This is a genomic window from Microbacterium sp. NPDC080220, assembly GCF_040686395.1.
Lineage (GTDB): Bacteria > Actinomycetota > Actinomycetes > Actinomycetales > Microbacteriaceae > Microbacterium > Microbacterium gawkjiense.
Window position 1 is genome coordinate 56658 of the sequence record NZ_JBFBOP010000007.1, and the last position, 53452, is coordinate 110109.

The following is a 53452-nucleotide window of genomic DNA, read 5'->3' on the forward strand; positions in this document are numbered from 1 at the left end:
CATGGCTTCCACCCGGGCACCCAAGACGTGCGCCTCGTGCGGGCGCGAGATCCAGTGGCGCAAGAAGTGGGAGAAGACCTGGGACGACGTGAAGTACTGCTCCGACGCGTGCCGGAAGCGCGGCATCCGTCCCGTCGACGAGAAGCTCACGCGGACGATCGTCGAGCTGCTGGATGCGCGGGCCGCGGCGGCGACGATCTGCCCGTCCGAGGCGGCGAGAGCGGTCGGCGGCGACGACTGGCGCGACCTCATGGAACCCGCCCGTCGCGCCGCGCGGCGGCTCGTCGCGGCCGGCGAGGTCGAGATCACGCAGCGGGGGCAGGTCGTCGACCCGTCGACCGCGAAGGGACCCATCCGCATCCGGAAGGTCCGCTGACGTGCAGACCTTCGTCCCGTACGCCGACCTCGCCCGCGGCATGGCCGCGCTCGACACGAAGCGGCTCGGCAAGCAGCGCGTCGAGACCCTGCAGGTGATGCGCGCGCTCACGATCCCGGACTACGGCTGGCGCCACCACCCGGCGGTCGCCATGTGGCGCGGGCACCGCGCGGCGCTCATGGTCTACCAGGACCTCACGGTCGACGAGTGGGTCCGGCGCGGCTTCGCCGACACGACCCGGCAGTCCACCCTCGCGACCCTCGACGAGATCCCCGAGGACGGCGCCGAGTACCGGTCCGGCACGGTACGGATGCCGCCCTGGTTCGGCCGCGAGGAGGTCCACCGCTCGCACCGGTCGAACCTGCTGCGGAAGGACCTCGAGTACTACCGCGCGCGGGGCTTCGACGACCCCGACGACCTGCCGTACGTCTGGCCGAAGGCCGAGGTCGACTGAGTCAGGCGGATGCCGCCCACGCCCGGATCTCAGAGAGGAGACAAAAAAGTCCGGCATCCGCCACGATGGACCCACGCAGTCGACCGCGCTGGAGGAACCGATGTCCTACGCCCCGCCCCCGCCGCCTCCCCTATACGGCCAGCCGATGCCGCCCGCCCCGGGCCCGGGCCAGCCGCCCCTCGAATGGCCCCACTACGGGGCGTCGTTCACGCAGGCGTTCGTCCGGTACTGGAAGAAGTACGCGACCTTCACGGGTCGCGCCAGCCTCAGCGAGTTCTGGTGGATGAGGCTCGCCTACTTCCTCATCGTCCTCGCGCTCGTCGTCATCATGATCGGCGGCGCGCTCGTCGGCGTCTCGTACGACCCGATGACCGGTGAGAGCCAGCCGGGCCCCCTGATCGCGGTCGGCGGCATCCTGCTGTTCCTCTTCATCGTCGCGACGATCGTCCCGGATGCCGCTCTCACGTGGCGTCGACTGCACGACGCAAATCTGCCGGGACCGCTGTTCTTCCTCTCCCTCGTCCCCGGCGGCGGCATCGTCCTGCTCGTCCTGACGCTGCTTCCGACGAACCCTGCCGGCCGTCGTTTCGGCTGAGGCAGCCGGTCGAGGCGCGACCCGCGCCGGTACGATGGAGGGATGACGATCACGGCCCGCTACCGCCTCGAGCGCGCGCTGCCGTCGGCGATCGGCATCCGCGCCCTCACCGCACCGCAGCATCCGGGAACCAACGGATGGGTGAGCGAATGGGGCACCAACGCGCACGGCGAGATCGCCGGCTGCCCGCCGTCGGGGGCCTGACGCGCACCGCTCGACGGTGCGTCCTCAGCGACCCCTGATCACCGACGCGGAAAGCGATCCGTCATGTCCACTTCCCCCTCCTCCCGCACGGCGCCGCACGAGATCTGGCGCGGCATCCGTCAGACCGTGCAGACCGACACCTTCGGCGGCATCCTGCTGCTGGCTGCGACCGTCGCGGCCCTCGTCCTCGCCAACTCGCCCGCCGCGCCCTGGTATACCGGTCTGCGCGAGACGTCGTTCGGACCCGAGGCGCTCCACCTCGACCTGACCGTCGCGCAATGGGCGGCCGACGGACTGCTCGCGATCTTCTTCTTCGTCGTGGGTCTCGAACTCAAAGAGGAGATCGTCGCGGGGCGGCTGCGCTCGCCGCGCATCGCCGCGGTCCCCGTGATCGGCGCGCTCGGCGGTGTCATCGTCCCGGCGCTCATCTTCACGGCGTTCACGGTGACCGCGCCCGGTGACGCGGTGCGGGGCTGGGCGATCCCGACGGCGACCGACATCGCCTTCGCCATCGCGGTGTTCGCCGTCGTCGCGAAAGGCCTGCCGCCCGCGCTCCGTGTTTTCCTGCTGACTCTCGCCGTCGTCGACGACCTCTTCGCCATCACGATCATCGCCACCGTCTACACCGACGACCTGCAGCCGGTGTGGCTCGCGGCGGCGATCGTCCCGCTCGTCCTGTTCGGGCTGGCGGTGCGGCGCGGCATCCGTCACTGGTGGGTGCTGATGCCGCTCGCGATCGTCACCTGGGCGCTCGTCCACGCGTCGGGCGTGCACGCGACGATCGCCGGCGTGCTGCTGGCCTTCACCGTCCCCGCGACGGTGACGCCGCGAGCGCGGGTGCAGGTGGGGACGGATGCCGACGGCAGCCCCATCCACGATGCGTTCACCGCGCACTTCGCCGACCGCTTCGGTCCGATCTCGACGCTGGTCGCGATCCCCGTGTTCGCGTTCTTCTCCGCCGGGGTGACCGTCGGCGGCTGGGACGGGCTGGTCTCGGCCTTCGGCGATCCGGTGACCCTCGGCATCCTGGTGGGGCTCGTCGTGGGCAAGCCGGTCGGCATTCTGCTCGCGGTGTTCCTGCTCACGCGGGTGCCGTCGGTGCGGCGGACGTTCGAACTGCGATGGGGCGACATGCTCGGCGTGGGACTGCTCGCCGGCATCGGGTTCACGGTCGCGCTGCTCATCGGCGAGTTGTCGTACGGCGTCGGATCGCTCGAGGACGACCACGCGAAGATCGGCATCCTCAGCGGGTCGGTCATCGCTGCGATCGTCGGTGGCGCCGTGCTCGCCGGGCGCGCGCGACGCGTGCGGCAGACTGAGAGCGCGTCCCCGTCCCCAGGAGCCCCATGAGTCGCACGCAGCCGACCCCCGCGATGTACCAGCGCAACGCGCTCGCGCCGAGCCTGATCGCCGCGGCGGTTCTCTTCGTCGCGCCGGCGCTGCTCGAGAGCGACTGGTTCCTCACCGTCCGGTTCGTCGCCACGATCCTCGCCCTCATCATCGGATGGTTCGCGGTGCAGGCGAGGCACTGGTGGTGGGTGCCGATCATGCTCGCTGTCGCGGTGATCTGGAACCCGATCTTCCCCTTCGCGTTCTCGGGTGCGATCTGGAGCGCTGCCCAGGTCGCGGCCGCGTTCGTCTTCCTCGCCGCCGGCGCGACGATCAAGATCCGCCGCCAGACCTGAGTCAGCGGAGGTCGAGCGTGACCTGCGGGTGGTCGGCGAACACGTCGAGCACCCGTTCGAAATAGGTCAGGCCGGTCCTCGCGCGCAGGTCGTCGAGCTGACGCTGGATGGTGTCGGATCGGAACCTGCCCGGCTGTGTCAGCTTCTCGCGCAGCCATCGCTCCGTCTCGGCGACGCCGAGGGCCTGCCGGCTGCGCGCCGAATCGCGCCAGACGACCCGCGCGGAGTGGTCCTCGGCCAGCGCCCCGTACCCGCCGTAGAGCAGGTCGTCGAGCGCGTCGAGGCTAGTGCCCAACCGCCAGTCTCCCCCGGTCATGAACAGACGGTTCAGTTCGGCGTAGAGGTCGGGGATGCCGGCGATCCGCGCCCCGTCGATGACGTAGTCCGCCATGCGGCTCAGGGCACCTTGTGGCCCGCCGCCGAGATGAGGGAGTACCACTCCGCGCGGGTGAGGGGGATGTCCGAGCCCGCTGCGGCATCGGCTACCCGCTGCGGGTTGGTCGTCCCCAGCACGACCTGCATGTGCGCGGGATGCAGCGTGATCTCGTCGCGCTCGGCGGAGCTCAGGTTCAGCGCCTCCGCGAAGCGGCGCTCGCAGCCGTGGCGTGAGCTGCCGTACAGGTCGGCGTGGTCGAAGAAGTCGACACCCGCCGCGCGGCAGGCGTCGTAGAGCTCGCGGGTCGCCGCGTCGGACATCTCCTCGATCCGCATCATCCCGGCGACGACATTGGGGACCCGGTGATCGGTGGGGCCGAGGGGGACGAGACGCATCATGCTCCGTTTCCGGACCGCGGCGGCGTGGTCGACTCCTCAGCCTGACTCATGGCGGCACGCGTGTCGAGCAGGGTGCGCGCGAGCACGGTGGACCCGGCGACCGCGGCGGGCATCGCGATGACGGCGCCGAGCGGGACGAGGAAGCACAGCTGCGTCGCGACGCCGAATCCCAGCACCCGCGCGCGCTGACCGCGGCGCAGTTCGCGGCGGGCCGCGGCATCCAGCCCCCGCGCTGACAGCGCGCGCGAGGTGAGTTCGTCGGCGAGCAGCCAGCCCGTCAGGAAGGCGGCGACGACCGCACCCAGGGCGGTGCCGACCAGCGGGATGAGCCCGACGAGTCCGGCGACCATCGCCGCGAGGAGCCCCCGGAGGATGAGCCCGATGCTGTCACGGATCGACCGCCAGAACCCGTAGTCCGAGTCGGGCGGCGCGTCACCGAGGTACTGCTCGACCGAGCGCCAGATCCGCTCGTAGAACGGGTCGCCGACGAGCAGCGTGAGCGCGGTGAACGAGACGACCGCGAGGACGATCGCGCCGCCGAGCAGGGCCGCGCCGATGCCGAGCCGGACGAGGGATGCCGCGACCTCGGCCCAGTCGTCGGCGAACGGGGTGAGCGCGTCGACGATGTCGCGCAGGAAGACGACGAGGGTGATGATCCCCGCGAGCAGCAGGATGCCGACGATCGCCGCGGGGATGAGGCCGAGCGCCATCCGGCCGGGCAAGCGCCTCCAGAACGCGAAGCCGCGACCGAGGTCGCCGACCCCGCGGAAGAACGAGGCGACCGGGCGCGGTGCGGGCGGGGGAGTCGTCATGCCCCCATCCTGCCCGGTCGCCGATCTCGAACCGACGCGAACCGTCGCGTCCACCGCCGGATGACCGCCGTTGGCGTCGGCTCGGCGGCGAGGGGCGCTGCGCGAGGTGCTCAGACAGGCGGTTCTGCTGCAGGATCAGGTCGTCGGGGTCGCGCACGCACAGGAGAACCCGCCGCGATAGGGGTTGCATCCCACGCGCTGTCTCGGTTGGAGTGGTGCGATGACAAACGACACGTCGGCTCCCCTCGCTCAGGGAAAGCCCGGTCTGAAGCGCGCCGTCGGCACCTGGCTGCTCTTCGCGTTCATCGTCGGTGACACCCTCGGCGCGGGCATCTACACGCTCGTCGGCACGATGGCGACCGACGTGGGCGGTGTCATCTGGCTGCCGCTGCTCATCGCGCTCGTCGTCGCGCTGCTCACGGCCGGCACCTACGCCGAGCTGATCACCAAGTACCCGCACGCCGGCGGCGCGGCGCGCTACGTCGACAAGGCGTTCGGCATCCCGTTCCTGTCGTTCCTCGTCGGCTTCCTCATGATGGCCTCGGGCATCACGACGGCCGCGGCGCTCGCCAACGCGTTCGCGGGCGACTACTTCAGCGCTCTGTTCGACATCCCGCCGATCCCGGTCGCGATCGGCTTCATCCTCGTGCTGACCCTCATCAACCTGCGCGGGGTGAAGGAGTCGCTCGCGACGAACATGGTCGCGTCGATGATCGAGGTCTCGGGACTCATCCTCGTGATCGTCATCGCCGCCATCGTGTTCGGCAGCGGGGGAGGCGAGCCGTCGCGCATCTTCGAGTTCGCTCCCGATGTCGCACCCTTGCAGGGCGCGTTCGCGGCATCCATCATCGCGTTCTTCTCCTTCCTCGGCTTCGAGGCGGCGGCGAACATGGCCGAAGAGGTCAAGAGCCCGTCGCGGTCGTACCCGCGAGCACTGTTCGGCGCGATCCTCACGGCCGCCGTCGTGTACCTGCTGATCGCGATCGGCGCGGTCATCGTCGTCGAACCGTCGAAGCTCGCGACGTCCTCCGGTCCGCTGCTCGAGGTCGTGACCGCGAGCGGCCTCGCGGTGCCGGGATGGCTGTTCAGCCTCATCGCGCTCGTCGCGATCGCCAACGGCGCGCTGCTGTTCATGGTGATGGCGAGCCGTGTCGCCTACGGTCTCGCGGAGTCGGGTCTCATGCCGCACGCCTTCGGCAAGGTGCTGCCGAAGCGGCGGACGCCGTGGGTCTCGATCATCGTCATCGCCGGGGTGACGATGCTCCTCACGGTGGTCGGCGACATCTCGACGCTCGCCGAGACGACCGTGCTCCTGCTGCTCGTCGTGTTCCTGACCGCGAACGTGAGCGTGCTCGTGCTGAAGAAGGACAAGGTCGAGCACGAGCACTTCTCGGTGCCGCGCATCGTGCCGATCCTCGCGATCATCGCGAGTATCGTGCTGCTCACCCAGCAGACCGGCCTGGTCTGGCTGGCCACCGCCGGATACGTCGTCGTCGGAGCGATCCTGTTCTTCGTCGCGCGGTTCAGCCGTCGCCGCGGCGACCGAAAGATCGCCGCGCGCACCGGCGCGATCCCGACCGTGAAGGGGTTCCGCGACTGAGTGCATGGATCCGCGGATGCAGGGCTGACCCCGTGCGGGCGCGCCTAGGCTGGCACGCATGAGCGACGACGCCGGCCTCAACTGGTCCCGCAACATCCGCTACTCGGCAGAGCGCATCGTCGCCCCGACGACGGTCGACGAGCTGCGCGAAGTGGTCGCGGCATCCGCGTCCGTGAAGGCCCTGGGTTCGCGGCACTCGTTCACCCGGATCGCCGATACGACCGGCACGCTCGTGTCGACCGCCGAGCTCGACCTGCCGATCCAGGTGGATGCCGCGCAGCGCCGGGTGCGCGTCGGCGGCGGCGTCCGGTACGGCGAACTCGCGCAGGAGCTCGACCGGCAGGGCTGGGCGCTCGCGAACCTCGCGTCGCTGCCGCACATCTCGGTCGCCGGCGCGGTGAGCACGGGAACGCACGGGTCCGGTGTCGCGAACCGATCGTTGGCCGCGGCGGTCACGGGGCTCGAGCTCGTCACCTCGACCGGCGACCTCGTCCGGCTCAGCGAGACCGACGAGACGTTCTACGGCGCCGTTGTGGGTCTCGGCGCGCTCGGCATCGTCACGACGGTGGAACTCGCGATCGAGCCGACCTTCGAGGTCGCCCAGACGGTCTACGAGAACGTGCCCGTCGAGGCTGTGCGGACGGCGTTCGACGTCATCGCCGGGTCGGCGTACAGCGTCTCGCTCTTCACGACGTTCCGCGAGGACGCCTACGTCGACCAGGTGTGGCGCAAGGAGCGCACGGATGCCGCGGCGACACCGATCCCTGCGGCGCTGCGCGATCGCGAGGCGTCCGGGGCGCGGCATCCGCTGCCCGGGGTGTCCGCGGCGTCGTGCACGGTGCAGGGAGGCAAGGCGGGGCGCTGGCTCGATCGGCTGCCGCACTTCCGCCTGGAGTTCACGCCGTCGAACGGGGAGGAGCTGCAGTCCGAGTTCCTGCTGCCGATCGCCGACGCAGTCGCCGCGTTCGACGCGGTGCGCGGGCTCGCCGACCGGTTGAAGCCCGTGCTGCAGGTGTGCGAGGTGCGCACGATCGCCGACGACGAGCTGTGGCTGTCGCCGAGCTCGGGCCGCGACTCGGTCGCGTTCCACTTCACGTGGACCGCCGACGAGGCCGGCGTCGCTGAGGTGCTGCCCGAGCTCGAAGCGGCGCTCGCGCCGTTCGACGCGCGACCGCACTGGGGCAAGGTCTTCACGCCGCGCGACCCCGCTCAGCTGTACCCGCGCTGGGCGGACTTCGTCGCCCTGCAGCGCGAGCTCGACCCGCGCGGCGCGTTCGTGAACGACTACCTGCGCGCGTTCGGGGTGTAGTCCGCGCGGGCTGCACGGTTGCGTGGGGTGGCGGTGAGAGTCGGATCGCCGGTTTGCGCGGGGTGGCGGTCAGAGTCGGGTCGCCGGTTGCGCGGGGTGGCGGTCAGAGTCGGGTCGCCGCTTGTGCGGTGCCGAGTCGGTCCTGATGGTTGTGCGGTGCCGAGTCGGTCCTGATGGTTGTGCGGGATCGCTCGGGTTCGATGTTTCCGTGGGGTCGCTCGATGGTCGCGCGGTGCCGGGTCCGGCTCGATGATTGCGCGGGTGGGTCCCGAGGGTTGCGGGCCGGCCCGACGAGAGCCCGCGCTGGCTCAGCGGTCAGCGAGACTGCGTGGGTGGTAGTCGGCGGCAGTTCGGTCGTCGAACCGTCGTCGACTTCAGAAGGGTGCGGGTTCCGCTGGTGCGGGTGGCGGTGGTGGTGCGGCAGGGGTGAAGGCGACGGCCGGTGTCGGTGCGTCTTCGCGATAGGTCCTGCCGAGGGGTGAGGTCCATTCCAGGACTCCACCCTTGAGTTGTCGGACTCGCCAGGCGGTGAACTGCTTCATCGAGTGATGCCGTTGGCACAGGTGCGCCAGGTTGGTGAGTTCGGTTCGTCCGCCGAGCGCGTGATCGTGGGTGTGGTCGACTTCGCAGCGGATGGCGGCGACGCGGCATCCTGGGAACCGGCAGTGCTGATCACGGGCTTGCAGAAACCGGCGCATCCCGGAGGGAAACCGGTACGAGTCGGTCGCGACCGTGACACCGGTGGTCGGGTCGTGGAACAGCCGTTCCCACATCCCGGTGCCACCCGCGAGAGTGCGGGCGGTCGCGGGATCGATGGGAGAGCGGCCGGCGAGGTCGCTCGGTCCGTCGTCCTCTCCGGTGAGGGTCGCGGCGGGGACGAGCACCTGCACACGCGCGCGGATCGCGCCGAGCGGACCGGCGGTGGTGTCGCGGGTGTCGTCGAGGGCTGGTGTTCCGGCGAGCAGGAGGTCGGCGAACACGTCGGCTCGGACTTGATCGGTGGAGCGGTTGTCAGTGGCGACGATAGCGGCAGCGTCCTCGCTGTCGGCGCTGCCGTGGCCAGCGCCGACGTCCGCGCGCGTCGCGGCAGCTTCCCCGAACGCGGCACCCGCTCCGCCATGCGCGGCGGCGCGCTCGTCGCGGGTGTCGAGGATCGCCCGCGCCTGCTGCGTCAGCCGGTCATGGATGCCCTCCGCAACCACCGTCGGCAACGTCGCGATCACGTCGGACATCCCGTCTCGTCCTGGCACGATCCGCACGCACCGCGTCGCGGCGGCTTCCTCGTGGCGTTCCGCGAACGAGCGCGGGTGCATCCGGTGCGCGAGAATTTCGAGCTCGCCTCGCACCCGGTTCGGAGTATCACGCTCGCATCGGGTGATCGCGGCGTGTTCGAACTCCGCCCACATCGCCGCGGGAAGGGTGGTCCCGGTCTCGACGATCGCGATCGCGTGCCCGCGGACGATCCGCCCGTGCTCCCACGCCTCGACCGTCGCGGGAAACCCTTCGATCAGGGTCCGCGCCTCACCGATGCGCCGTTGGACGGTCCGATCGGTGACGCGCATGACTCCGCCGACCTCGGCCGCGATCGACCGCAACGCCATGTCATGCACCTGCACCCGCGCATTGCGTTGGGCGGTCTGCGCCTCCGCCAACCGCCCTGCTGCGGCCAGCGCGCGCAGTTCCTCAATCTGCGCGGCGGCGATCCGCCGCGCCGCGGAATCGACGTCCGCGACAACTCCCGCCAGGGCAGCGAGATAGTCCTCGCCACCGGGGGTTTCCGCCGCATCCGTCATACCTGCACTCTGCCACTGGCCACCGACATCCACCCCGGCAAAACAGGCCCAGATCACACGATGTGAACGTCCCGAGGATGAGAGTTCTCTCATCCTCTTCGGCCCGCCCCGAGCGGCTGTCGAGACCTTCGGGACGCCGTCCTGCGAGAACTCGGTCTACCAGCCGTCGCAGGTGCGGGGTGCGGCAACCTCAGGGCCGAGTGAGTCGCGGTCCGAGCTCGACCGCGTCCCCGACGAGGACATCGTCGAGACGTCGCGTCAGGCCGGTCGGTTCATCCTCGACGAGCTGATGGGAGTCTGGGAGATGGTCGACGCGAACGACGCCGCGCGCCCCCCACCGCTCGCGCCCGGGTGAGTTACCCCTCGTCGGTCTCGATCTCGCCGTTCGCGATCGCGTCGGCGTAGATGCGGATGTCGGGGCCGGGCTCCCAGTCGATGAACTCGTCCTTCAGCCTGCCGGTGAGCGCGGCGTACGCCTCGTCCGAGGACATCCCGTCACCGGAGCGGGCCAGGTCGACGACGGCCTCCCGCAGCACCCGGTCGGCGTCGTCGAGGATCTTGCCGCGTGCTTCGTCGTTCCAACGGATCTCTGAGCTCTTCATGCCGCGACGCTAGCCCGACGGGCGGATGCCGCACCCCGGCTTGCTTTCTCGACCTCGATGCGCTTGCCCTCTACCTCATCGCCGCGACCCTGGCAACGGCATCCCGACCCTCCACGGCAGACCGAAGGATGGAGGCAGCGGCAGAGGCCCGCCTCACACGGGTCCCCCGCCCGGTCGGGCCCCCGCGGAGGAGCCGGTCGTGAGCAGCACCACATCCCGAGGCGTCGCCGTCGTCACCGGCGGCAGCGCCGGACTCGGCCGCGCGATCGTCCGCGAACTCGCCGCCCGCGGCTGGGACGTCGCCGTCCTCGCCCGCGGATTCGAGGGAGTGGATGCCGCCGCCACCGAGGTGCGCGCCAAGGGCCGCCGCGCGCACGGCATCACCGTCGACGTCGCCGACCACGCCGCCCTCGAGCTCGCGGCGGCCGAGGTCGAGGCCGAGCTCGGCGAGATCGACCTGTGGGTGAACAACGTCATGTCCGGCTCGATCGCCCCCTTCCTCGACACGACCCCGGAGGACTACGAGCGCGCGACGCAGGTCACGTACCTCGGCACCGTGAACGGCACGCGCTCCGCGCTGCGACGGATGCGGGGGCGCGACCGCGGCCACATCATCCAGATCGGCTCGGCCCTCGCCCACCGCGGTATCCCGCTGCAGGCGGCGTACTGCGGGTCGAAGCACGCGATCCACGGCTTCACCGACTCGGTCGTGTCCGAGCTCACGCACGAGGGGAGCGCGGTCGCGGTCTCGATCGTCGACATGCCGGCGCTCAACACGACGCAGTTCGGGTGGGTGAAGTCGCCGTTCTCGAAGCACCCTCAGCCGGTGCCGCCGATCTTCCAGCCCGAGGTGGGCGCCCGTGCGGTCGCCGACGTCGCCGACAAGCCGCGCCGCCGCACCTGGGTGGGGGAGTCGACCGTCGGCCTCGTCCTCGGCACGCGGGTGGCGGGCCGGTTCATGGACTGGTACCTCGCCAAGAACGCGTGGGAGGGTCAGTTCGCCGACGACAAGGGCTCGTCGACCACCCCGCCGAACCTGTACGAGCCGGTCGCCGGCGACCACGGTGCGCACGGCGCGTTCGACGACCGCGCGCGCGGCGAGAGCCTGCAGACGCGCGCGCTGCGCCACCGGCGCGGGCTGTACACCGCGGCATCCGTCGTCGGGGCCGCCGCGGTCGCGGGCGCGGTGAAGCTCCTGCGACGCTGAACCCCGCCCCCCCAGACCCCCTGACCCCGGGGGCCGGCCGCGGGTAGCATCCCATCTCGTGCCCGCCTACTTCGAACGCCTCGCTTCCGAAGGTGTGAACGAGACCCGGTTCCAGCCCACCGCTTTCACGGGCGGCGCGTGGAACGTCACCGAGCAGCACGTCGCCCCGCCGATCGGCCTGCTCGCGCACGCCATCGAGGTCGACCACGCGGCGCGCAGCCCGCAGCCCATGCAGCTCTCGCGCCTGTCGGTCGACATCCTCGGGGTCATACCGATCGACGAGGTCGAGGTGACGTGTCGCGTGCTGCGGCCGGGTCGCAGCATCGAGCTCGTCGAGGCGACGCTCGCGCAGGGCGGTCGTCCCGCGCTCTCGGCACGGGCGTGGCTCCTGCACACGCGCGACACCGAGGCGATCGCCGGCTCCGCGCACCCGGCGATGCCGCCCCGCGACGCGATCGAGCGCGTCGACCCGTCGTCGGCGTGGCCCGGCGAGTTCATCGCGACGGTCGGCGAGGTGCGCCGCCGGCAGGAGGCGCCGGGTCGCGCCTGGACCTGGATCCTGCCCGCCGTGCCGCTGCTCGAGGGTGAGCCGGTCTCGACGACGGCGCGCCTCGTGTCGCTCATCGACATCGCGAACGGCGTGACCCCGCGCGTCGATCCGCGCGAGGTCGCGTTCCCGAACCTCGACCTGACCCTCCACCTCGTCCGCGCCCCCGAGGACGGGTGGATCGGGTTCGACACGACCGTCACGTTCGGCGCGACGGGGCTCGGGATGACGCACACCGTCCTGCACGACGAGCGCGGCGTCGTCGGCTCGGTCGTGCAGTCCCTCACCGTGAGGCCGCACCGATGACCGCGCCCCTCGCCGGGAAGACCGCCCTCGTCACCGGCGTCTCGCGCCGGCGCGGGATCGGGTACGCCGTGGCGACGCGGCTCGCGCAGCTCGGCGCGAGCGTGTTCATCCAGCACTGGCGCCCCCACGACCTCGACCGGCCGTGGGGTGGCGACGATCTCGACGCGGTGCGCACCGGCATCCGCTCGGCCCTCGTCGGCGACGCGACCTTCGGCGACGTCGAGACGGATCTGACGGATGCCGCTGCGATCCCAGCCCTCATCGACGCCGCGTCCGCGCTCACCGGCCGGCTCGACATCCTCGTCTGCAACCACGCGAAGAGCGGCGACGACGGCAGCATCCTCGACATGACCGCCGACCGGCTCGACGCGTTCTGGGACACCAACACGCGGTCGACGCTGCTGCTGACCGCGGAGTTCGCCCGGCGACTCGCGCCGCCGCAGTCCGGTCAGCGCGGGCCGGGCGACGCGGTCGAGGGTTCGAAGCCCTACGCCGAGCCGACCGGTCGCGTGTTCTGGATGACGTCCGGGCAGGGCCACGGCGCGATGCGCGGCGAGGTCGCCTACGCGACGAGCAAGGCGGCGCTCGCGGGGGTCACCCGCACCGTCGCGGCGGACCTCCTCGATCTCGGCATCGTCCTCAACACGATCAACCCGGGGCCGGTGAACACCGGGTACATGGACCCCGACAGCGCCGACCGCGACACTTCGGGCCTCGACGAATGGCTGCGCACGACCGCGTTCGGCCGCGTCGGCGTGCCCAGCGATCCCGCGGCCCTCATCGGCTGGCTGTCGACCGCCGAGGGCGCCTGGATCGTCGGGCAGGTGCTCACGAGCGACGGCGGGTTCAGCCTGTAGCGGTGACGGATGCACGACCGGTGGGACAGGCGTCGCCTCGCCGCGACGCGCACTGAGCACCCGCACCGCCGGTCGTGCATCCGTGCGCGAACCCTGGCGCGAACACCCTCCGATGTGGTCGGATCACCCCATGGGCGCGGGATCTCCGATGCGGGCGGTGCTGTGGGGCGCCGCCGCGCTGCTCCTCGCGACAATCTTCCTCGCCCCGATCTTCGGTTTCGGACGCTGCCTCGACTCGCCCGATCCGGAGAAGTCCTTCTGCGAGTCGTACACCGCGTCGTACGCCGGTCTGCGCGTGGACGTCTGGCCGTGGGCCGTGGTATCCGCGGTCATCGTGGTCGTGACCGTGGTCGTCGCGGTGCGCCGACACCGCCGCCGTCGCGCCGAGCGCGCCGCATCCGCTTAGAGTCGCTTCAGCACCCGTCGGCGCCGACGGGATCGTCGAAGGGGACGTGAGCATGACAACGGATGCCGCAGACGCGATCGTCGTCGGAGCGGGGCTCGCCGGGCTGGTCGCCGCATCCGACAGGCGAGCGCCGGGTCGGGGCCCTGATGCTGCTACGCGACGGCGCCGGAGACGCGCGGCAGCGTGATGGGCGAGGTCACGACGCGCGCCGCGGCCTGCAGCTGGTCGAGGGCGCCACGGGTGAGGGAGCGCACGGCGCTGAGGGACTCTCCCGTGAGCGCGGCGATCTCGGTCTGGCTGTAGCCGCCGAAGTAGGCGAGCGCGATGACCCGCTGCTGCTCGAGGCTCATGTCGCCCAGTCGCGCCCGCGACACGGCCTCCGCCTGCGCATCGAGGGTGCGCCGGTGCGCGATCGCGTGACGGTGGGTGAGCAGCAGGACCCAGGCCCGCGGATGCCGCGCCTCGGCCTCCGCCGCGTGTTCCCACACGTGCACGTAGACCTCCCGCAGCACGCGCTGCGCCGGCTGCTCGTTCCGCAGGATGTGGGTCGCGAGCGTGTAGGCGCTCGCGCAGGTCGCGTCGTAGAGCCGCGCGAAGGCGTCCGCGTCACCGGCGGCCGTGCGGGCCAGCAGATCCGACAGCTCGGTGTCCGTCAGCGGAAGGGGGTGCGACATGACCTCATCGTGCGCCTCCCGAGCCGTTCATTCGAGCCATTGCCCCCGTCGGGAGTCGGTGCTAGCCGACATCCAGTCATCTGAATGGACGAATCGCCCGCGTGCGCGATCCGCGAACGCACGGAGCGGATGCCGCATCCGCAACGTTTCGTCAACCGGTGCCGGAGACGAACCCGGCGGTGGAAAAGTTGAGCCCATGACCGTTCCCACTCTCACACTCAACGACGGACACACCATCCCCCAGCTGGGCTTCGGCGTCTTCCAGGTCGATCCCGCCGAGGCCGAGCGCATCGTCAGCGTCGCCCTCGAAGCCGGCTACCGCCACATCGACACGGCGGCGGTGTACGGCAACGAAGAGGGTGTCGGCCGCGCGATCGCGGCCTCCGGCATCCCGCGCGACGAGCTGTTCATCACCACGAAGCTGTGGAACTCCGAGCAGGGCCGCGACACCGCGCGTCCCGCGATCGAGGCGAGCCTCCAGAAGCTCGGGCTCGACTACGTCGACCTGTACCTGATCCACTGGCCGCGCCCCGACAAGGACCGCTACGTCGAGACGTGGCAGCAATTCGAGACCTTCAAGGCCGACGGCCTGACCCGCTCCATCGGCGTCTCGAACTTCCACCAGCCGCACCTGCAGCGCCTGCTCGACGAGACCGACACCGTGCCGGCGGTCAACCAGATCGAGCTGCACCCGGCGTTCGCGCAGCGCGAGCTCCGCGCGTTCCAGGAACCGAAGGGCATCCACACCGAGTCGTGGGGCCCGCTGGGCCAGGGCAAGTACGACCTGTTCGGCGAGAAGGCGGTGGCGGATGCCGCCGAGGCCCACGGTGTGAGCCCGGCGCAGGTCGTCATCCGCTGGCACCTGCAGGAGGGCCTCATCGTCTTCCCGAAGTCGTCGACGCCCGAGCGCATCCGCACGAACTTCGACGTGTTCGGCTTCGAGCTGACGTCGGACGAGGTCGAGGCCATCAACGCGCTCGACCGCGGCCAGCGCGTCGGCGCCGACCCGGACACCGCCACGTTCTGACCCGTACACCGAGAAGGGGCGCCGAGGAATCGGCGCCCCTTCTTTCGTGGACCCCCTTACGTCTCCCAGGGAGGGCTCGATACAATCGATCGACCTCGAATCGATTCGAACCCCCTGAAAGCCCCCATGGCCACCTCCCTCACGACGGGCCGCCCTTGGCGCGTCATCCTGCTGTTCACCCTGCCGCTCATGATCGGCAACGTGGTGCAGCAGCTGTACCACTTCGCCGACACGATCGTCGTGGGTCGGCTGCTCGGCGTCGACGCGCTCGCCGCCGTGGGGGCGACCGGCAGCCTGCTCTTCCTGCTGCTCGGTTTCGCGTGGGGTCTCACGTCCGGGTTCGCGATCCCGACCGCGCAGGCCTACGGGGCGATGGATGCCGCCGGTGTCCGCCGCTCCGTCGCCACCGGCGCCGTCCTCAGCGGCATCACGACGGTCATCCTGACCGTCGGCGCGCCGCTGCTCGCCGAGCCCGCACTCGTGGCGCTGCAGACGCCGCCCGAACTCCTCGCCGACGCGACGATCTTCACGCAGGTCAGCTTCCTCGGCGCCGGCGCGCTGATGTTCTTCAACTTCCTGTCCGCCGTCATCCGCGCGATCGGCGACTCCCGGACCCCGCTCGTCTTCCTCATCGTCGCGTGCGCCCTGAACGTCGTGCTCGTCATCGCGGCCATCGCCTGGCTCGGCCTCGGTGTCGCCGGCGCGGCTCTCGCGACCGTCGTCGCGCAGGGTGTCTCGGTGCTCCTGTGCCTCGAGTTCGTGCGCCGCCGCATCCCCGAGCTGCACCTGAAGCGCGAGGACTGGCGCATCACCCGCGCCGACATCGTCGCGCACCTGCGTCTTGGTCTGCCGATGGGCTTCCAGGCGTCGATCATCGCGATCGGTGCGCTGACCGTGCAGGTCGCGCTCAACACGCTCGGCGGCGAGGCGATCGCGGCGTACACCGCGGCATCCCGTGTCGACGGCCTCGCGGTCGCCCTGCTGCAGTCGATGTCGCTCGCGGTCTCGATGTACGTCGCCCAGAACTACGGCGCGGGACGCCCCGACCGCATCCGGCGCGGCGTCGTGCAGGCGACGTGGATCGCCGTCGCGGCGGCGGTGGCCCTCGGCATCCTGCTCATCTCGCTGGGCGGCCCGATCGTGCGCATCTTCGTCGGAGACGGCGCCGACGACGTCGTGCACCTCGCGGTCTCGATGCTCGTCATCAACGGCTTCAGCTACACCGCCCTCGCCATCCTGTTCGTCACGCGCGGTGCGCTGCAGGGACTCGGCAACGCCGTGATCCCGACGGTGACGGGTGTCGTCGAGCTCGTCGCGCGTGCGGCGGCGGCCATCCTGCTGGGTGCGCTGTTCGGGTTCATCGGTGTCGCCTGGTCGAACCCGCTGGCGTGGATCTCGGCGGCGATCATCCTGATCCCGGCGTACATCCGTGCGCACCGGATGCTCGCGACGATGCCGATGGCGCCGATGACCATCACGCCGACGACGCCGATCGCGGTCATCGGACCGGTCGACGGCTCGATGACGGTCGAGACGGTCGTGACGCAGCCGGTCCCGCTGCCGAAGCACACCTCGCGGATGCGCCGCGCCCTGCGCCGCCGCGCCGGCACGTCGCGCCGCCTCGCCCGCAAGCGCTGAGGCCGAGGTCCCGATCCGGCCGGGTGTCGCACTGCGCCGTGTCGCGGAGGAGCTCGTCTCGGGCGAACGCTTCGGCGCAATCGGTACCTGAGCGAAACCTGTGGGGTGCATGATCGTGGGGTGACCACCGTGTTCCCCGCGCTGACCGAGACCCCCGACCCGCAGTTCGTGATGGTGGGGGACGGCTACCGCATCGCGACGTACGAGTGGGGACCGGCGGATGCCCCGACGGTCATCCTCGTGCACGGTTTCGCCTCGAGCGCCCGCGACAACTGGGTGAACACGGGCTGGGTGCGCGACCTGCTGCGCGCGGGGTACCGCGTGCTCGCCGTCGACCAGCGCGGACACGGCGCGAGCGACAAGCCGCATGAGTCGCGTGCCTACGCGCTGCGGACGATGGTGACCGACCTCGAGGCCGTGCTCGACACCTACCTCGTCGACGAGGCGCTGTACGTCGGGTACTCGCTCGGCGCCCGCGTCGGGTGGGAGGTCGCCCGCGACCTGGAGCCCCGCATCCCGCGCGTCGTCCTCGGCGGCGTCCCCGACGGGGTGCCGCTCGGTCGTCTCGATCTCGACCAGGTGCAGGCGTACGTCGACGAGGGAGAGCCGGTGACGGATGCCGTGACCCACGACTACATCACCCTCACCGAGCGGGTGCCCGGCAACGACCTGCGGGCGCTGCTCGCGATCGCCCGCGGCATGCGCGCGACGGGCACGGTCGACCCCGACCCGGGGAAGGCGCCCGGCCAGCCGGTGCTCTTCGCGACGGGCACGAAGGACGGCATCATCGAGGGCTCGAAGTCGCTCGCCGCCGCGACCCCGCAGGGCCGGTTCGTCGAGATCCCGGACCGTCACCACTTCAACGCACCGGGTTCCCGCGTCTTCCGAGAGGCGGCGCTGGCCTTCCTCGCCGAGTAGGCCGCGGGGGCGGCGCTCTCGGGCCGCGGCATCCGCGTCATCGGATTCGGACGATGTCGCCGGATTCGGACCTGTGAGCGCTCCCGCGTCCGAATCCGCTGCACATCTCCGAATCCGATGACGCGCCGGAACCGCGGACTACGCTCGCGCCATGACCGACCTTCCCTCGTGGGGCGTCGCGGCGGATTCGCCGACGGCCGAGCACTACCGCACCTTCGGCGCGCGCGAAGCGGCCGGATCATCGGCGACGTACGAGGACTGGGCGCTCGGGATCGCGGACGACGGCGACATGCTCGCGCTGATCGACGAGCTCCCCCGCGCCAAGCGGCAGGCGAACCTCGTCTTCGCCGCGATGCGCGTCGCCGGTGTGCCGATCACGTCGTGGACGGATGCCCGTGGTCACGCGATCTCGCGCTGGCCGCACATCCGCGAGGTCGCGCTGACCCACGCGACGCAGACGAACGAGGCCGCCCGCTGCGCCGTGCTGCTGCCGCAGCTGGTCCGCATCCCGGGCCCGCTCGCCCTGCTCGAGGTCGGCGCGTCGGCGGGGCTCTGCCTCCACCCCGACCGGTACGCGTACCGCTACACCGCGGACGACGGCGCCGTCACCGACATCGAGCCGACGGCCCCGACCGACCTCGTCATCGACTGCCGCATCGAGAACGCCACGCCCCCGACCCGCCTGCCCGAGGTGGTGTGGCGCGGTGGCATCGACCTGAACCCACTCGACCCGGCCGACCCCGACACCCTCGCCTGGCTCGACGCGCTCGTATGGCCCGAGCACGACGACCGCAGGGCACGCCTCGCCGCCGCGGCGCGCATCGCGGCATCCGATCCCGCGCCGATCCGCGCCGGCGACCTGAACGACCTGATCGCGGATGCCGCGGCATCCGCCCCTCGCGATGCGACCCTCGTCGTCTTCCACACCGCGGTGCTCGCGTACCTGACCCCCGAGGACCGCGAGCGGTTCCGGCGGACGATGGCCGACACGGATGCCGTGTGGCTCTCGAACGAGGGGCTCGGCGTGTTCCCCGAGTTCGAGCGGGTGGTGCCGCCCGGGGAGCGGCACCGGTTCGTGCTGGCGGTCGACGGCGAGCCCGTCGCACTCACGCATCCGCACGGCCGCAGCTACCGCGCGCTCTGACCCCGCTCCGGGGACGCGACCCGTCGCCGCGCGGCATCCCACCCGACGAAACGCGTCCCGGGAGCCGCCCCCTCGCCCCACGAGCGCGCGAATGGCAACATCGACTCCACAGGAGGAGGGAACCGCCATGGCAGGCAAGACCAGCGGGGGAGCCGGCTTCAGCGACGCCGAGAAGGCCGCGATGAAGCAGCGGGCCGATGAGCTCAAGGCGATGAAGGGCCTGAAGGGCCTCGCCAAGATCGAGAAGGAGAACCAGGCCTGCCTCGACGCGATCGAGGCGCTCGAGGGCACCGATCGCATCATCGCCGAGCGGGTGCACGTCATCGTCCTCGAAGAGGCGCCCCACCTCAACCCGAAGACGTTCTACGGCTTCCCGGCCTATGCGAAGGACGGCAAGGTCGTCGTCTTCTGGCAGCCGGCATCCAAGTTCAACACCCGTTACGGCACGGTCAGCTTCGACGAGCCCGCGCAGCTCGACGACGGTCCGATGTGGCCGGTCTCGTTCGCGGTGATCGAGATGACGGATGCCGTGGAGCAGCGCATCCGCGAACTCGTCAGGGCTGCGGCACCGCGAGACTGACGATCCGGTCGTCGCCCTCGCGGGGCGACCCCCGCCCGTCGGTGTTGTTGGTGAGCACGAACAGCGTGCCGTCGGGGCCGACGGTCACGTCGCGGAGCCGGCCGTACTCGATGGTGAGGTCGGTCGACGTCGACGGATCCGCGACGGGAACGGCGCGGAGCACGCGGCCGCGCAGGTTCGCGATGACGATCGTGTCGTTGACGACGGCGATGCCGCTGGGGCTGGCGGCATCCGTCGGCCACGTCTGCACCGGGTCGATGAACCCGTCCGCCTCGCCGCCGGTTCCCTCGACGTACGGCCAGCCGTAATTGCCGCCGGGCTCGATGATGTTGAGCTCGTCGCGATAGTTGCGGCCGAACTCGCTCGCGAACATCGTGCCGTCGTCCGCCCATGCGAAGCCCTGCACGTTGCGGTGACCGAGGCTGAAGACGGGGGAGTCGGGGTCGGGATTGTCCGACGGGATGCTGCCGTCGGGCGCGATCCGCAGGATCTTGCCCGCGAGCGAACCGGAGTCCTGCGAGGCGGGTTCGTCGCTCGTGTCGCCGTTCGCGATGTAGAGCATCCCGTCGGGGCCGAACGCGATGCGCCCACCGTTGTGGTGGGTGCCCGCCGGCATCCCGTCGATGACCGACTCCGGTTCGCCGAGCCCGAAAGAACCCGCAGAGCCTGTGATCGGGTAGCGCTGCACCCGGTTGCCGTCGCGGGCGGTCGAATAGACGAACAGGTCGTCGCCGTCGATCGCCAGACCCAGCAGACCGCCCTCGTCGCTGTGCACGACGCCCTCGACCGTCGCGACGACACGCGTGGCGCCGTCCGACGCGACCTCGAGGATGCGGGCGCTGTCGCGTTCGCTCACGAACACGGTATCCCGGTGCACGGCCATCGACCAGGGAGCCTCGAGCCCCGTCGCGACGGTGCGCGGCGTCACCGGGGTGGGCGTCGGGGTGGGCGTGGCCGTGGGGGTGACGGTCGGCGTCGGCGACGCGGCAGTCGGCTGCTCGACGATCGGCTGCCCGGGCGCCGCGCACCCCGCGAGAGCGAGAGCCGCGGCGAGGCCGAGCCCGGCGGACGAGGCGGCGGAGCGGCGGGGCGGGGACATGCGCTCAGTCAACCGCATCCTGCCGCTCCGGAGGCCGGAACCGGGCGGACGACCTAAACTGGGGGCATCCCGTCCCCGTCCCCGAGAGACATCCCGTGCCTGACGCCACCCCCCGTACCTTCGAGGTGCGCCACCTGCAGATGGGGCGCGCCCTCTTCGCGGCGATCGCGGCGGTTATGATCACGTTCTCGGTCGACCACTCCGCGCAGGTCGGCGGAGCCGTCTTCAGCGGGTTCGCCGTGGCCACCGCACTCATCCTGATCCTGTCGGCGTGGCTCGTGTTCCGCGCGGGTGAGCGCTGGCAGGCGGTGCTCCTCGGCATCCTGACCCTCGTCGCGGGCATGATCGCGACCCTGCCCGTCGCGCGCACCGTCGACGGATACTTCACGGTCGTCCTCGTCTGGGCGCTCGCGGCCGGCGTCGCGGAGCTCGTGATCGGCATCGTCGGCCGCCGCCGGGGTGCACCCGCCGCGCGCGAGTCCGTCTTCGTCGGCGCCCTCACGATCGTGCTGGGTGTCGCGCTGGTGTTCATCCCGCGCGAGTACATGCTCGAGTACTACATCGACGAGGCGCGTCGCTCGTTCACCCTCACCGGCATCACGATCGGCGTCGGTGTGTTCGGCGGCTACGCGGCCATCGTCGCGGTGTACCTGGGGATCGCCGCGTTCTCACCTCGTCCCGCTGCGGTCCCCGCGGTGGAGACGGCCGACACGGATGCCGCTGGAGGCCGCTCATGACCGACAAGAACCCGACCCGACGCGACCTGATGCGCCCGGTCCAGCTGCTCGGCTTCGCGCTGCTCGCGGCCCTGTTCGCCGGGATCGTGACTCTCGTCTCGATGGGGGTGCTGCAGGAGGGACGTCCCGGTCAGGACGTTGACCAGCAGCTGCGAGCCTGGGCGGTGGGCGGCATCGTCGCGGGCATCACCTTCATCGCGACGCTCGTCATCATGGCGCTGCTGCTCCTGGTCATCGACCCGGCGCAGGTCGCCAAGCCCGTCGACCGCGGCCTGCTCCTCGACCCCGAGGACGACGCCGCTCCGGACGCCCCCGGCGACGCCGGCCGCGGCCCGCGCTCCCCGCACTGACCCGCGCGCCCGCGCAGCGCCGCGCCGCGCGCTCAGCGCAGCAGGTCGACGAGCCGGTCGGCGAGACCCGCGTAGCCGGCGGGGGTGAGCGCGAGCAGGCGCTGCTTCGCGGCATCCCCGATGTCGAGGCCGTTCACGAACTCGGCGAGTTCGGGCGCCCCGACGCGGCGGCCGCGGGTGAGGTCCTTCAGCAGGGCGTACGGGTCGGTGATCTGCGAGCGGCCGGCGACGATCTCGGCGCGCACGACGGTCTGGATCGCCTCGGCGAGGACCTCCCAGTTCGCGTCGAGGTCGGCCAGCAGCACGTCGCGCGACAGCGAGATCTCCGTGAGCCCGCGCTGCAGGTTGTCGAGCGCGAGCAGCGAGTGGCCGAAGGCGACGCCGATGTTGCGCTGCGTCGTCGAGTCGGTGAGGTCGCGCTGCTGGCGCGACGTGACGAGCGTCTGCGCGAGCGTCCCGAACAGGCCGCCCGAGATCTCGAGGTTCGCCTCGGCGTTCTCGAACCGGATCGGGTTGATCTTGTGTGGCATCGTCGACGAGCCGGTCGCACCCGCGACGGGGATCTGCGCGAAGAAGCCCATGGAGATGTAGGTCCACACGTCGGTGGCGAGGTTGTGCAGGATTCCGCCCGCGTGGCGCACGCGGTCGTACAGCTCGACCTGCCAGTCGTGCGACTCGATCTGGGTCGTCAGCTCGTTGAACCCGATGCCGAGCCCCTCGATGAAGCCGCGCGAGAGAGCGGGCCAGTCGACGTCGGGCTCGGCGGCGAGGTGCGCCGACCAGGTTCCGGTCGCCCCCGAGAACTTCGCGAGGTACTCGCCGCCCTCGATCTGGCCGGCGACCCGCTGCAGGCGCCACGCGAAGACGGCGAGTTCCTTGCCCATCGTCGAGGGCGTCGCGGGCTGACCGTGCGTGCGCGAGAGCATGACGGCATCCCGGTGCTCTTCGGCCAGCTGCGTCAGCGAGGCGATGACCGCGCGCAGCTTGGGCAGCCAGACCCGCTCGACGGCGCGCTGGACGGTGAGCGCGTACGAGGCGGAATTGATGTCCTCGCTCGTGCACGCGAAGTGGGTGAGCTCGGCGATGGCGTCGAGTCCGAGCGACGACAGGCGGTCGCGGACGAGGTACTCGATCGCCTTCACGTCGTGCCGGGTGACGGCCTCCTTCTCGGCGAGCCAGGCGATGTCGTCGCCGCCGAAGTCGCGGTAGAGGCTGCGCAACGAATCCTTCTGCTCATCGGTGAGCGCGGACGATCCGAACAGACCGCGGTCGGTCAGCGTGATGATCCACTCGACCTCGACCTCGACGCGGGCCCGGTTGAGACCCGCCTCCGAGAGGTACTCGGCCAGCGGGGCGACTGCGGCGGCGTAACGACCGTCGAGCGGGCTGAGGGACATCGAGGGCAGGGAGGACACGCGACTCCGTTCGGTGGGGGGTGCGCTCACCGGCGAAGCGCGGGTTCGAGCTGCCGGAACAACGCCCGGCTGGCGCTCTCGATCATACCGAGCACCTCATCGAACATCGTGGGGCCGCCGTAGTAGGGGTCGGGCACGTCGAGGGCCCCGTCCGCTCGCGCATCGAAGCTGAGCAGCAGCGCGAGCTTGTCGACGTCGGCGGGGCTGCGCGCCCACTCCGACAGGATCCGCTCGTGCGAGCGGTCCAGCGCGATCACGAGGTCGTTGCGGTCGAAGTCCTCGCGGGAGAACTGCCGCGCGCGGTGCCGGGTGCCGTCGTACCCGCGGCGCTCCAGGGCTTCGAGCGTGCGGCTGTCGGCGCGTTCGCCGACGTGCCATTCCCCGGTGCCGGCGCTCGTCGAGGCGACACGGTCGCCGAGGCCCGCCTGATCGGCGAACCACCGGAACACGACCTCCGCCATCGGGGACCGGCAGATGTTGCCCGTGCACACGAACAGCACACGGAAAGCATCATCGGGCTCGGGCACCCCTCCATTGTGCTGATCGTCGGGCCTTCTGCACAGAGCGGGTCCGCTGCGCGGCATCCACCGTCCGTTCCCGACGCCCTGCGAAGAGCGGATGCCGGGGCCACAGTCGACGCATGTCCGATGTTCTCGCGCCGTCCCCGTATCTGTGGGGCGCCCCCGTGGGGGAGCGTCTCGCCGCCCTCGACGACGGGATCGCTCTGCTGCGACACGCCGACGATCAGGTGCTCGAGTTGCTCGCCGACGTCCGGCGGGTCGCGCACCTCGTCGACTGGCGCGCCGAGGCCGCCGACGCGTTCCGCGAGGCGGTGGCCGCGTGGGAGGGCGAGGTCGCCCGGTTGTCGACGTCGATCGAGGGGGCGATCGACCAGGCGTACGGCGACCGTACCTGGGTCGAGGCGACGGGCTGATGGCGGAGATCGAGATCCGCGGCGGCCGCGTCGTCGCCGTCGACACCGAGACCCTGCGCAACGCGGCGGCGCAGACCGAGCTCGCGGTCGCCGACGCCGACACCGTCCGTGCCGGACTGAGGTCGGCCGACCGCCTCCTCGGGTCCGCGACGATCGGCGGGGGTGCTGCGTACCTCGCCACCGCCGCGGGCGCGGTCGTCGATCGGGGACAGGAGCTCGCGCGCGCACTCCGCGACACGGCGGCCGCGTACGAGATCGTCGAGTTGCAGGCGCGTGCGGCGATCGCCTGGCACGGGGACGCGCGCGATCGCGGCGAGGTGGTGGACCTCGCCCGGAAGGTGGCGGAGCTCGAGGCATCCTCCCCCGCTGCGGCCGAGGCCGCGCGGCAGGCCGTCGCCGACGCGCCTGATCCCTTCGCGACGGTCGCGCGCGAGCTGTGGTGGACGACCCTCGCCTCCGGCCTCGCGCCCGTCGCAGTGGGCGCGCTCCGCTGGGGGGCGGCGGAGATCCGGGACCGCGGCACGGGAACGCTCCCCGAGGGGAGCCGTCTGCTCGGGAAGCCAGCGCGTCCCACCGTCGAGCTGGCGCGGTCTCAGCCGGGATCGGCGCCCGCGACGGTCGCCGACGTGGCGCGCCGCGTGCCCGGCGGCGGGCCGGGCGCCATCCGGGTCGAGCGGTACACGATGCCGGACGGGGGACGGCGGTTCGCGCTGTACCTTTCGGGCACACGGTTCGGAGAGGACCCCGGGACGTTCGACTGGTCGTCGAACGTCGCCCTGTACGACGGGATGAGGTCGTCTTCCTATGAAGCAAGCCGCATCGCGCTCGAGAAGGCGGGAGCGAAGCCCGGCGATTCGGTGATGGTCAGCGGGCACTCCCAGGGCGCCATGGTCGCCAGCCGGATCGCGCTCGAGAAGGAGTACGAGGTGCCGATGATCGTCGGGTTCGGCAACCCCGTCCAGGCCGACGTGGGCCCCGACACCCTGCAGGTCGACTTCCGGCACCGGGACGACGTGGTGCCGCTCCTGGCGGGCGGAGGCCACGACGCCGAGATCGGCGCCCCCGGGAGCATGGTCGTCGAGCGCACCGTCGACCCGCTTCCGTGGTTGAACTCCCACCAGATGGACGAGTACACCGCGACGTCCGAGATGCTCGACGTCTCGACCGACCCGCGGATGGATGCCGTGCGCGACCGCCTCGCCGAGCTCGGCACCGCGGAGTCGGTGGAGGTGTTCGTCTACGACACCGCCGAGGGTGTCAGCGCTTCGTCTGCGGACGCAGGATGATCCCGAAGACGAAGTTGATGAGCGAGATGATCAGGGCCGCGACGACGCCCAGCCAGAACGACTCGACCGACAGACCCCAGCCCCACCACTCGGTGAGCCACCCCGTCAGCCAGAACAGGAAACCGTTGATCACCAGGGAGATGAGGCCGAGCGTCAGGATGTAGAGCGGGAACGCGACGATCTTCAGGATCGTCCCGATGACGGTGTTGACGATCGCGAAGACCGCCGCGACGGCCAGCAGCGACAGCACGAGCTGCAGCGTCTCGCCGGGCTCGAAGGGGCTCACCTCGACGCGCAGCGGCTCGATGAGGGTGACGACCCAGATCGCGAAGGCGTTGATCACGACGCGGACGATGAAGCGCATATCCGCAGTCTCCCATGCCGTGCGCCCGTGGGCGAGGCACGGGCCGGCGCTCCCGCTCGTAGACTCGTCGCGTGACCGACATCCCCGTCCGGGTTCGTCCCGAGATCGCCGCGCTCCCCGCCTACAAGCAGGGCAAGCAGGCCGGCGCCACCGCGTACAAGCTCTCCAGCAACGAGAACCCGTTCGACCCGCTCCCCGGCGTCGTTGCCGCGGTGCGTGACGCGGTCGCCTTCAACCGCTACCCCGATGCGCTCGCCGCCCGGCTGCGCGCGCGCCTGGCGGAGCGGTTCGGGGTCACCGACGACCGCATCCACATCGCCGCCGGCTCGGTCTCGATCCTGTACCAGCTCGCGCAGGCCGTCGCCTCCGTCGGCGACGAGATCGTCCTGCCGTGGCGTTCCTTCGAGGCGTACCCGGGCATCGTGACCGTCACCGGCGCCACCCCCGTGATGGTCCCGCTGACGGATGCCGCCGCGGTCGACCTTCCCGCGCTCGCCGCCGCCGTCACCGACCGCACGCGCGCCGTCTTCGTCTGCACGCCGAACAACCCGACCGGCGCGGTCGTGACGCAGGCAGACTTCGATGCGTTCGTCGCCGCCGTCCCGGAGGACGTCCTGATCGTCCTCGACGAGGCGTACGTCGAGTTCGTGACGGATGCCGCAGCCGTCAACGGCGAGCGGGTCATCGCCGCCGGGCACGACAACGTCGTGGTCCTCCGCACCTTCTCGAAGGCGTACGGGCTCGCGGGCCTGCGCATCGGATACGCCGTCGGGCACCCCCGCATCCTCGATGCCGCCCGCAGCGCCGGCATCCCGCTGTCGGTCACGGCGCAGGCCGAGGCCGCCGCGCTCGCGAGCCTGGACGCCGAGGACGACCTGCGCGAGCGCGTCGCCGTGGTGGCGCGGCGGCGTGACCTTCTGGTCGACCGCCTGCGCGAGATCGGATGGGACGTACCGACCGCGCAGGGCAACTTCGTCTGGCTCCCGGCCGGCGACCGATCGCTCGAGGTCGCGGCGGCCTTCGAGGCCGCCGACCTCGTGGTCCGGCCCTTCGCCGGCGACGGCGTGCGTGTGTCGGTGGGCGAGGAGGAGTCGATCGACCGCGTGGTCGAGGTCGCGGCATCCGTTCGCCCCTGACGGCGACCCATCTGCGAGCAGGCCGTCGCGCGGCACCCCGCCCGCGGTTCCCTGTCACGACACGCCGCGCACCGCCGCGCTTCGTGACAGGCGAGCGCGGGGGTCAGCCCTTCGCCTTGCGGACGAACAGCGTCTCGGTCTGTTCGAGCTCCATGCCCTTCGTCTCGGGCACGCGCCAGGCGACGTAGACGAACGACAGCGCCGCGAACAGCGCGTACATGCCGTAGGTGAGGGGCAGCGACCAGGTCGACATCGCGGGGAACGACACCGTGATGAGGAAGTTCGCGATCCACTGCGCGCCGGCGGCGACGCCGAGCGCTTTGCCGCGGATGCGGCTGGGGAAGATCTCGCCGAGCAGCACCCACACGAGCGGGCCCCACGAGGCGCCGAATCCGACGACGAACAGGTTCGCCGCGATGAGCGCGACCGGCCCCCACGCGCCGGGCAGCGAGACCTCGCCGTCGACGGTGACCGCGAAGGCGAACGCGAGCGCCATGGTCGCGAGCGACAGGGTCATGAGCACCGAACCGGTCAGCAGGATCGGCTTGCGGCCGACACGGTCGACGAGCCAGATCGCGATGAGGGTCACGACGACGTTGGTGACCGAGGTGATCACGCTGATGAGCAGCGAGTTGCTCTCGTCGAAGCCGACCGCCTTCCAGAGGGTGGTCGAGTAGTAGAAGATCACGTTGATGCCGACGAACTGCTGGAACGTCGACAGGATGATGCCGACCCAGACGATGCCCTGCAGGCCGAGGACCGGGCCGCGAAGCGAGGCGCCCTTGGTCTTGCGGTCCTCGTCGATGGCGCCCCGGATCTCGTTGACGGACTTGTCGAGGTCGGCTTCGGGCACGAGTCGCGCGAAGATCTCGCGGGCCTCGTCGTTGCGTCCCTTCGCGAGCAGATAGCGGGGCGACTCGGGCATGGTGAAGGCGAGGATGCCGTAGACCGCGGCCGGGACGATGCCGACGAGGAACATCCAGCGCCACGCCTCGAGGCCGAGCCACAGCTGCTCCGACGCGCCGCCGGCGGTGTTCGCGAGGACGGCGTCGGAGAGGAGCGCGGCGAAGATACCGAGCGTGATCGCGAGCTGCTGCAGTGAAGCGAGGCTGCCGCGGATCTGCCGCGGCGCGATCTCGGCGATGTAGGCGGGGGCGACGACCGAGGCGATGCCGATGCCGATGCCGCCGATCACACGCCAGACGATCAGGTCGGGGACGCTGAAGGTCAGGCCCGATCCGATGGACGACACCAGGAACATGACGGCGCCGAGCATCATCGTCTTCAGGCGGCCCCAGCGGTCGGAGAGGCCGCCCGCGAGCACCGCGCCGACGGCGCAGCCGAGCAGGGCGACGGCGACGACGAAGCCGGTGAGGACGCTGTTCAGGTCGAAGTTCGACTCGATGGAGTCGACCGCGCCGTTGATGACGGACGAGTCGAATCCGAAGAGGAAGCCGCCGACCGCGGCGGCCACGGACAGTCCGATGGCGCGTCGCCCGTACGGGCTTTTCAACGAGAAGGCGTCCGCAGGAATGGTCCCGGTAGTGCTCATGAGGTTCGAGGGTACGCCGGTGCGCGTCGGTCCTGCCCGCCCTTGCGCGCGCGACGAAAACCGATACGGGTGGCAGTTGATCCGCGCTCGCCTGTCACAAACGGCGTGGCCTGCGCTTTCTCATCGGAACCTTTTCGTTCCTCAGGTGTGGGGCGCCTCGCGCCCGGGTCAGTCCTTCACGCACCACGTCGCCGACCGCCTCGCCGACGCTCTGCCGGCGGGCGAGGTCGAGATCGCCGATCTCACGGCTGAGGGCTTCGACCCCCGCTTCACGCTCGCCGATCGGCACGCGTACGCCGTGGCAGGGGAGTACCCCGCGGACGTCGCCGCCGAGATGGCCCGCATCGACCGCGCCGACCATCTCGTGCTCGTCTTCCCGGTGTTCTGGTGGTCGATGCCCGCCCTCCTCAAGGGCTGGATCGATCGGGTGTTCGCGAACGGGTGGGCCTTCGGTGTCGGCGAGGGCGGCGGCATCCGTCCCGGACTCGGCAGGCTCACGGTGCACCTGGTGCCCGTCGCGGGCTCGGATGCCGCGCTCTACGAGCGGCGCGGGTACGACCGCGCCTTCGCGACCCAGATCGAAACCGGCATCCTCGACTACTGCGGGGTGCGTCGCGGGCGGACCGAGTTCCTCTACGACGCGGATGCCGGTGGTGCCGCCGCCGACGTCGATGCCGTCGTCGCGCGCATCGCCGCCGCGGTCCGCGCCTGACGCTGCAGGAGGGCCCCCGGGCCCGAACGAACCGCGGGGGGAGGTCGGCTCGACGGCCGGGGCTCCCGGACGCGTCGCCATGACAGGGGAGACGCGATTCCGCGCGGACGATCCGGGGCTGGGTTGCCCGCGACGATACGCGTGCGTCCGCCCGAGCGGAAGGAGTAGGACCCGGCTGGAGGGGGGTTTCCCCCGGACCCCAGCCGGGTCGTGGTGCTGTAGCGGGCCCGCATGCGGAAACGCCTTATCCCCCAGAGACCAATCCGAGTGCGGGCAAACCAGCGCCCCAAAATGGTGGTCCTACAGCACGTGAGAATCTATTCATGCTGGGCGACGTTCTTGTCCCCCTTTCGGGGGACAAGCGTCGTGTGGTAGAACTTTTGGCCGCCTACGAGGATCGGCGTCGGAACGCGTCGCCGAGCCAGCGGTCGTAGGCCGCCCACGGGTCGCCTATGCGCTCTCGCACGGCTTCGATGTGCGCCGCGAGCACCCCGGTGAGCGTGAACCATTCGCCGCCCTCGCGAAGCTCGGCGAACTCGCGGTGCCGTTGCTGCTCCAGAACGCGGTCGCCCGGTTCGAAGGCCAGCAGCTCGTCATGCATGATCGCGGCCAACCGGCGCCGTGGCGTCGCCGACGTGCCGATCTTCACGCGGTCGCGGTACCGCAGGTAGTAGACGACGTCGATCCGCGGCGGCGGGATGTCGGGGTCGGGGGCGTCGCCCAGCCGCCACCCGCAGCGCGTGCAGTACCAGGCGTCGTCACGGCGCTCGCCGACCGCGCCGCCGCAGAGGCGGCAGCGCGAGGGCAGGGCATCGGGCACGTGAGCATGGTGGCACCGACGGCCGACACCGTGTCTACCTGCGGACGATCATCGGCACCGACGGTCCGGTGCCCTTCCCCGACGATGTCGAGCGCACCCTCACCGGCTGGGAGTACTACCCCGAGGCCCTCGGCCACGCGCTGCGCCACACCCACGAGGTGACCGGCGGCATCCCCATGATCGTCACCGAGAACGGCATGGCGACGGCCGACGACAGTCGGCGCATCGACTACACGACCGGCGCGCTCGAGGGTGTCTCGGCCGCGCTGCGCGACGGCCTCGACGTGCGGGGTGATCCCGGCCGCCTGAGACTCGCGCCCCTGTCGCGTTCGCGAGGAGATGGAGGTTTCCGAGGACCGGTTCGAGCGGATGCCTCCTCTGGAACCGAGATCTCCTCGCGAACGCACGACAGGGCGCGGAATCCCGGAAGGTCTGCGCCCTGTCACGGGTGCCGCGGGGCGGCATCCGCTCAGTCGTCGAGTTCGGTCTTCAGCACCGTGCCGGACGCGTCGAGGGTGACCTCCACGATCTGACGGTCGCCCGTGAGGATCGACACGTCGAACGGGGAACGGTTGTCGTCGTCGGCGTCGATGTCGATGATGCGCCCGGGCTGCTCCGCGAGGGCAGCGTCGACCATGGCCTGCAGCGTGGCGGTGTCGAGCACGTTCTGCGGCGCGCGGTCGTCGGCGTCGGGTCCTTCCGTCTCGCGCACGACCGCCTGGCCGTCCGCGCCGACGAGGACCTCGGTCTCGGACCCGTCCGCGCCCGTGAGGGTGACGTCCCAGCTGCCGTCGCGGTTCCCGTCGATCGCGGTCGGCTCGCCGTCGGCGACGCCCTGCGCAGCCTTCGCGATGCCGTCGAGCGCTGCGGCGTCGGACGCACCGAACTCGCCGGACGCGGTCGTCGCCGCGCTGTCGACGACGTCGGACGCGTCATCGTCGGTGTCGTCGACGCGCGTGCCGTCGGCCTCGCCCTGCGTTCCGGCGGCGGGGTCCTGCGTGCCGTCGGCCTCGCCCTGCTGGCTGACGGCCACGCCGTCCAGTCGGTCGTCGTCGAGTGCGGAGCCGATCGCGACGCCGCCGCCGACGAGCACGAGTGCGCCGAGCGCTGCGCCACCGGCGATCAGCGCGGTGCGGCCGCGCCGCTTCGCCGGCTTCGCCGCCGCCGGCTCGGCGGCGGGCGTGTACGGCTGGGTGGGGGTGGACGGGTCGGGGGTGGTGGTGTTCTCGCTCATGCACCCAGAGTGCCGAGCGGGCACTGAAGCCCACCTGAAGCGACCTGAAGCGGTCTTCAGGATGCCGGGATGCCAGGATCGAGGGATGTCCGAGAGCCTCTCCTCCGCCGCCTTCCCCCTCGATCGTGACGCCGCCGACCGGATGTGGGCCGACTACCGCGCCGCCCATCCCGCTGCCGCGGCGGCAGGACCGGACTACACGGTCGAGCACTTCGGCGACAGCCCGCGGCTCGCGGACCAGCTCCTCGACGCCGTGCTGAACGGTCCGAAGCGGGCGACCTCCGAACTGGTCGCGGAGTTCTTCGAGCACGGCGACCAGCTGCCGCGGATCGGTTCGCACTGGATCGCGTGCGACGGCACCGGCGCGCCGCGCATCATCATCCGCAGCACCGAACTGCGCGTCGGCGCGTTCGCGAGCGCCGACGCGGCCTTCGCGTTCGACGAGGGCGAGGACGACCGCTCCCTGGAGAGCTGGCAGCGCGAGCACCGCCGCTACTTCACGCGGGTCGCCGCCGCCCGCGGCGCGGAGTGGTCCGAGGACGACGAGATCGTCTTCGAGCGGTTCGCCGTGGTCTGGCCGCCGGAGCACGCCGACTGAGCGCTCCTGCCTGAGCGCCCTCGATCGCGTCGTAGCTCGTTTCGCGGGCGCGCTACAGCCCGTCGACGCCGTTGTGCGCGACGTCGACGGCGAACCCCTCGGCCTCGAGCCCGCGGCGCACGCCGTCCGCCGGGCGCACCTCGTCGTCGACCACCAGAACACGCATGCGCCCAGTGTGGCGTGCGCACGCTGAAGCACGGCTGAAGCCGTCCCGTCCCGTCCCCCACCGGCCCTTCCCCTGTCGCAACACGCCGCCGGGCTCCGCACTTCGCGACAGGCGAGTGCGGATGGCGGCGGATGCCGGGCCGCACGCGGCCGGCTTGTCCCGAGGGAACGGCGAATCGCGGCATCCGTTGTCGACCTCATGCAGAACCGCTCATGCGTCGGGGTCTAGCGTGGGAGGGTGACCCCCTCGTTCGAGGCTCCGGCCGAAGCATCCGACGTCGTCCGCGTCCTCGCCGCCGACGGTTCGTACGACCCCTCCGACGCTGCTGAGCGCTATCTGCCGCTGATCGATGCCCTCACCGACACCGAGCTCGAGACGTTCTACCGCGACATGGTCGTGGTGCGCGCCTTCGACCGGCAGGCGACCAACCTGCAGCGTCAGGGCCAGCTCGCGTTGTGGCCGCCGTCCCTCGGGCAGGAGGCGGCGCAGGTCGGCTCGGCGAGGGCGACCCGCGCGCACGACCATGTCTTCCCGTCCTACCGGGAGCACGTCGTCGTCACGACGCGCGGCGTCGACCCGATCGACATCATCCGGCTGATGCGCGGGCTCACCCACGGCGGCTGGAACCCGGCCGAACACCAGAACACGCACATCTATACGCTCGTCCTCGGCGCGCAGACCCTGCACGCGACGGGACTCGGCATGGGCCTCGTCTTCGACGGCCGCACCGGCACGGGCGACCCCGAGAAGGACGAGGCGGTCATCGTCTACTACGGCGACGGCGCCTCGAGCCAGGGCGACGTCCACGAGGCGATGGTGTTCGCCGCGAGCTACCGGACGCCGCAGGTCTTCTTCCTGCAGAACAACCACTGGGCGATCTCGGTCCCCGTCTCGACGCAGTCGCGCGTCCCGCTCGCCCGCCGCGGCGACGGCTACGGCATCCCCGCCGTCCGCGTCGACGGCAACGACGTCCTCGCGAGCTACGCGGTCAGCAAGGTCGCCCTCGACGAGGCGCGCGCCGGCGGCGGCCCCCGCGCGATCGAGGCGCTGACCTACCGCATGGGCGCCCACACGACCAGCGACGACCCGACCAAGTACCGCACGAGCGACGAGGAGCAGTCGTGGCTGCGCCGCGACCCGATCGCGCGCATGCGGGCCTTCCTGCAGAACCGGGGCGCCTCGGCATCCTTCTTCGACGAGGTGGATGCCGCAGCCGCCGCCTACGCCGACGACGTGCGCGTGCGCACCAACGCCCTGGGCGACATCCCCACCGGCGTCATGTTCGACCACGTCTACGGCGACGCCCACCCGCTCGTGCAGGAGCAGCAGCGCTGGCTGGCCGAGTACGAGGCATCCTTCGAGGAGGGGAACGCGTGAGCGACATCCAGACCCTGCCGTTCGCGAAGGCGCTGAACGCCGGCCTCCGCGCGGCGATGACCGCGGACGACCACGTCCTGCTCATGGGCGAGGACATCGGGCCGCTCGGCGGCGTCTTCCGCGTGACCGAGGGCCTGCACGCCGAGTTCGGACCGCAGCGCGTGCTCGACACGCCGCTCGCGGAGTCCGGCATCGTCGGCACGGCGATCGGCCTGGCGATGGCGGGGTTCCGTCCCGTCATCGAGATCCAGTTCGACGGGTTCGTCTTCCCCGCGTTCGACCAGATCACGTCGCAGCTCGCGAAGCTCGCGAACCGTCACGAGGGGCACGCGCACTTCCCCCTCGTCATCCGCATCCCCTACGGCGGGCACATCGGCGCCGTCGAGCACCACCAGGAGAGCCCCGAGGCGTACTTCGCGCACACCCCGGGTCTGCGGGTCGTGTCGCCCTCGACGCCGAACGACGCCTACTGGATGATCCAGGACGCGATCGCCTCGCCCGACCCGGTCATCTTCCTCGAGCCGAAGGCGAAGTACTGGATGAAGGGCGAGGTGGATGTCGCGGAGCGGGCGCTCCCGCTCCACGCCTCCCGCGTCGTCCGCCGCGGCACCGACGTCACGCTCGTCGGTCACGGCGCGATGGTGACGACCCTCCTGCAGGCGGCCGCGCTCGCCGAGGGCGAGGGCACCTCGTGCGAGGTCATCGACGTGCGCTCGCTGTCGCCGATCGACTACGAGCCGATCCTCGAGTCGGTGCGCCGCACGGGGCGCATGGTCTACGCGCAAGAGGCCCCCGGCAACGTCTCGGTGGGCTCCGAGGTGGCGGCGACCGTCATGGAGAAGGCGTTCTACGCGCTCGAGGCCCCCGTCCTGCGGGTGTCGGGCTTCGACGTGCCGTTCCCGCCCGCCAAGCTGGAGGGCCAGTACCTCCCCGACGCGGACCGCATCCTCGAGGCCGTCGACCGCGCCCTCGCCTACTGACGCCCGCTATGGCCCCCCTACCCGCGACCCCCGCACGTCCGCGAGACTGCACGTGTGCATCGAGACTGCGGCGTCAGCCCGCAGTCTCGGCGCGCGTCTGCAGTCTCGCGGGGATGGAGATGACATGAGCACGCAGACCTTCCACCTGCCGGACGTCGGCGAAGGCCTCACCGAGGCCGAGATCGTGCAGTGGCGCGTCGCGCCGGGCGACACGGTCGACGTGAACGACGTTCTCGTCGAGATCGAGACGGCGAAGTCGCTCGTCGAGCTGCCGTCGCCGTTCAGTGGCACGGTGGGCGACATCCTCGCCGCCGAGGGCGCGACGGTCGAGGTCGGCGCCGCGATCATCACGATCGCCGGTGGCGAGGGACAGCCGGATGCCGACATCGGCCGTTCCGAGCACGGCGAGAAGCCCTCCGAGGAGCCCGGTGGCTCGGTGCTCGTCGGCTACGGCACCGGGGGCGAGGTGAAGTCGCGCCGCCGCAAGCCGGCCGAGAAGCCGGTGACGAAGGCGGTCGGCGTCGTCGCGAAGCCGCCGATCCGCAAGCTCGCCCGCGATCTGGGTGTCGACCTGTCGGACGTGACGCCGAGCGGCGCCGCCGGCGAGGTGACCCGCGAGGACGTCGTCCGTCACGCCGAGCAGGCGTCGGTGTTCCGCAACATCGCGACGCCGGAGCTGCCCGAGGAGCGCGAGCTGTCGATTCCCGTCGCGGCACCCGCGGCATCCGTCCCCGCCCCGTCGGCGCCGCCGGCGGACGCCCGCGAAGAGGCCATCACCGTCAAGGGCGTGCGCAAGGCGACCGCCAACGCGATGACCTCGAGCGCGTACACCGCGCCGCACGTGTCGGTCTGGACCGACGTCGACGCGACCCGCACGATGGAGCTCGTCAAGCGGCTGAAGGCCTCGCCCGACTTCGCCGACGTGAAGATCTCGCCGCTGCTGATCTTCTCGCGCGCCGTCATCTGGGCGCTGCGCCGCACGCCGATGATCAACGCCGCGTGGGTCGAGACCGAGAACGGCGCCGAGATCCGCGTGCGCCACTACGTGAACCTCGGCATCGCGGCGGCGACGCCGCGCGGCCTGCTCGTCCCCAACATCAAGGACGCGCAGGACCTCAACATGCGCGGCCTCGCGAGGGCGCTCGAGAAGCTCACGGTGACGGCGCGCGACGGCAAGACGACGCCCGCCGATCAGCAGGGCGGCACGTTCACGATCACGAACATCGGTGTCTTCGGGATGGATGCCGGGACCCCGATCATCAATCCGGGGGAGTCCGGCATCATCGCCATGGGCACGATCCGGCAGAAGCCGTGGGTCGTCGACGGCGAGGTGCGTCCGCGGTTCGTGACGACGGTGTCGGGCTCGTTCGACCATCGCGTCATCGACGGCGACGGCATCAGCCGCTTCATCGCCGACGTCGCCTCGGTGCTCGAGGAGCCGGCGCTCCTGCTCGACTGATGGGCGACGTCCACACCGACGATCGTCAACCTGTCGGGCCTGGCGTACGTGTCGCTCACCCGCGGCCGACCGGAGCCGGTCAGCCGGTCGAGCCGCCCGCCCTGCCGTGGAACCATCCGCCGAGGGCGTCCGCCGACTCGCGGGTCGTCGCATCGTCGTCGGCGGTCCGGAGGGCGTCGACCGCGCCGTCCGATCCGTCACCGGGGGCCGTCGGCTCGTAGCCCATGGACCATGCCGCGTACTTGCGCTCGGTCGTCTGCTCCTCGAGCAGCACGCGGACGTCGGTGTGTCGGGGATCGCGCCCGATGCGCTCGAGGAGTGCACGGACGGCGGCATCCGGTCCTTCGAGGATCTGGACGAAGTCGGGGTCGCGGTAGACCAGCATCCCCGTGATGCCGTCGCGGGAGTTGTTCACGCGGCTCTGGCTCAGGAGGTCGACGAGGTCGTCGTGATCGAAGGGCTCGGCCGCACGGCTCGCGTAGACGATGAAGGTCAGCTGCTCGGTCATGCTCGAACTCTCCAGAGTGGTGGCGCGCCGGGGGATGCGGGTGCCCCCGGTCCGATGACAGTAACAGGCGGCGAAAACCGTTTCGGGGCTCTTGCGCAAGCCCGTGGTCATGCGCCGAGGAAGGGTGATGTCGAGGACACGGACTGGCGCTTCTCGCTGATGAACTGGGGTCATGACCCCCTCAAGTAGGAGCCGGGGAAGCAGCTCGACGAGTTGAGAACGATTATCAACACCGCGTAGACTCGCGGCATGACCTCTCGTGTGCCCGCACTGCTCGCCCTCTCCGTCGGATCGGTCCTCGTGCTCGCGGGCTGTGCCACCGCGACGAGCCCGGCAGCGGGCGGCGGTGACGACCGGCTGAAGGTCGTCGCGTCGACGAACGTCTACGGCTCGCTGGCCCAGGCCGTCGGCGGCGACGATGTCGAGGTCACCTCGATCGTCAATTCGCTCTCGCAGGACCCGCACTCGTACGAGGCCTCGGCGCGGGACCAGCTCACCGTGTCGCAGGCCGACCTCGTCATCGAGAACGGCGGCGGCTACGACGCGTTCGTCGACGCGCTGATCGACGCGAGCGGCACCACTGCCCCCGTCATCACCGCCGTCGAGTACTCGCACGACTACCCCGGCAACGAGGGGCACTCCGACGACGCGCACGCCGAGGGCGACTCTCACGCCGAGGAGGATGACCACGTCGAGGGCGACGACCACGCGGGCCACGACCACATCGAAGGCTTCAACGAGCACGTCTGGTACGACCCGCACACGATGGAGCACGTCGTCGAGGACATCGCCCACGAACTGGGTGACCTGGATGCCGCCAAGGCCGACACCTTCGAGGCGAACGCGAAGAAGCTCATCGACCGCATCGCCGGCCTCGAGACCTCTGTCGAGAAGATCAAGGCCGACCACGCGGGCGAGAAGATCTTCGTGACCGAGCCGGTCCCGCTGTACCTCACGGCCGCGGCCGGGCTCGAGAACGCGACCCCCGAGGCGTTCAGCGAAGCCGTCGAAGAGGGCCAGGACGTCCCGCCCGCGACCATGCTCGAGGCGACGAAGATCCTCGGCTCGGGCGAGGTCCGCACCGTCATCGTCAACGCCCAGACCGGCGGCGCGGAGACGAGCGAGGTGGAGGGCCTCGCGACGAAGGCCGACATCCCGGTGCTGAAGTTCACCGAGCTCCTGCCCGACGGGCTGACCTACCTCGAGTGGATGCAGCAGAACATCGACGAGCTGGCCGGTAGCCTGACTCGGTGACCCGCCCCGACGACATCCCCCTCCGCATCCGGGGCGCCGCGCTCCGCCGCGGCGGGCGGGAGCTCTGGAGCGGCCTCGATCTCGACGTGCAGCCGGGCGAGCTGATCGCCGTGCTCGGCCCCAGCGGCTCGGGCAAGACGACTCTGCTCCGCGCGATCCTCGGCCTCGAGGACCTGAGCGAGGGCACGGTCGAGGTGGGCGGCAAGCGCGTCCACCGCGCCGGCAACCGGGGCATCGGGTACCTGCCGCAGACCCGGCCGTTGCCGCGCGACACGGCACTGCGCGGGCGCGACCTCGTCGCGCTCGGGGTCAACGGGAACCGCTTCGGTCCGCCGATCCCGCGCCGCAAGGACCGCGAGCGGGTCGACGAACTGATCGCCGCCGTCGGCGCGACGGAGTTCGCCGACCGGCCCGTCGGCATCCTCTCCGGCGGTGAACAGCAGCGCCTGCGGGTCGGGCAGGCCCTCGCCGACGACCCGCGGCTGCTCCTGTGCGACGAACCTCTGACGAGCCTCGACCTCGCCAACCAGCAGGCCGTCGTCGGGCTCATCGACCGGCACCGCCGCAGCGGGGCTGCGGTCCTGCTCGTCACCCACGACATCAACCCGCTGCTCGGCAAGGTCGATCGCATCCTCTACATCGCGAACGGCCGCTTCACGCTCGGGAAGCCGAAGGACGTCCTCACCTCGCCGGTGCTCACCGACCTCTACGGCGCGCCCGTCTTCGTGCTGCGCGCCGGCGACCGTCTGGTCGTGGTCGGCGCGCCCGACGCCGAGGCATCCCACCACCATCACGAGGACCACGCATGAACTGGGACGACATCGCGAACGCCATGTTCGGCGGCGCGCCGGTCTACGGCGAGATCCTCGCGCTCGTGCAGAACTCGGTGTGGGCCGGGGCGATCCTCGGCCTCGTCGGCGGCCTCATCGGGGTGTTCGTACTGCAGCGCGACATGGCGTTCGCCGTGCACGGCATCAGCGAGCTGTCGTTCGCGGGGGCGGCCGCCGCGCTGCTGATCGGAGCCGACGTCGTCACCGGGTCGATCGTCGGCTCGATTGTCGCCGCCGCCCTCATCGGGTGGCTCGGCGCCCGCGCCCGCGACCGCAACTCGATCATCGGGGTGCTCATGCCGTTCGGCCTGGGCCTCGGCATCCTCTTCCTCGCCCTCTACAACGGGCGCAGCGCCAACCGGTTCAGTCTGCTGACCGGACAGATCGTCTCGGTGCAGTCCGATCAGCTCACGTGGCTGATCGTCATCTCCGCCGTCGTGCTCGTCGCGCTGCTGCTCATCTGGCGACCGCTGCGCTTCGACTCGCTCGACCCGCAGTCGGCGGCCGCCCGCGGCGTCCCGACGGGGCTGATCTCGCTCGCCTTCATGCTGCTGCTCGGTCTCGCCGTCGCCGTCGCCGTGCACATCATCGGCGCGCTGCTCGTCCTCGCCCTGCTCGTGACGCCCGCCGCGGCCGCCGCCCGCATCGCGCACGGTCCCGTCGCCGTGCCGCTGCTGGCCGCCCTCTTCGGCGTGGTCTCGGCGGTCGGCGGCATCCTGCTCGCCGTCGCGGGGACCCTCCCCGTCAGCCCCTACATCACGACGATCTCGTTCCTCATCTACCTCGTCTGCCGCGTCGTCGGCGATCGTCGGGGGCGGGTGCAGCGGACGGATGCCGCCCGCGGCGCCCAGGCCGTCGCCAGCACGCGGGCGTAGAATCCGGCCATGGCCCAGCGCAACACCTGGCAGCGCGAGCGCGTGCGTTCGGCGCTGTCCGACGCCCCCGGATTCGTGAGCGCCCAGGACCTGCACGCCGCCCTGCGCGACGAGAACACCGGCATCGGGCTCGCGACCGTCTACCGCGCCCTGGCCACCCTCGCCGCGAGCGGCGAAGCCGACCAGCTGCAGTCGCCTGACGGCGAGGCGATCTACCGCGCGTGCGCCAGCACGGGACACCACCACCACCTCATCTGCCGTGTCTGCGGCAAGGCCGTCGAGATCCAGGCCGACGAGGTCGAGACGTGGGCAAAGCGCATCGCCGCGGCGAACGGGTTCACCGACGCCGAGCACGTCGTCGACATCTTCGGCACGTGCGCGGACTGCGCCCGCACAGCGGCATCCGGGGCCCGTGCGGACTGAGGTCCGCCCCGCGGAGCCGCGTTCGACGTCGACCTCCCCCGCAGGGTCGGCCGGTCGCGGCGCGCTCTGGCTGGGGGTCGGGTTCCTCGCCGTCCTCGCGCTGATCGGGGTGGCGCTGTGGAGCCCGTCGCCCGAACTCCCGACCCGCGCGCAGGACGGGCTGACGCTCGCCCTCAGCGTGCTCATCGAGTCGCTGCCGTTCGTCGTGCTCGGCGTGATCCTCTCGATCGTCGTGCAGGTGTGGGTGCCGCCGGGTGTCATCGAACGGTGGATGCCGCGCAACCCCTGGGGTCGTCGCGCCGTCCTCTCCCTGCTCGGCATGCTCATCCCGGTGTGCGAGTGCGGCAATGTGCCCTTCGCGCGCGGGCTCATGATGCGCGGCTTCTCGGTCGCCGAGACGCTGACCTTCCTGGTCGCGGCGCCGATCGTCAACCCGATCGTGATCATCACGACCCACCAGGCATTCGGGTTCGACGACGGCATCCTGGTCGCCCGCCTGCTCGGCGGCTACCTCATCGCGAACGTCATCGGGTGGCTGTACAGCCGGCATCCCGATCAGGACGCCCTCGTCACCGACCGCTTCCGCGACGCGTGCCTCGCCGAGCAGGGCGTGACGGGCGACCGGGGGCGGCGCAGCCTCGCCCAGTTCGTCGTCGAGCTGCGCGCGGTCATGCCGGCGCTCATCATCGGATCGGCGGTCGCCGGAGCCGTGCAGGTCGTCGTGCCGCGCGACGTGCTGCTGTCGATCGGATCGAACCCCGCGCTGTCGATCGCGGCGATGATCCTGCTCGCGATGATCGTGTCGATCTGCTCGAACGTCGACTCGTTCTTCGCGCTGTCGTTCGCCTCGACGTTCACCCCGGGCGCGATCGTCGCGTTCCTGCTCGTCGGGCCCCTCGTCGACGTCAAGATGCTCGCCCTCCTGCGGACGACCTTCCGCACCCGTGTCCTCGGCGTGCTGGTGATCGCCGTCGTCCTCGCGGCCGCCGCGATCGGAGGGGTGGTGAACCTCCTTGCGTGACACGGTCTGGTTCCGGATGCTGGGCGTCGGCGCCGTGGCATCCGTCGCCGCCCTGACGATCGCCCTCGCGGTCACCGGTCGGCTCGGGCTCTACATCAACCCCGAGTCGTCGTGGTTCGCCGTGTCGATGGCGGTGCTCGTGCTGGTGGGCGTCGTGCTCAGCTTCCTGCTGCCGCTCGGCGCTGCCGAGGATCACGGCCACGACCACGGCGACGAACCGGCGCACGCAGCCGTGCATCGGATTCGGAGATCGTCCGCGGATTCGGACCAGAGCCCCGCCACGCATCCGAATCCGGTGCACATATCCGAATCCGAGACGGATGCCGGGGCCCCACACCCCTCGCACGGCGACGACCACGACCAGCACGCCCCGCGCTCGCCCCGCCGGCTCGCGGGCACCGTGGCGACCGCCTCGGGCGGGGTGCTCGCGCTCGGCTTCGCGGGCACGATGCTGGTCGTCCCGCCGGCGACGCTCTCGGCCGAGCTCGCCGCGTCGCGCGACACCGGCGCTGCTCCGCTGTTCCAGGGCGCCGACACCGTCGCGCTCGCGATCACGGGCGACACCGCGTCGTTCGGCATCGGCGACTGGGCGAGCGTGTTCGCGACCGCGACCGATCCCGAGGTGTTCGACGGCACCGAGATCTCGCTCACCGGTTTCGCCGCGCCCGGCGACGATGGCTTCGACCTGACGCGCCTGATCATCACGCACTGCGTCATCGACGCCCAGCCGGCGAGCCTGCCGGTGTCGGCGGACGACATCCCGAGCAATGGCCAGTGGGTCACCGTGACGGGGACGATCCGAGACGTGGACGGGCAGTTGCGGGTGGATGCGGCATCCGTCACCCCCGTCGACGAGCCCGAGGACCCGTATGAGTTCTGACGGCCGCCGGGCCCAGTGCCGTCGTCGTCTGGCCCGCGGGTTCTCGCTGCGCGTCGTCGCCGTCGTGATCGTGCTCGGCGTCGTCGCCGTCGCCGCCGGGGTCGTGACGACGCTGCAGGGGCCGCGGGTGACCTCGGTGCAGTCCGATGCGACCGCCGCGGTCTCGTCGGCGGGGTCGCGGTTCATCTTCGAGACGACGCAGTCGCTGCAGGAGGTGGATGCCGCCCAGGTCACCGTCACGCCGGCGGCATCCTTCTCCGTCGACACCTCGGGGCGCAGCGTCGGCATCCGCTTCACCGACCCGCTGTGGGACGAGACGACCTACACGATCCGGATCGACGGGCTCGCGGGTGTCGGCGGCGGACCGACCTCGACGATCGAGGAGTCGTTCACGACCCCGAAGCTGCACGCCTTCGTCCTGCAGCGCAGCGAGGGCGGCGACAAGATCTACCGCGTCGACCTCGCCGGCGACGCGACCCCGGTGATCGAGGCCGACCACATCGAGGACTTCCGCTCGACCGCGGGGCACCTCGTCGTCTCGACCCTCGAGGACGACGCCTCGCACCTCGTCGTCACGCGCGCCGACGGGTCGCATCCGCAGGAGCTGACCCTGCCCGGCACCGGGATCGTCACCAACCTGCAGAGCGCCGAGCGCGGCAACACGATCGGGTACACGTACACGGATGCCGACCTCTCGGCATCCGGCGGACGCGAGAGTCTGCTCTTCACGGGGTCGACGGCCGACCCGACCGCGAAGCCCGCCGATATCGCGGTGTCGGGCGCCGACCCGCGCGTCGAGGACTGGCGGTTCGTGCCCGGCACCGACAGCATCCTCATGCTCACCTTCGACGGCGCGCTCAGCCTCGTCTCGCCCTCCGGCGGGGCGCCCGTCGAGCTCGGCAACGCGATCGGCATCGACGACCTCGCCGGAACGACCGCCTTCATCGAGCGCGTCGATGGCCCCGCCGTGGTGGACCTGACCACCGCGGACGAGAAGCCGTTGCCGCCGACGCCCGCCGACCTCGGCCAGACCGGGTCGGTGGCCGCGCTCGCCGACGGCTCCACGCTCCGCGCCCTCACCCCCTTCGACGGCATGACGCCGCGCGCGACGACGGTCACACGAGTGGATGCCGACGGTGCCGCCACTCCCGTGGCCGAGGTCGCGCCGACCGACGCGCTGCTGCAGACGTGCGTGTCGCCGAGCGGCCGGTACGCCGCCCTCGTCGTCGCGCCCGACATCGTCACCGACACGTACGACGGGTACCTGCTGCCGCTGCCCACGAAGCTCGAGACCCGGATCTACACGCTCGACGGCACGCAGGTCGTGGCGCTGCGCGGATTCGACATCTCCTGGTGTCGCAAGGCCCCGGCGCTGTGAGCGCCCTCGTCCCCGCGACCCGCGAGGCCCTGGAGGGGCTCCCGGCCGACGTCGCGCCGACGCTGCTCGGTGGTGAGCTGCGGGTGACGACGGCGGGCGGGCTCGTCGCGCTGCGGATCACCGAGGTCGAGGCGTACCACGGGCGCGGCACCGGCGCGCTCGCCGACCCGGGCTCGCACGCGCGCATGGGACCGACCGCCCGCAATGCAACGATGTGGGGCGAGCCCGGCCACCTGTACGTGTACCTGAGCCACGGCATCCATTCGTGCGTCAACGTCGTGTGCGGCCCCGAGGGCGTCGCCGGCGGGATCCTGCTGCGCGCGGGCGAGGTCGTCGAGGGGCAGGATGCCGCGCACGCCCGTCGACCCGCCGCGCGCCTCGCACGCGACCTGGCCCGCGGACCGGGCAGGCTCGGCGACGCGGTGGGGCTGCGGCATCCGATCCACGACGGCATCGACGCCGTCACCGGCGCGGAGCAGGCCGGCGCGCGGGCGCGGCTCTTCGTGCGCGCAGAGCCGCTGCGCGAGATCGCGACCGGACCGCGCGTCGGGGTTGCGGGCGTCGCCGGGACGGACGCGTTCCCGTGGCGCTTCTGGATCCCGGGCGACCCGACGGTGTCGGCGTTCCGCTGGGGGCGCGGTGCGCGCGAGGCCGCCGGCGGGTGAACCGGTGACGGTTGCCGAGGAGATGACGGTTATCGAGGAGCGGATGCCGCGGCTCGGCCCTCGGGAGCCTCCATCTCCTCGCGGAGCGACGGCTAGGCGGCGCGGGTCGCGAGGATGCTGGTCGTTCCGCTGGTCCCGGTGTTCCTGACGTTCGTCGTGCTCGTCCTGGCCCTCACCGTCTGGGCCGGCGCCGTCGTCCTGCGCGAGAGCGCTCGCTGACGCGACGGCCGGCGTCGGCGTCGTCCGCGAAGCGACGCGGGAACACGCGCGGGTGCCCGGGTGTTCGGGACAGGGTGGGATGCCGCATCCCCCCGACTCCGTGAGGTGATCCCCATGACCGACGCTCCGATCGACGCCGCCGCCCGGCTGGAGGCCGCCCTCGCGTCGCTGGATCCGTCGGCGCGCGTGCAGGCCGCGATGACGGCGGGCACGCACCCGCGGTCGGAGTACATCCCGGTGCTGGTGGCGCAGTGCCGCATCGAGCCGCAGTTCCTGGTCCGCGAGATGCTGACCTGGGCGCTGACCCGTCACGACGCCGACGAGGTGCTCGACCTGCTGATCGGCGAGCTGCGCTCGCGCGGTGCGCAGGTGCGTGCGCAGGCGCTGCACACGATGTCGAAGATCGGGGGACCGCGGGTGTGGCCGGCGGTCACGACCGAGCTGCTGAAGGATGCCGACGACACGGTCGCGCGCACCGCGTGGCGGACCGCGGCGCGGCACGTGCCGGCAGCCGAGGCATCCGCTCTCGCCGATGTGCTGGCGACGCAGTTCGCGCGCGGCGAGGATGACACCCGACGGAGCCTGAGCGAGGCGTTCGCGACGATCGGCGAGCCGGCGCGGCCGCAGGTGGACTGGGCGCTGGCGACCGGTGGTCCGTACACGCGGGCGCACGCCGCGGTGACCGCCCGGCTGATGGACGACCCCGAAGTGACGTACGCCGAGGCGGTCGTCGCGGTGGCGGAGTCGGCCTGAGTCAAGGCGACACGCCCGGCCGTGCTAGACTGATCCTTCGTCTGCGCGCACTCCAGCACGCAGTTCGCATCCCACCTCCAGAAGACGGCTCTTGAGCCGTGTCCGGATGCGGGGTGCAGACAAGGGATCTTGGGTGGGGCCGTCCGGCTTCACGGTACTAAGGAGACATCACCATGGCAGCAGTGTGCCAGGTGACTGGAGCAGTTCCCGGCTTCGGTCACAACATCTCGCACTCGCACCGCCGGACGAAGCGCCGCTTCGACCCGAACGTGCAGAAGAAGACCTATTTCGTTCCTTCGCTTGGTCGCAAGATCACGCTGAACGTCTCGGCTAAGGGCATCAAGGTCATCGACGCCCGCGGCATCGAGTCGGTCGTGAAGGACCTCCTCGCGAAGGGTGTGAAGCTCTAATGGCGAAGAAGGCTCAGGACGTCCGTCCGATCATCAAGCTGCGCTCGACCGCCGGCACGGGGTACACCTACGTGACGCGCAAGAACCGCCGCAACAACCCCGACCGCATCGTGCTGAAGAAGTACGACCCGGTGATCCGCAAGCACGTCGAATTCCGAGAGGAGCGCTGATCTCATGGCCAAGAAGAGCAAGATCGCGCGCAACAAGCAGCGTGAGGTCGTCGTCGCTCGCTACGCCGAGAAGCGTGCCGAGCTGAAGAAGACCCTCGTCGACCCGAACGCGACCGACGAGGCCCGCGAGGCCGCCCGCGTCGGCCTGCAGAAGCTTCCCCGCAACGCGTCGCCCGTGCGCCTGCGCAACCGCGACGCCATCGACGGACGCCCCCGCGGCCACCTGTCGAAGTTCGGCATCTCGCGTGTCCGCTTCCGCGAGATGGCGCACCGTGGCGAGCTGCCCGGTGTCACCAAGTCGAGCTGGTAAGCAACAGCATCCGCACGAAGCCCCCGTCCTCGGACGGGGGCTTCGTCGTTCGCCGGGGGGTGGATCCGCTCGCCGCGTCGCGGTCAGACGAGACTCGCGACGAGCTCTTCGACTCGTCCTCGGATGTCGTCTCGGACCTCGCGGACCACGTCGATGGGCTGGCCGGCGGGGTCGGTGAGCTGCCAGTCCTCGTAGCGCTTGCCCGGGAAGATGGGGCAGGCATCGCCGCATCCCATGGTGATCACGACATCGGCCTGGCGGACGGCATCGGTCGTGAGGATCTGAGGCACGGCGCCGGTGAGGTCGATGCCCTCCTCCGCCATGACGGCGACCGCGTTCGGGTTGATGGCGTTGCCGGGCTCGCTGCCGGCGGAGAACACGTCGATGCGGTCCCCGGCGATTGCGCGGAGGTAACCGGCGGCCATCTGCGATCGGCCGGCGTTATGGACGCAGACGAAGAGGACGGCGGGCTTGGTGGTGTCGGTCATGAGTGCTCCTGCGGTGTGGTGTCGGGTCGGATGGGGACGACGGCGCGGGCGGCGGTGCGATCGGCCGTCGGGTAGAGGACGAGAAGGAGCGCGACTCCGACGGCGGCGCCGACGAGTTGCGCCAGGATGAACGGCATCGCGGAGGCGGGGGCGATCCCGGTGAACGTGTCGGTGAAGATCCGGGCGACGGTGACGGCGGGGTTCGCGAACGAGGTCGAGCTGGTGAACCAGTAGGCAGCACCGATGTAGGCCCCGACCGCCGCGGCGGTCACAGCGGCCGTGGTCGTGCGCGCGAGAGCGAACACCAGCAGCACCAGTCCCGCAGTGGCGACCACCTCCCCGACCAGCTGCCCTGCGGTCGCGCGAGGAGTGGTCGAGAGCGTCGGGGCGACGTCGAACATGACGCTCGCCAGCAGGGTGCCGGCGACACCGCCCGTGATTTGAGCGGCGACGTACGCGCTGAGGTGGGTCGACGAGAGGCCGCCGGCACGACGACGCGACAGCACCCAGTCGGCGAGGGAGACGGCGGGGTTGAGATGGGCTCCCGACACGGGGCCGATCAGGAGGATCAGCACGGCGAGGCCGAGGGCGGTGACGAGGCTGTTCTCGAGCAGTTGCAGGCCGACATCGTTCGGGGACAGTCGCTGCGCGGCGATCCCCGATCCGACGACGACCGTGACCAGCATCCCGGTCCCGAGGAACTCGGCAGCCAGGCGGCGCATCAACGGCGGCCGCACCGATGACGGCGGGCGCGGTTCGGCATCCATGATCAGACGGATGCCGGGGACCGGCCGACCTGCAGCAACGCGGCGGGCGGGGCGCAACATGCACCACCGAGCGAGGAGCCGGCTGCGTCGAACAGTCCCGCACCCCCGCACACACCGGTGTCCGGCAGGGACAGCTCGACGCGGCGGGCGGCCTCGCGGTCGCCGGCGAGCTCCGCCACGACGCTCCGCACCTGCTCGTAGCCGGTCAGTGCGAGGAACGTCGGGGCGCGCCCGTACGACTTCGCTCCCACGAGGTAGAAGTCGGGTTCGGGCTGAGCGAGGTCCGCGGCACCGGTCGCGGCGACGGACCCGCAGGAGTGCACGTTGGGGTCGATCTCGGCGGCTATCCGGACGGGTGCCTGCAGCGTCGGGTCCAGCTCCAGCCGCAGCTCGGAGAGGAATGACAGATCGGGACGGAACCCGGTCAGCACGACCACCCGATCCGCAGTGAGGGTGCGGCCGTCCTCAGCGACCAGGACGGCGCTCTCGCCCGCGCGAGTGACACGCTCGACGCGGAACCCGGTGACGAGCGAGACGAGACCGGCGTCGACGTACTCCTTCGCCGTCTTCCCGAGCGCCCCGCGAGCGGGCAGCTCGTCGGCGTCGCCCCCGCCGAAGGTGTTGCCGGCCGTCGCTCGTCGCAGCGCCCACGTCACGGTGGTCGACGGATCGCGCCGCGCCATGCGCGCAAGGGCGAGGACAGCGGTGACAGCGGAGTGGCCGGAACCGATCACGACGGTGTGCGTGCCGGCGAACCCGGCTCGATCTCGGAAGTCCGGGATGCGGTACGAGAGCAGATCCGCTGCGGCAGTCTCTCCCAGCGCCGGGAGCCCGTCAGCGCCGGCGGGGTTCGGGGTGGCCCACGTGCCCGATGCGTCGATGACGGCACGAGCCTGCAGCCGATACTCCTCCCCCTCCGCGGGAGCGACGTGAACCGTGAACGGCTGATCCCCGCGTCCCGCGTCGACGAGCCGATCCCGGCCGAGACGGGACACGCCCGTGACGCGGGCGCCGAGGCGGATGCGATCGCCCAGGGCCGCTGCGAGGGGGGCGAGGTAGGTCTCGATCCACTGCTGTCCGGTGGGGTACCCCGCGGTCGGTGCCTGCCATCCGGTGGTGCTCAGGAGGCGCGCTGCGGCCGCGTCGATGAGTTCGGGCCACTCGGAGAACAACCGGACGTGCCCCCACTCGGCGACAGCGGCAGCCGGTGAAGCGCCGGCTTCGAGCACGACGACCGGCAGGCGCCGCTCGACCAGGTGTGCGGCCGCCGCCAGCCCCTGCGGGCCTGCGCCGATCACGACCACCGGCAATGCGTTCTCCATCTGGACCTTCCGATACACATCGACGAACCTCGATGGATCGAGAATGCCCAACGCATCGACAGATGTCAATACGACGTGGGAGGATGGCCCCATGCCCACGCATCTCCCGCTTCTCGCACCCACGGACGGGGCCGTGTGCTGCGGCACGGTCACGGGCAGTGTGATCTCCGTCGCGGATGCGGAGCGCACCGCGCGGGTCTTCAAAGCCCTCGGGGACCCGACCCGTGTGCGACTGCTCTCGCTCATCGCCGCATCCGACGATGGAGAGGCCTGCATCTGCGACCTCACCGAACCGGTGGGTCTGTCCCAGCCGACCGTCTCGCATCACATGAAGCAGCTCGTCGACGCGGGATTGGCCACCCGCGAGCAGCGCGGCCGTTGGGCCTACTACCGGGTCGTGACCGACGCCCTCGACGCGGCATCCCAGGCTCTTCGCCCATGACCCACGCGACCATCCGTGCCATGACTGCGAACGATTGGCTACAGGTGGAGTCGATCTACCGCGAAGGCATCGCCGCGGGAAACGCCACGTTCGAGAGCGAGCCCCCGTCGTGGAGCGACTTCGATCGAGGAAAGCTCCCTGTCGGCAGGCTCGTCGCGACAGACTCCGATGGCGCCGTGCTCGGCTGGATCGCCGCGTCCCGGGTCTCGGCGCGAGAGGTCTATCGAGGCGTCGTCGAACACTCCGTGTACGTCGCGCATGACGCCCGCGGGCGCGGGGTCGGGAGAGATCTCCTCGCCGCGTTCCTGAGCGAGGCCGCACCCGCCGGCATCTGGACGGTTCAAGCCAGCATCTTCCCCGAGAACACCGCCAGCCTCACTCTGCACGAGCGGGCCGGTTTCCGCCGCATCGGCCACCGCGAACGCGTCGCGTACATGACCTACGGCCCCTGGGCGGGCACCTGGCGCGACACGATCCTCATCGAACGCCGGCTGGGCTGAACGGTCCCGAAACCCTCTTTGGCGGATTGTCGATGGCGGATGACGCAGCTTCTGACGACGAGCGATGGCTTGTCATCAAGGGACGTCGATGGCGGCGCACCGACCCGTCGCTGCCCGCGGACCTCGTGGCGGCGCTGACCTCCCATCTCGGGCGCGGCAGATCAGGGGTGCGCCGCGCTCAGGGTGATCCGGATGCCACGGCAGCCGCCCGCAGACGCGTCGACCTGGCCAAGCACGGGCTCGGCGAGCGAGGTCCCTACTGGTGGGACGAGCCGGAGAGCGAGCGGCTGCACCGAGCGAGGCAGGCGCTCGCTGAGCTGGAGGGACTCGAGGACTGACGGGTCTCGACGCGTCGGCGCACCTCGCGGCATCCCTCACCGCGGTCGAGTCCGCGCCCGACGGGCCGGGGCTACGCTCGAACGGTCGGAGGGAGCCCCATGCCGTTGGATCCGTTCTTCCGCGAGCGACTGAGCACGCACCGCCGCTACCTCGTGAAGAAGGCGTGGACCGAGCTGACCGCGCGGTTCCGTCCGGCGAAGCCCGCACCCGCGGCATCCGCGTCAGCCACGAAGGCGAAGCCGCTCACGCCGCGCGAGCGGCACCGCCGCGCCGCCCTCAACTGGGACCGCATGGAACTGCGCACCGCCGGCATCCCGGGTCCCGACATGGAGACGACCGAGCACACCGTGCCGGTCGATGGGTACCCCGACGTCCGCATCCGCGTCTACCGCCCCGCCTCGGCCCCGACCCCGGCACCGGCGTGCCTCGTGATCGGCGGCGGTGCGTTCCGCATCGGCGGCATCGATTACCCGACGGCGGATGCCTCGTGTCGCCGCCGCGCCGACCGTTCCGGCGTCGTGCTCGTCGCGGTCGGCTACTCGCTCGCGCCCGAGCACCGCTACCCGACGCAGGTCGAGCAGGTCCACGCCGCGTGGGTGTGGCTGCACGCCCACGCCGCCGAACTCGGCCTCGATCCGGACCGGATCGGCCTGAACGGTGCCTCAGCGGGGGGATGCCTCGCGGCATCCCTCACTCTGATGAACCGCGACCGCGGGACCCGACAGGCGACCCTGCAGATCCTCGAAGTCCCCGTCACCGACCTCACCGGCCGCTGGATCGACCTGCGCGCGACGTACGCGCTCGGGGTGCCGGCGTTCATCGCGCTGCGCGAGCTGCGCTCGGTCGCCCGCACCTACCTCGGCGACCGGTCCCGCGCGCGCGAGCAGTACGCCTCGCCGATGCGCGCGGCGTCGCATGCGGGACTGCCGCCCGCCGTCATCCTCACCGCGGAGTACGACCCGCTCCGCCGCGACGGCGCGACGTACGCGGCGAAGCTCCGCGACGCCGGGGTCGACGCCAGCGCGACGCGCTACCTCGGCGTCACGCACGACACCCCTCTCTATGTGGGCGCGCTGCCTGCCGCGCGCCGCTGGGAGGACGACGTCGTCGCCGCCCTGCGCCGCATCTGACGCGGATGCCGCGACACCAACCGCGGAGTTTCGCCCCGCATCCAGCCGTCACCCCGCCCAGGCGCTCGGATCGCACCGATTTTCCGCGGTTGCTGCCGCTCGCCCGTCGCCTGCCGCATCCGAATCCCGCGCCGTTCTCCGAATCCGATGACAGGCGACGGATGCCGACGGCACACCCGCGCGCAAAAGCAACCCCTCCCGCGGAAATCCGCGGAATCCGCCCGAATCGGCAACATCAGCCTCAAAAACCCCTTCTGACACACGACACGCCGGTCGATTACGGCCCAGGTGACCGAAGATCCGCGGAATTCCGGGGTTCGTGGGTATATTCGGGACCGGTCGCAACGACCAACCGGCGGAATCCCGTCGGTCCGAGTAACTGAAGACGGCGACCCGCCGTCTGGAGGAGCACCATGGCCATCACCAAGACCGAACTCGTCGCCAGCATCGCCAGCGCCACCGGCGAGAGCCAGGCCACCGTCTCGCGCGTCGTCGACGGCCTGTTCTCGTCCGTCTCCGAGGCCGTCGCCAAGGGCGAGAAGGTCTCGATCCCGGGCTGGATCGCGTTCGAGCAGGTCGAGACCTCGGCTCGCACGGGCCGCAACCCGCAGACGGGTGCCGAGATCAACATCCCCGCTGGCAAGCGCGTCAAGGTCAGCGCCGGCTCGAAGCTGAAGGCTGCCGTCAAGTAAGACGCTGCAGACGTACGAAGGGGGATGCCGAGAGGCATCCCCCTTCGGCGTTCCCCCACCCGCCCGCGCGTAGGCTTGACGGGTGAACCCGCGTGCTCTCCGCTTCTCCGGCCCGGTGATCCTCGCGGGCGCGGGTCTCGTCGCGCTCCTCCTGGGCCTGGCCTACGGCGGCGGCGCCGCGCCGCTCGTGATCGGCGACCCCGGTCCAGTCGTCCGCTGGGGTCTCCCGGTGGCGGAGCTCGTCGTCAACCTCTCGGCCGCGCTCCTCGTCGGCTCGCTGGTGCTCGCGGTGTTCGCGTTCGCGTCGGGGTCGAAGGAGTTCGACCTGGCATTGGATGCCGCCTCCGCCGGCGCGGCGATCCTCACCGTCTCGGCGGGCACGACCGCCTACCTCACCTTCCTCAAGGTGATCCCGGCACGACCGAGCGCGGATGCGGCGTTCGGCGAGCAGCTCGGCCGCTTCCTCGTCGACACCGACCCCGGCCGCGCCTGGCTCATGACCACCGTCGCGGCAGCGGCGCTGACCGTCCTCGCGTTCGCCGTCCGCGGCTGGCTGGCGACCCTGCTGGTGACGATCCTCGCGATCGCCGCGATGGTGCCCATGGCGACCGCCGGCCACATCGGCAGCGAGGCGAACCACAACTCGGCCGTCACCTCGCTCTCGCTCCACATCATCGCGGCAGCGGCGTGGCTCGGCGGTCTGCTGCTGATCGTGCTGCTGCGACCCGTGCTGTCGCGCGACAAGCTGGTCGTCGTCCTGCAGCGCTACTCGAGCATCGCGCTCGCCGCCTTCATCGTGGTCACCCTCTCGGGTGTCGCCCGCGCCCTCATCGGGCTCGTCAGCCCCGCGAATGTCTTCTCGCCGTACGGCGCGCTCGTCATGGTCAAGGTCGGTGCCCTGCTCGCGCTGGGTGTGCTCGGCGCGATCTACCGCCGACGGCTGATCGCCGGCATCCGCGACACCGCCGTCGCCGCACGCTTCTGGACCCTCGTCGCCGTCGAGGTGCTCTTCATGGGCATCGCCTCGGGCGCGGCGGTCGCCCTCTCGCTCACCCCGCCGCCGGTCGATACGACGATCCCCACCGACGCGACGCCCGCAGAGGTGCTCACCGGGTCGCCGCTGCCGCCCGAGCTCACCCCGCTGCGCTTCGTGACGATGTGGGACGTCGACCCCATCTGGGCCTTCGCCGTCGGGTTCGGCCTGTTCTTCTACCTCGCGGGGGTGCGCCGGCTCGCCCGCCGCGGCGACCGCTGGCCGATCGGCCGCACCGTCCTGTGGGTGACCGGGCTCCTGCTCCTGCTGTACGTGACGTGCGGACCGGTCAACGCGTACCAGGACTACCTCTTCAGCATGCACATGGTCGGACACATGCTGCTGTCGATGGCGATCCCGATATGCCTCGTCTTCGGTGCGCCCGTGACCCTCGCGTCCCGCGCCATCCGCAAGCGCGACGACGGCACGCGCGGCGGCCGCGAGTGGATCCTCTGGGCCGTGCACAGCCCGTACGCGAAGATCATCACGCATCCGCTCGTGGCGGCGGCCCTGTTCATCGTGTCGCTCTGGGCGTTCTACTACACCGACATCTTCCGCTGGACGCTGTACGACCACCTCGGTCACGAGTGGATGGTGCTGCACTTCCTCACGGTCGGCTACCTCTTCGTCCTCTCGCTCGTCGGCATCGACCCCGTGCCCTACCGGCTGCCGCACGCCGGCCGCCTGCTGACCCTCATCGGCGTCATGGCGATGCACGCGTTCTTCGGCATCGCGATCATGATGTCGTCGGGACTGTTCGTCGCCGAGTGGTTCGGCTCGATGGGGCGGACGTGGGGTCTCGACCCGCTCGCCGACCAGTACATGGGCGGCGGCATCGCGTGGTCGATCGGCGAGATCCCGACGCTCATCCTCGCGATCGTCGTCGCCGTGCAGTGGAGCCGGTCCGACGAGCGACGCCAGCGACGCGACGACCGGCAGGCCGACCGCAGCGGCGATGCGGAGCTCGAGGCGTACAACGCCCGGCTCGCCGCGATCGCCGAACGGGATGCCCGGCGCGAAGCCGCGCGCTGAGCCCGGTCAGTCCGCGGCCGACACCGCGATCGACGCGGTGCCGTCGGGGAGGATCGTGATCTTGCCCGTCAGGAAGAACGGGACGAGTTCGGTCACGTCGTAGATCGAGCCGTCGAAGATCGACTGGATCTGCACGTCGATCTTCGCGACCGCCTGCGTCCGGGTGATCGCCCACCCGGCGCCGTCGGGCTCGAGGGTGACGACCGGGTTCTCCTCGATCGACCACGTGGGCGGCTCGACGATGCGGTTGCGCACGTAGTACCCGAAGGGGCATCCCGTCGGCT

At 71.1% G+C, this 53452-nt stretch carries 65 protein-coding genes and 1 pseudogene (1 of these 66 running past the window's edge); 47 read left to right on the plus strand and 19 right to left on the minus strand.

Annotated elements, in window-relative coordinates:
- Position 1: 1 nt before the first annotated feature.
- The 6 genes from AB0P29_RS11585 to AB0P29_RS11610 all read left to right on the plus strand — a co-directional run bounded on the left by AB0P29_RS11585 (position 2) and on the right by AB0P29_RS11610 (position 3314).
- Positions 2-376: a DUF2256 and DUF3253 domain-containing protein gene (locus AB0P29_RS11585; RefSeq protein WP_363379895.1), complete on the plus strand. Its 375-nt coding sequence runs from the start codon at positions 2-4 to the stop codon at positions 374-376.
- 1 nt (position 377) lies between these two features.
- Positions 378-830: an MSMEG_6728 family protein gene (locus AB0P29_RS11590; protein WP_363379897.1), complete on the plus strand. Its 453-nt coding sequence runs from the start codon at positions 378-380 to the stop codon at positions 828-830.
- Between the two features lie 145 nt (positions 831-975).
- Entirely contained in the window at positions 976-1425 is a 450-nt protein-coding gene (locus tag AB0P29_RS11595) for a DUF805 domain-containing protein (protein ID WP_311286438.1), read from the plus strand.
- Between the two features lie 42 nt (positions 1426-1467).
- A complete protein-coding gene (locus tag AB0P29_RS11600; protein WP_217528769.1) occupies positions 1468-1629 on the plus strand; it encodes a hypothetical protein in 162 nt (53 codons plus the stop codon).
- A gap of 63 nt (positions 1630-1692) precedes the next feature.
- On the plus strand, positions 1693-2979 hold the full coding sequence (gene nhaA, locus AB0P29_RS11605) for a Na+/H+ antiporter NhaA (RefSeq protein ID WP_363379900.1): 1287 nt from the start codon (positions 1693-1695) through the stop codon (positions 2977-2979).
- The gene (locus AB0P29_RS11610; RefSeq protein ID WP_363379902.1) at positions 2976-3314 is read left to right on the plus strand and encodes a DUF6804 family protein; all 339 of its coding nucleotides are present in this window, start codon (positions 2976-2978) and stop codon (positions 3312-3314) included. Before nhaA ends, AB0P29_RS11610 begins: the two co-directional genes overlap by 4 nt.
- 1 nt (position 3315) lies before the next feature.
- Here AB0P29_RS11610 and AB0P29_RS11615 read toward each other — a convergent pair whose 3' ends face one another.
- From AB0P29_RS11615 to AB0P29_RS11625, 3 genes are read right to left on the minus strand one after another with little or no spacing between them, the layout of a single operon-like run.
- Positions 3316-3705 (minus strand): ribonuclease inhibitor, encoded by a 390-nt coding sequence (locus AB0P29_RS11615; RefSeq protein ID WP_363379904.1) that lies wholly within the window; start codon positions 3703-3705, stop codon positions 3316-3318.
- A gap of 5 nt (positions 3706-3710) precedes the next feature.
- Positions 3711-4085, minus strand: a complete 375-nt coding sequence (locus tag AB0P29_RS11620) for a hypothetical protein (protein WP_363380160.1) — start codon at positions 4083-4085, stop codon at positions 3711-3713.
- Positions 4085-4900: an EI24 domain-containing protein gene (locus tag AB0P29_RS11625; protein ID WP_363379906.1), complete on the minus strand. Its 816-nt coding sequence runs from the start codon at positions 4898-4900 to the stop codon at positions 4085-4087. Before AB0P29_RS11625 ends, AB0P29_RS11620 begins: the two co-directional genes overlap by 1 nt.
- A gap of 220 nt (positions 4901-5120) precedes the next feature.
- On the opposite strand from AB0P29_RS11625, the gene AB0P29_RS11630 reads away from it, so the two are divergent.
- On the plus strand, positions 5121-6500 hold the full coding sequence (locus AB0P29_RS11630) for an APC family permease (RefSeq protein ID WP_363379907.1): 1380 nt from the start codon (positions 5121-5123) through the stop codon (positions 6498-6500).
- 58 nt (positions 6501-6558) lie between these two features.
- Complete coding sequence (locus AB0P29_RS11635; protein ID WP_363379908.1) at positions 6559-7809, plus strand: FAD-binding protein; 1251 nt, start codon at positions 6559-6561, stop codon at positions 7807-7809.
- 374 nt (positions 7810-8183) lie between these two features.
- On the opposite strand, the gene AB0P29_RS11640 is transcribed toward AB0P29_RS11635, so the two are convergent.
- Positions 8184-9602, minus strand: coding sequence for a DUF222 domain-containing protein (locus tag AB0P29_RS11640; RefSeq protein WP_363379909.1), 1419 nt, complete (start codon positions 9600-9602; stop codon positions 8184-8186).
- Between the two features lie 172 nt (positions 9603-9774).
- On the opposite strand from AB0P29_RS11640, the gene AB0P29_RS11645 reads away from it, so the two are divergent.
- Positions 9775-9957, plus strand: a complete 183-nt coding sequence (locus AB0P29_RS11645) for a hypothetical protein (RefSeq protein WP_363379911.1) — start codon at positions 9775-9777, stop codon at positions 9955-9957.
- Between the two features lies 1 nt (position 9958).
- On the opposite strand, the gene AB0P29_RS11650 is transcribed toward AB0P29_RS11645, so the two are convergent.
- The gene (locus AB0P29_RS11650; RefSeq protein ID WP_363379912.1) at positions 9959-10204 is read right to left on the minus strand and encodes a hypothetical protein; all 246 of its coding nucleotides are present in this window, start codon (positions 10202-10204) and stop codon (positions 9959-9961) included.
- 199 nt (positions 10205-10403) lie between these two features.
- On the opposite strand from AB0P29_RS11650, the gene AB0P29_RS11655 reads away from it, so the two are divergent.
- The 4 genes from AB0P29_RS11655 to AB0P29_RS11670 all read left to right on the plus strand — a co-directional run bounded on the left by AB0P29_RS11655 (position 10404) and on the right by AB0P29_RS11670 (position 13527).
- Positions 10404-11411: an SDR family oxidoreductase gene (locus tag AB0P29_RS11655; RefSeq protein WP_253034671.1), complete on the plus strand. Its 1008-nt coding sequence runs from the start codon at positions 10404-10406 to the stop codon at positions 11409-11411.
- 58 nt (positions 11412-11469) lie between these two features.
- Complete coding sequence (locus AB0P29_RS11660; protein WP_363379914.1) at positions 11470-12264, plus strand: thioesterase family protein; 795 nt, start codon at positions 11470-11472, stop codon at positions 12262-12264.
- A complete protein-coding gene (locus AB0P29_RS11665; RefSeq protein WP_363379915.1) occupies positions 12261-13121 on the plus strand; it encodes an SDR family oxidoreductase in 861 nt (286 codons plus the stop codon). The genes AB0P29_RS11660 and AB0P29_RS11665 overlap by 4 nt, the downstream gene beginning before the upstream one ends.
- Before the next feature lie 130 nt (positions 13122-13251).
- Positions 13252-13527, plus strand: a complete 276-nt coding sequence (locus AB0P29_RS11670) for a hypothetical protein (RefSeq protein ID WP_363379917.1) — start codon at positions 13252-13254, stop codon at positions 13525-13527.
- A gap of 152 nt (positions 13528-13679) precedes the next feature.
- On the opposite strand, the gene AB0P29_RS11675 is transcribed toward AB0P29_RS11670, so the two are convergent.
- Positions 13680-14201, minus strand: a complete 522-nt coding sequence (locus AB0P29_RS11675; RefSeq protein WP_363379919.1) for a sigma factor-like helix-turn-helix DNA-binding protein — start codon at positions 14199-14201, stop codon at positions 13680-13682.
- Between the two features lie 196 nt (positions 14202-14397).
- Between AB0P29_RS11675 and AB0P29_RS11680 the strand changes: the two genes are divergently transcribed.
- The 5 genes from AB0P29_RS11680 to AB0P29_RS11700 all read left to right on the plus strand — a co-directional run bounded on the left by AB0P29_RS11680 (position 14398) and on the right by AB0P29_RS11700 (position 19508).
- Positions 14398-15228 carry an aldo/keto reductase gene (locus tag AB0P29_RS11680; protein ID WP_363379920.1) on the plus strand — a complete coding sequence of 277 codons (831 nt, stop codon included), beginning with the start codon at positions 14398-14400 and terminating at the stop codon, positions 15226-15228.
- 126 nt (positions 15229-15354) lie between these two features.
- Positions 15355-16866, plus strand: a complete 1512-nt coding sequence (locus AB0P29_RS11685) for an MATE family efflux transporter (protein WP_363379922.1) — start codon at positions 15355-15357, stop codon at positions 16864-16866.
- A gap of 120 nt (positions 16867-16986) precedes the next feature.
- Complete coding sequence (locus tag AB0P29_RS11690) at positions 16987-17784, plus strand: alpha/beta hydrolase (protein ID WP_253034677.1); 798 nt, start codon at positions 16987-16989, stop codon at positions 17782-17784.
- Between the two features lie 151 nt (positions 17785-17935).
- A complete protein-coding gene (locus AB0P29_RS11695) occupies positions 17936-18928 on the plus strand; it encodes a DUF2332 domain-containing protein (protein ID WP_363379924.1) in 993 nt (330 codons plus the stop codon).
- 127 nt (positions 18929-19055) lie between these two features.
- A complete protein-coding gene (locus AB0P29_RS11700) occupies positions 19056-19508 on the plus strand; it encodes a hypothetical protein (protein WP_217528730.1) in 453 nt (150 codons plus the stop codon).
- Here AB0P29_RS11700 and AB0P29_RS11705 read toward each other — a convergent pair.
- On the minus strand, positions 19483-20607 hold the full coding sequence (locus AB0P29_RS11705) for a PQQ-dependent sugar dehydrogenase (RefSeq protein ID WP_363379926.1): 1125 nt from the start codon (positions 20605-20607) through the stop codon (positions 19483-19485). The two genes, AB0P29_RS11700 and AB0P29_RS11705, sit on opposite strands and share 26 nt — an antisense overlap.
- Before the next feature lie 95 nt (positions 20608-20702).
- Between AB0P29_RS11705 and AB0P29_RS11710 the strand changes: the two genes are divergently transcribed.
- Together AB0P29_RS11710 and AB0P29_RS11715 are read left to right on the plus strand one after the other, a co-directional pair.
- Positions 20703-21344: an acyl-CoA synthetase gene (locus AB0P29_RS11710; protein WP_363379927.1), complete on the plus strand. Its 642-nt coding sequence runs from the start codon at positions 20703-20705 to the stop codon at positions 21342-21344.
- A complete protein-coding gene (locus AB0P29_RS11715; protein WP_363379929.1) occupies positions 21341-21694 on the plus strand; it encodes a hypothetical protein in 354 nt (117 codons plus the stop codon). The genes AB0P29_RS11710 and AB0P29_RS11715 overlap by 4 nt, the downstream gene beginning before the upstream one ends.
- 32 nt (positions 21695-21726) lie before the next feature.
- On the opposite strand, the gene purB is transcribed toward AB0P29_RS11715, so the two are convergent.
- Together purB and AB0P29_RS11725 are read right to left on the minus strand one after the other, a co-directional pair.
- Positions 21727-23109, minus strand: a complete 1383-nt coding sequence (gene purB, locus AB0P29_RS11720) for an adenylosuccinate lyase (protein ID WP_363379931.1) — start codon at positions 23107-23109, stop codon at positions 21727-21729.
- Positions 23110-23135: 26 nt separating this feature from the next.
- Positions 23136-23609: a low molecular weight protein-tyrosine-phosphatase gene (locus AB0P29_RS11725; RefSeq protein WP_363380163.1), complete on the minus strand. Its 474-nt coding sequence runs from the start codon at positions 23607-23609 to the stop codon at positions 23136-23138.
- 140 nt (positions 23610-23749) lie between these two features.
- Between AB0P29_RS11725 and AB0P29_RS11730 the strand changes: the two genes are divergently transcribed.
- Positions 23750-24043 (plus strand): hypothetical protein, encoded by a 294-nt coding sequence (locus tag AB0P29_RS11730; RefSeq protein ID WP_363379933.1) that lies wholly within the window; start codon positions 23750-23752, stop codon positions 24041-24043.
- On the plus strand, positions 24043-25329 hold the full coding sequence (locus tag AB0P29_RS11735) for a hypothetical protein (RefSeq protein WP_363379935.1): 1287 nt from the start codon (positions 24043-24045) through the stop codon (positions 25327-25329). The genes AB0P29_RS11730 and AB0P29_RS11735 overlap by 1 nt, the downstream gene beginning before the upstream one ends.
- Here the strand turns inward: AB0P29_RS11735 and AB0P29_RS11740 are convergent.
- The gene (locus AB0P29_RS11740) at positions 25301-25693 is read right to left on the minus strand and encodes a phage holin family protein (RefSeq protein WP_363379936.1); all 393 of its coding nucleotides are present in this window, start codon (positions 25691-25693) and stop codon (positions 25301-25303) included. The genes AB0P29_RS11735 and AB0P29_RS11740 overlap by 29 nt on opposite strands.
- Positions 25694-25764: 71 nt before the next feature.
- On the opposite strand from AB0P29_RS11740, the gene AB0P29_RS11745 reads away from it, so the two are divergent.
- A complete protein-coding gene (locus AB0P29_RS11745; protein WP_363379938.1) occupies positions 25765-26829 on the plus strand; it encodes a histidinol-phosphate transaminase in 1065 nt (354 codons plus the stop codon).
- Positions 26830-26932: 103 nt separating this feature from the next.
- Here AB0P29_RS11745 and AB0P29_RS11750 read toward each other — a convergent pair whose 3' ends face one another.
- Complete coding sequence (locus AB0P29_RS11750; protein ID WP_363379940.1) at positions 26933-28381, minus strand: sugar porter family MFS transporter; 1449 nt, start codon at positions 28379-28381, stop codon at positions 26933-26935.
- 145 nt (positions 28382-28526) lie between these two features.
- On the opposite strand from AB0P29_RS11750, the gene AB0P29_RS11755 reads away from it, so the two are divergent.
- Positions 28527-29093 carry an NAD(P)H-dependent oxidoreductase gene (locus AB0P29_RS11755; RefSeq protein ID WP_363379942.1) on the plus strand — a complete coding sequence of 189 codons (567 nt, stop codon included), beginning with the start codon at positions 28527-28529 and terminating at the stop codon, positions 29091-29093.
- A gap of 388 nt (positions 29094-29481) precedes the next feature.
- Here AB0P29_RS11755 and AB0P29_RS11760 read toward each other — a convergent pair whose 3' ends face one another.
- Complete coding sequence (locus tag AB0P29_RS11760; protein WP_253034688.1) at positions 29482-29913, minus strand: GIY-YIG nuclease family protein; 432 nt, start codon at positions 29911-29913, stop codon at positions 29482-29484.
- Positions 29914-29981: 68 nt separating this feature from the next.
- On the opposite strand from AB0P29_RS11760, the gene AB0P29_RS11765 reads away from it, so the two are divergent.
- Positions 29982-30446, plus strand: coding sequence for a family 1 glycosylhydrolase (locus AB0P29_RS11765; protein ID WP_363379944.1), 465 nt, complete (start codon positions 29982-29984; stop codon positions 30444-30446).
- Here AB0P29_RS11765 and AB0P29_RS11770 read toward each other — a convergent pair.
- A complete protein-coding gene (locus tag AB0P29_RS11770) occupies positions 30383-31147 on the minus strand; it encodes a hypothetical protein (protein WP_363379946.1) in 765 nt (254 codons plus the stop codon). The two genes, AB0P29_RS11765 and AB0P29_RS11770, sit on opposite strands and share 64 nt — an antisense overlap.
- Positions 31148-31232: 85 nt before the next feature.
- On the opposite strand from AB0P29_RS11770, the gene AB0P29_RS11775 reads away from it, so the two are divergent.
- Positions 31233-31745 (plus strand): ASCH domain-containing protein, encoded by a 513-nt coding sequence (locus tag AB0P29_RS11775; protein ID WP_363379948.1) that lies wholly within the window; start codon positions 31233-31235, stop codon positions 31743-31745.
- 55 nt (positions 31746-31800) lie between these two features.
- Here the strand turns inward: AB0P29_RS11775 and AB0P29_RS11780 are convergent.
- A pseudogene (locus tag AB0P29_RS11780) lies at positions 31801-31911 on the minus strand (response regulator transcription factor); the annotation flags it as partial.
- Positions 31912-32148: 237 nt separating this feature from the next.
- Here AB0P29_RS11780 and AB0P29_RS11785 point away from each other — a divergent pair.
- The 3 genes from AB0P29_RS11785 to AB0P29_RS11795 all read left to right on the plus strand — a co-directional run bounded on the left by AB0P29_RS11785 (position 32149) and on the right by AB0P29_RS11795 (position 35727).
- Positions 32149-33288 carry a thiamine pyrophosphate-dependent dehydrogenase E1 component subunit alpha gene (locus AB0P29_RS11785; RefSeq protein ID WP_311286404.1) on the plus strand — a complete coding sequence of 380 codons (1140 nt, stop codon included), beginning with the start codon at positions 32149-32151 and terminating at the stop codon, positions 33286-33288.
- Entirely contained in the window at positions 33285-34268 is a 984-nt protein-coding gene (locus AB0P29_RS11790) for an alpha-ketoacid dehydrogenase subunit beta (protein WP_311286403.1), read from the plus strand. The genes AB0P29_RS11785 and AB0P29_RS11790 overlap by 4 nt, the downstream gene beginning before the upstream one ends.
- A gap of 124 nt (positions 34269-34392) precedes the next feature.
- Complete coding sequence (locus AB0P29_RS11795) at positions 34393-35727, plus strand: dihydrolipoamide acetyltransferase family protein (RefSeq protein ID WP_363379951.1); 1335 nt, start codon at positions 34393-34395, stop codon at positions 35725-35727.
- 79 nt (positions 35728-35806) lie between these two features.
- Here the strand turns inward: AB0P29_RS11795 and AB0P29_RS11800 are convergent, their stop codons facing one another.
- Positions 35807-36235: a BLUF domain-containing protein gene (locus AB0P29_RS11800; protein WP_363379952.1), complete on the minus strand. Its 429-nt coding sequence runs from the start codon at positions 36233-36235 to the stop codon at positions 35807-35809.
- A 249-nt stretch (positions 36236-36484) separates the two neighbouring features.
- On the opposite strand from AB0P29_RS11800, the gene AB0P29_RS11805 reads away from it, so the two are divergent.
- The 12 genes from AB0P29_RS11805 to rpsN all read left to right on the plus strand — a co-directional run bounded on the left by AB0P29_RS11805 (position 36485) and on the right by rpsN (position 45423).
- The gene (locus AB0P29_RS11805; protein WP_363379954.1) at positions 36485-37489 is read left to right on the plus strand and encodes a zinc ABC transporter substrate-binding protein; all 1005 of its coding nucleotides are present in this window, start codon (positions 36485-36487) and stop codon (positions 37487-37489) included.
- Positions 37486-38298, plus strand: a complete 813-nt coding sequence (locus AB0P29_RS11810) for a metal ABC transporter ATP-binding protein (protein ID WP_363379957.1) — start codon at positions 37486-37488, stop codon at positions 38296-38298. Before AB0P29_RS11805 ends, AB0P29_RS11810 begins: the two co-directional genes overlap by 4 nt.
- Positions 38295-39194 (plus strand): metal ABC transporter permease, encoded by a 900-nt coding sequence (locus AB0P29_RS11815; protein ID WP_363379960.1) that lies wholly within the window; start codon positions 38295-38297, stop codon positions 39192-39194. Before AB0P29_RS11810 ends, AB0P29_RS11815 begins: the two co-directional genes overlap by 4 nt.
- Positions 39195-39203: 9 nt before the next feature.
- Entirely contained in the window at positions 39204-39617 is a 414-nt protein-coding gene (locus tag AB0P29_RS11820) for a transcriptional repressor (protein WP_064002682.1), read from the plus strand.
- Entirely contained in the window at positions 39607-40638 is a 1032-nt protein-coding gene (locus AB0P29_RS11825; RefSeq protein ID WP_363379963.1) for a permease, read from the plus strand. Before AB0P29_RS11820 ends, AB0P29_RS11825 begins: the two co-directional genes overlap by 11 nt.
- Positions 40631-41518: a DUF1980 domain-containing protein gene (locus tag AB0P29_RS11830; RefSeq protein WP_363379966.1), complete on the plus strand. Its 888-nt coding sequence runs from the start codon at positions 40631-40633 to the stop codon at positions 41516-41518. Before AB0P29_RS11825 ends, AB0P29_RS11830 begins: the two co-directional genes overlap by 8 nt.
- On the plus strand, positions 41508-42896 hold the full coding sequence (locus AB0P29_RS11835) for a hypothetical protein (RefSeq protein WP_363379969.1): 1389 nt from the start codon (positions 41508-41510) through the stop codon (positions 42894-42896). Before AB0P29_RS11830 ends, AB0P29_RS11835 begins: the two co-directional genes overlap by 11 nt.
- Entirely contained in the window at positions 42893-43561 is a 669-nt protein-coding gene (locus tag AB0P29_RS11840; protein ID WP_363379972.1) for a DNA-3-methyladenine glycosylase, read from the plus strand. The genes AB0P29_RS11835 and AB0P29_RS11840 overlap by 4 nt, the downstream gene beginning before the upstream one ends.
- 333 nt (positions 43562-43894) lie before the next feature.
- Entirely contained in the window at positions 43895-44533 is a 639-nt protein-coding gene (locus AB0P29_RS11845) for a HEAT repeat domain-containing protein (RefSeq protein WP_064002677.1), read from the plus strand.
- 173 nt (positions 44534-44706) lie between these two features.
- Positions 44707-44943 carry a 50S ribosomal protein L28 gene (gene rpmB / locus AB0P29_RS11850; protein WP_018187658.1) on the plus strand — a complete coding sequence of 79 codons (237 nt, stop codon included), beginning with the start codon at positions 44707-44709 and terminating at the stop codon, positions 44941-44943.
- Positions 44943-45113 (plus strand): 50S ribosomal protein L33, encoded by a 171-nt coding sequence (gene rpmG, locus AB0P29_RS11855; protein WP_005051772.1) that lies wholly within the window; start codon positions 44943-44945, stop codon positions 45111-45113. Before rpmB ends, rpmG begins: the two co-directional genes overlap by 1 nt.
- A 4-nt stretch (positions 45114-45117) precedes the next feature.
- On the plus strand, positions 45118-45423 hold the full coding sequence (gene rpsN / locus AB0P29_RS11860; RefSeq protein ID WP_064002676.1) for a 30S ribosomal protein S14: 306 nt from the start codon (positions 45118-45120) through the stop codon (positions 45421-45423).
- A gap of 83 nt (positions 45424-45506) precedes the next feature.
- Here the strand turns inward: rpsN and AB0P29_RS11865 are convergent, their stop codons facing one another.
- Genes AB0P29_RS11865 through AB0P29_RS11875 form a run of 3 tightly spaced genes read right to left on the minus strand, consistent with a single transcriptional unit; the run spans position 45507 to position 48000 of the window.
- The gene (locus AB0P29_RS11865) at positions 45507-45911 is read right to left on the minus strand and encodes an arsenate reductase ArsC (protein WP_359918585.1); all 405 of its coding nucleotides are present in this window, start codon (positions 45909-45911) and stop codon (positions 45507-45509) included.
- Positions 45908-46678, minus strand: coding sequence for an MIP/aquaporin family protein (locus AB0P29_RS11870; protein WP_363379976.1), 771 nt, complete (start codon positions 46676-46678; stop codon positions 45908-45910). Before AB0P29_RS11870 ends, AB0P29_RS11865 begins: the two co-directional genes overlap by 4 nt.
- A gap of 2 nt (positions 46679-46680) precedes the next feature.
- The gene (locus AB0P29_RS11875; protein WP_363379979.1) at positions 46681-48000 is read right to left on the minus strand and encodes an NAD(P)-binding domain-containing protein; all 1320 of its coding nucleotides are present in this window, start codon (positions 47998-48000) and stop codon (positions 46681-46683) included.
- A 91-nt stretch (positions 48001-48091) separates the two neighbouring features.
- Here AB0P29_RS11875 and AB0P29_RS11880 point away from each other — a divergent pair, with 91 nt between their 5' ends.
- From AB0P29_RS11880 to AB0P29_RS11905, 6 genes are all read left to right on the plus strand, one after another.
- The gene (locus AB0P29_RS11880; RefSeq protein ID WP_231872752.1) at positions 48092-48442 is read left to right on the plus strand and encodes a metalloregulator ArsR/SmtB family transcription factor; all 351 of its coding nucleotides are present in this window, start codon (positions 48092-48094) and stop codon (positions 48440-48442) included.
- Positions 48439-48942: an N-acetyltransferase family protein gene (locus AB0P29_RS11885; RefSeq protein ID WP_363379982.1), complete on the plus strand. Its 504-nt coding sequence runs from the start codon at positions 48439-48441 to the stop codon at positions 48940-48942. Before AB0P29_RS11880 ends, AB0P29_RS11885 begins: the two co-directional genes overlap by 4 nt.
- A 32-nt stretch (positions 48943-48974) precedes the next feature.
- Complete coding sequence (locus AB0P29_RS11890) at positions 48975-49280, plus strand: biopolymer transporter Tol (protein ID WP_253035963.1); 306 nt, start codon at positions 48975-48977, stop codon at positions 49278-49280.
- Positions 49281-49379: 99 nt separating this feature from the next.
- Positions 49380-50411, plus strand: a complete 1032-nt coding sequence (locus tag AB0P29_RS11895) for an alpha/beta hydrolase (RefSeq protein ID WP_359918593.1) — start codon at positions 49380-49382, stop codon at positions 50409-50411.
- 413 nt (positions 50412-50824) lie between these two features.
- Complete coding sequence (locus AB0P29_RS11900; protein ID WP_064002669.1) at positions 50825-51103, plus strand: HU family DNA-binding protein; 279 nt, start codon at positions 50825-50827, stop codon at positions 51101-51103.
- A gap of 82 nt (positions 51104-51185) precedes the next feature.
- Positions 51186-53168 carry a cytochrome c oxidase assembly protein gene (locus AB0P29_RS11905; protein WP_363379987.1) on the plus strand — a complete coding sequence of 661 codons (1983 nt, stop codon included), beginning with the start codon at positions 51186-51188 and terminating at the stop codon, positions 53166-53168.
- Positions 53169-53174: 6 nt separating this feature from the next.
- On the opposite strand, the gene AB0P29_RS11910 is transcribed toward AB0P29_RS11905, so the two are convergent.
- Positions 53175-53452 carry the 3' end of a hypothetical protein gene (locus tag AB0P29_RS11910; protein ID WP_363379990.1) on the minus strand. Its footprint extends 850 nt past the window's final position, so the window shows 278 of its 1128 coding nt (coding positions 851-1128); its start codon lies off the right edge, out of view — the gene reads right to left on this strand; the stop codon is at positions 53175-53177.

Bases quoted from the DNA above. Each gene is read 5' to 3' on its own strand.
- AB0P29_RS11585 (WP_363379895.1), top strand. From the start codon at position 2: ATGGCTTCCACCCGGGCACCCAAGACGTGCGCCTCGTGCGGGCGCGAG.
- AB0P29_RS11595 (WP_311286438.1), top strand. From the start codon at position 976: ATGCCGCCCGCCCCGGGCCCGGGCCAGCCGCCCCTCGAATGGCCCCAC.
- AB0P29_RS11600 (WP_217528769.1), top strand. From the start codon at position 1,468: ATGACGATCACGGCCCGCTACCGCCTCGAGCGCGCGCTGCCGTCGGCG.
- nhaA (WP_363379900.1), top strand. From the start codon at position 1,693: ATGTCCACTTCCCCCTCCTCCCGCACGGCGCCGCACGAGATCTGGCGC.
- AB0P29_RS11610 (WP_363379902.1), top strand. From the start codon at position 2,976: ATGAGTCGCACGCAGCCGACCCCCGCGATGTACCAGCGCAACGCGCTC.
- AB0P29_RS11615 (WP_363379904.1), bottom strand. From the start codon at position 3,705: ATGGCGGACTACGTCATCGACGGGGCGCGGATCGCCGGCATCCCCGAC.
- AB0P29_RS11620 (WP_363380160.1), bottom strand. From the start codon at position 4,085: ATGCGTCTCGTCCCCCTCGGCCCCACCGATCACCGGGTCCCCAATGTC.
- AB0P29_RS11625 (WP_363379906.1), bottom strand. From the start codon at position 4,900: ATGACGACTCCCCCGCCCGCACCGCGCCCGGTCGCCTCGTTCTTCCGC.
- AB0P29_RS11630 (WP_363379907.1), top strand. From the start codon at position 5,121: ATGACAAACGACACGTCGGCTCCCCTCGCTCAGGGAAAGCCCGGTCTG.
- AB0P29_RS11635 (WP_363379908.1), top strand. From the start codon at position 6,559: ATGAGCGACGACGCCGGCCTCAACTGGTCCCGCAACATCCGCTACTCG.
- AB0P29_RS11640 (WP_363379909.1), bottom strand. From the start codon at position 9,602: ATGACGGATGCGGCGGAAACCCCCGGTGGCGAGGACTATCTCGCTGCC.
- AB0P29_RS11650 (WP_363379912.1), bottom strand. From the start codon at position 10,204: ATGAAGAGCTCAGAGATCCGTTGGAACGACGAAGCACGCGGCAAGATC.
- AB0P29_RS11665 (WP_363379915.1), top strand. From the start codon at position 12,261: ATGACCGCGCCCCTCGCCGGGAAGACCGCCCTCGTCACCGGCGTCTCG.
- AB0P29_RS11670 (WP_363379917.1), top strand. From the start codon at position 13,252: ATGGGCGCGGGATCTCCGATGCGGGCGGTGCTGTGGGGCGCCGCCGCG.
- AB0P29_RS11675 (WP_363379919.1), bottom strand. From the start codon at position 14,201: ATGTCGCACCCCCTTCCGCTGACGGACACCGAGCTGTCGGATCTGCTG.
- AB0P29_RS11680 (WP_363379920.1), top strand. From the start codon at position 14,398: ATGACCGTTCCCACTCTCACACTCAACGACGGACACACCATCCCCCAG.
- AB0P29_RS11685 (WP_363379922.1), top strand. From the start codon at position 15,355: ATGGCCACCTCCCTCACGACGGGCCGCCCTTGGCGCGTCATCCTGCTG.
- AB0P29_RS11695 (WP_363379924.1), top strand. From the start codon at position 17,936: ATGACCGACCTTCCCTCGTGGGGCGTCGCGGCGGATTCGCCGACGGCC.
- AB0P29_RS11700 (WP_217528730.1), top strand. From the start codon at position 19,056: ATGGCAGGCAAGACCAGCGGGGGAGCCGGCTTCAGCGACGCCGAGAAG.
- AB0P29_RS11705 (WP_363379926.1), bottom strand. From the start codon at position 20,607: ATGTCCCCGCCCCGCCGCTCCGCCGCCTCGTCCGCCGGGCTCGGCCTC.
- AB0P29_RS11715 (WP_363379929.1), top strand. From the start codon at position 21,341: ATGACCGACAAGAACCCGACCCGACGCGACCTGATGCGCCCGGTCCAG.
- AB0P29_RS11730 (WP_363379933.1), top strand. From the start codon at position 23,750: ATGTCCGATGTTCTCGCGCCGTCCCCGTATCTGTGGGGCGCCCCCGTG.
- AB0P29_RS11735 (WP_363379935.1), top strand. From the start codon at position 24,043: ATGGCGGAGATCGAGATCCGCGGCGGCCGCGTCGTCGCCGTCGACACC.
- AB0P29_RS11740 (WP_363379936.1), bottom strand. From the start codon at position 25,693: ATGCGCTTCATCGTCCGCGTCGTGATCAACGCCTTCGCGATCTGGGTC.
- AB0P29_RS11750 (WP_363379940.1), bottom strand. From the start codon at position 28,381: ATGAGCACTACCGGGACCATTCCTGCGGACGCCTTCTCGTTGAAAAGC.
- AB0P29_RS11770 (WP_363379946.1), bottom strand. From the start codon at position 31,147: ATGAGCGAGAACACCACCACCCCCGACCCGTCCACCCCCACCCAGCCG.
- AB0P29_RS11775 (WP_363379948.1), top strand. From the start codon at position 31,233: ATGTCCGAGAGCCTCTCCTCCGCCGCCTTCCCCCTCGATCGTGACGCC.
- AB0P29_RS11795 (WP_363379951.1), top strand. From the start codon at position 34,393: ATGAGCACGCAGACCTTCCACCTGCCGGACGTCGGCGAAGGCCTCACC.
- AB0P29_RS11800 (WP_363379952.1), bottom strand. From the start codon at position 36,235: ATGACCGAGCAGCTGACCTTCATCGTCTACGCGAGCCGTGCGGCCGAG.
- AB0P29_RS11805 (WP_363379954.1), top strand. From the start codon at position 36,485: ATGACCTCTCGTGTGCCCGCACTGCTCGCCCTCTCCGTCGGATCGGTC.
- AB0P29_RS11815 (WP_363379960.1), top strand. From the start codon at position 38,295: ATGAACTGGGACGACATCGCGAACGCCATGTTCGGCGGCGCGCCGGTC.
- AB0P29_RS11820 (WP_064002682.1), top strand. From the start codon at position 39,204: ATGGCCCAGCGCAACACCTGGCAGCGCGAGCGCGTGCGTTCGGCGCTG.
- AB0P29_RS11835 (WP_363379969.1), top strand. From the start codon at position 41,508: ATGAGTTCTGACGGCCGCCGGGCCCAGTGCCGTCGTCGTCTGGCCCGC.
- AB0P29_RS11845 (WP_064002677.1), top strand. From the start codon at position 43,895: ATGACCGACGCTCCGATCGACGCCGCCGCCCGGCTGGAGGCCGCCCTC.
- rpmB (WP_018187658.1), top strand. From the start codon at position 44,707: ATGGCAGCAGTGTGCCAGGTGACTGGAGCAGTTCCCGGCTTCGGTCAC.
- rpmG (WP_005051772.1), top strand. From the start codon at position 44,943: ATGGCGAAGAAGGCTCAGGACGTCCGTCCGATCATCAAGCTGCGCTCG.
- rpsN (WP_064002676.1), top strand. From the start codon at position 45,118: ATGGCCAAGAAGAGCAAGATCGCGCGCAACAAGCAGCGTGAGGTCGTC.
- AB0P29_RS11865 (WP_359918585.1), bottom strand. From the start codon at position 45,911: ATGACCGACACCACCAAGCCCGCCGTCCTCTTCGTCTGCGTCCATAAC.
- AB0P29_RS11870 (WP_363379976.1), bottom strand. From the start codon at position 46,678: ATGGATGCCGAACCGCGCCCGCCGTCATCGGTGCGGCCGCCGTTGATG.
- AB0P29_RS11875 (WP_363379979.1), bottom strand. From the start codon at position 48,000: ATGGAGAACGCATTGCCGGTGGTCGTGATCGGCGCAGGCCCGCAGGGG.
- AB0P29_RS11880 (WP_231872752.1), top strand. From the start codon at position 48,092: ATGCCCACGCATCTCCCGCTTCTCGCACCCACGGACGGGGCCGTGTGC.
- AB0P29_RS11885 (WP_363379982.1), top strand. From the start codon at position 48,439: ATGACCCACGCGACCATCCGTGCCATGACTGCGAACGATTGGCTACAG.
- AB0P29_RS11890 (WP_253035963.1), top strand. From the start codon at position 48,975: ATGGCGGATGACGCAGCTTCTGACGACGAGCGATGGCTTGTCATCAAG.
- AB0P29_RS11895 (WP_359918593.1), top strand. From the start codon at position 49,380: ATGCCGTTGGATCCGTTCTTCCGCGAGCGACTGAGCACGCACCGCCGC.
- AB0P29_RS11900 (WP_064002669.1), top strand. From the start codon at position 50,825: ATGGCCATCACCAAGACCGAACTCGTCGCCAGCATCGCCAGCGCCACC.